This is a genomic window from Streptomyces sp. NPDC023541 (genome assembly GCF_055559995.1).
The window spans coordinates 1-57,671 of record NZ_JBVHJO010000004.1 but is presented as its reverse complement, the minus strand read 5'-3'; the positions used below and the strand labels follow the sequence as shown (position 1 = coordinate 57,671).

At 72.2% G+C, this 57,671-nt stretch carries 47 protein-coding genes and 1 pseudogene (1 of these 48 running past the window's edge); 35 read left to right on the top strand and 13 right to left on the bottom strand.

What is annotated here, in order from left to right; all coding sequences use genetic code 11:
- Together ACZ3X1_RS10805 and ACZ3X1_RS10800 are read left to right on the top strand one after the other, a co-directional pair.
- On the top strand, positions 1–23 hold the final stretch of the coding sequence (locus tag ACZ3X1_RS10805) for an NAD(P)/FAD-dependent oxidoreductase (RefSeq protein WP_390076199.1). It extends 1,396 nt beyond the left edge of the window; only the last 23 of its 1,419 coding nucleotides appear in the window; its start codon lies off the left edge, out of view; the stop codon is at positions 21–23.
- An 18-nt stretch (positions 24–41) separates the two neighbouring features.
- A pseudogene (locus ACZ3X1_RS10800) lies at positions 42–320 on the top strand (hypothetical protein); the annotation flags it as partial.
- Positions 321–348: 28 nt separating this feature from the next.
- Here ACZ3X1_RS10800 and ACZ3X1_RS10795 read toward each other — a convergent pair.
- On the bottom strand, positions 349–867 hold the full coding sequence (locus tag ACZ3X1_RS10795; protein ID WP_356813331.1) for a phosphatase PAP2 family protein: 519 nt from the start codon (positions 865–867) through the stop codon (positions 349–351).
- A gap of 433 nt (positions 868–1,300) precedes the next feature.
- Positions 1,301–2,647: a 4-aminobutyrate--2-oxoglutarate transaminase gene (gene gabT / locus ACZ3X1_RS10790; RefSeq protein ID WP_356813330.1), complete on the bottom strand. Its 1,347-nt coding sequence runs from the start codon at positions 2,645–2,647 to the stop codon at positions 1,301–1,303.
- Between the two features lie 388 nt (positions 2,648–3,035).
- Here gabT and ACZ3X1_RS10785 point away from each other — a divergent pair, with 388 nt between their 5' ends.
- From ACZ3X1_RS10785 to ACZ3X1_RS10735, 11 genes are all read left to right on the top strand, one after another.
- The gene (locus ACZ3X1_RS10785) at positions 3,036–5,126 is read left to right on the top strand and encodes an ATP-binding protein (RefSeq protein WP_467278682.1); all 2,091 of its coding nucleotides are present in this window, start codon (positions 3,036–3,038) and stop codon (positions 5,124–5,126) included.
- A 126-nt stretch (positions 5,127–5,252) separates the two neighbouring features.
- Complete coding sequence (locus ACZ3X1_RS10780) at positions 5,253–6,836, top strand: PucR family transcriptional regulator (protein WP_356813328.1); 1,584 nt, start codon at positions 5,253–5,255, stop codon at positions 6,834–6,836.
- 150 nt (positions 6,837–6,986) lie between these two features.
- On the top strand, positions 6,987–8,432 hold the full coding sequence (locus tag ACZ3X1_RS10775; RefSeq protein ID WP_030037191.1) for an aldehyde dehydrogenase family protein: 1,446 nt from the start codon (positions 6,987–6,989) through the stop codon (positions 8,430–8,432).
- A gap of 211 nt (positions 8,433–8,643) precedes the next feature.
- Entirely contained in the window at positions 8,644–10,602 is a 1,959-nt protein-coding gene (locus ACZ3X1_RS10770) for an acyl-CoA dehydrogenase family protein (protein WP_390076204.1), read from the top strand.
- Between the two features lie 96 nt (positions 10,603–10,698).
- Positions 10,699–12,027: a hypothetical protein gene (locus ACZ3X1_RS10765; protein ID WP_467278674.1), complete on the top strand. Its 1,329-nt coding sequence runs from the start codon at positions 10,699–10,701 to the stop codon at positions 12,025–12,027.
- A gap of 21 nt (positions 12,028–12,048) precedes the next feature.
- The gene (gene dxr, locus ACZ3X1_RS10760; protein WP_356813325.1) at positions 12,049–13,302 is read left to right on the top strand and encodes a 1-deoxy-D-xylulose-5-phosphate reductoisomerase; all 1,254 of its coding nucleotides are present in this window, start codon (positions 12,049–12,051) and stop codon (positions 13,300–13,302) included.
- Positions 13,299–14,600 carry a M50 family metallopeptidase gene (locus tag ACZ3X1_RS10755; protein ID WP_356813324.1) on the top strand — a complete coding sequence of 434 codons (1,302 nt, stop codon included), beginning with the start codon at positions 13,299–13,301 and terminating at the stop codon, positions 14,598–14,600. The genes dxr and ACZ3X1_RS10755 overlap by 4 nt, the downstream gene beginning before the upstream one ends.
- A gap of 174 nt (positions 14,601–14,774) precedes the next feature.
- Positions 14,775–15,932: a flavodoxin-dependent (E)-4-hydroxy-3-methylbut-2-enyl-diphosphate synthase gene (gene ispG / locus ACZ3X1_RS10750; RefSeq protein WP_467278670.1), complete on the top strand. Its 1,158-nt coding sequence runs from the start codon at positions 14,775–14,777 to the stop codon at positions 15,930–15,932.
- Positions 15,933–16,078: 146 nt separating this feature from the next.
- Positions 16,079–16,924, top strand: a complete 846-nt coding sequence (locus tag ACZ3X1_RS10745) for a GNAT family N-acetyltransferase (protein WP_356813323.1) — start codon at positions 16,079–16,081, stop codon at positions 16,922–16,924.
- 62 nt (positions 16,925–16,986) lie between these two features.
- Positions 16,987–17,529 carry a GNAT family N-acetyltransferase gene (locus tag ACZ3X1_RS10740; protein WP_356813322.1) on the top strand — a complete coding sequence of 181 codons (543 nt, stop codon included), beginning with the start codon at positions 16,987–16,989 and terminating at the stop codon, positions 17,527–17,529.
- 42 nt (positions 17,530–17,571) lie between these two features.
- Complete coding sequence (locus ACZ3X1_RS10735; RefSeq protein ID WP_467278665.1) at positions 17,572–19,287, top strand: proline--tRNA ligase; 1,716 nt, start codon at positions 17,572–17,574, stop codon at positions 19,285–19,287.
- Between the two features lie 127 nt (positions 19,288–19,414).
- Here ACZ3X1_RS10735 and ACZ3X1_RS10730 read toward each other — a convergent pair whose 3' ends face one another.
- The 4 genes from ACZ3X1_RS10730 to ACZ3X1_RS10715 all read right to left on the bottom strand — a co-directional run bounded on the left by ACZ3X1_RS10730 (position 19,415) and on the right by ACZ3X1_RS10715 (position 22,403).
- On the bottom strand, positions 19,415–20,413 hold the full coding sequence (locus tag ACZ3X1_RS10730) for a slipin family protein (RefSeq protein WP_467278661.1): 999 nt from the start codon (positions 20,411–20,413) through the stop codon (positions 19,415–19,417).
- 70 nt (positions 20,414–20,483) lie between these two features.
- Positions 20,484–21,386 carry an aminoglycoside phosphotransferase family protein gene (locus tag ACZ3X1_RS10725; RefSeq protein ID WP_356814366.1) on the bottom strand — a complete coding sequence of 301 codons (903 nt, stop codon included), beginning with the start codon at positions 21,384–21,386 and terminating at the stop codon, positions 20,484–20,486.
- 34 nt (positions 21,387–21,420) lie between these two features.
- Entirely contained in the window at positions 21,421–21,861 is a 441-nt protein-coding gene (locus tag ACZ3X1_RS10720) for a ferritin-like domain-containing protein (RefSeq protein WP_467278659.1), read from the bottom strand.
- Positions 21,858–22,403 carry a hypothetical protein gene (locus tag ACZ3X1_RS10715; protein ID WP_467278656.1) on the bottom strand — a complete coding sequence of 182 codons (546 nt, stop codon included), beginning with the start codon at positions 22,401–22,403 and terminating at the stop codon, positions 21,858–21,860. The genes ACZ3X1_RS10720 and ACZ3X1_RS10715 overlap by 4 nt, the downstream gene beginning before the upstream one ends.
- Before the next feature lie 157 nt (positions 22,404–22,560).
- On the opposite strand from ACZ3X1_RS10715, the gene rimP reads away from it, so the two are divergent.
- From rimP to ACZ3X1_RS10670, 9 genes are all read left to right on the top strand, one after another.
- Positions 22,561–23,073, top strand: a complete 513-nt coding sequence (gene rimP / locus ACZ3X1_RS10710) for a ribosome maturation factor RimP (protein ID WP_356814363.1) — start codon at positions 22,561–22,563, stop codon at positions 23,071–23,073.
- 2 nt (positions 23,074–23,075) lie between these two features.
- Positions 23,076–24,086: a transcription termination factor NusA gene (gene nusA, locus ACZ3X1_RS10705; RefSeq protein WP_356814362.1), complete on the top strand. Its 1,011-nt coding sequence runs from the start codon at positions 23,076–23,078 to the stop codon at positions 24,084–24,086.
- 147 nt (positions 24,087–24,233) lie between these two features.
- Positions 24,234–24,521: a YlxR family protein gene (locus ACZ3X1_RS10700; RefSeq protein ID WP_030823921.1), complete on the top strand. Its 288-nt coding sequence runs from the start codon at positions 24,234–24,236 to the stop codon at positions 24,519–24,521.
- 149 nt (positions 24,522–24,670) lie between these two features.
- Positions 24,671–27,778: a translation initiation factor IF-2 gene (infB, locus tag ACZ3X1_RS10695; protein ID WP_356814361.1), complete on the top strand. Its 3,108-nt coding sequence runs from the start codon at positions 24,671–24,673 to the stop codon at positions 27,776–27,778.
- A gap of 185 nt (positions 27,779–27,963) precedes the next feature.
- Positions 27,964–28,257, top strand: coding sequence for a DUF503 domain-containing protein (locus tag ACZ3X1_RS10690; protein ID WP_356814360.1), 294 nt, complete (start codon positions 27,964–27,966; stop codon positions 28,255–28,257).
- Positions 28,258–28,291: 34 nt separating this feature from the next.
- Positions 28,292–28,744, top strand: a complete 453-nt coding sequence (gene rbfA, locus ACZ3X1_RS10685) for a 30S ribosome-binding factor RbfA (protein ID WP_031148855.1) — start codon at positions 28,292–28,294, stop codon at positions 28,742–28,744.
- Positions 28,741–29,649 carry a tRNA pseudouridine(55) synthase TruB gene (gene truB, locus ACZ3X1_RS10680; RefSeq protein WP_356814358.1) on the top strand — a complete coding sequence of 303 codons (909 nt, stop codon included), beginning with the start codon at positions 28,741–28,743 and terminating at the stop codon, positions 29,647–29,649. Before rbfA ends, truB begins: the two co-directional genes overlap by 4 nt.
- 876 nt (positions 29,650–30,525) lie before the next feature.
- Positions 30,526–30,969, top strand: a complete 444-nt coding sequence (locus tag ACZ3X1_RS10675) for a hypothetical protein (protein WP_467278643.1) — start codon at positions 30,526–30,528, stop codon at positions 30,967–30,969.
- A gap of 137 nt (positions 30,970–31,106) precedes the next feature.
- Entirely contained in the window at positions 31,107–32,063 is a 957-nt protein-coding gene (locus ACZ3X1_RS10670) for a bifunctional riboflavin kinase/FAD synthetase (protein WP_356814356.1), read from the top strand.
- A 93-nt stretch (positions 32,064–32,156) separates the two neighbouring features.
- Here the strand turns inward: ACZ3X1_RS10670 and ACZ3X1_RS10665 are convergent, their stop codons facing one another.
- The 3 genes from ACZ3X1_RS10665 to eccE form a co-directional block, all read right to left on the bottom strand.
- Positions 32,157–34,568, bottom strand: a complete 2,412-nt coding sequence (locus ACZ3X1_RS10665) for an SCO5717 family growth-regulating ATPase (protein WP_467278641.1) — start codon at positions 34,566–34,568, stop codon at positions 32,157–32,159.
- A gap of 123 nt (positions 34,569–34,691) precedes the next feature.
- Positions 34,692–35,390 (bottom strand): hypothetical protein, encoded by a 699-nt coding sequence (locus tag ACZ3X1_RS10660; RefSeq protein WP_467278638.1) that lies wholly within the window; start codon positions 35,388–35,390, stop codon positions 34,692–34,694.
- Positions 35,387–36,661 carry a type VII secretion protein EccE gene (gene eccE, locus ACZ3X1_RS10655; RefSeq protein ID WP_467278636.1) on the bottom strand — a complete coding sequence of 425 codons (1,275 nt, stop codon included), beginning with the start codon at positions 36,659–36,661 and terminating at the stop codon, positions 35,387–35,389. Before eccE ends, ACZ3X1_RS10660 begins: the two co-directional genes overlap by 4 nt.
- Before the next feature lie 258 nt (positions 36,662–36,919).
- Here eccE and eccB point away from each other — a divergent pair, with 258 nt between their 5' ends.
- The 4 genes from eccB to ACZ3X1_RS10635 all read left to right on the top strand — a co-directional run bounded on the left by eccB (position 36,920) and on the right by ACZ3X1_RS10635 (position 40,683).
- Entirely contained in the window at positions 36,920–38,497 is a 1,578-nt protein-coding gene (gene eccB, locus ACZ3X1_RS10650; protein WP_467278632.1) for a type VII secretion protein EccB, read from the top strand.
- Positions 38,498–38,508: 11 nt separating this feature from the next.
- Positions 38,509–39,765: a type VII secretion-associated serine protease mycosin gene (gene mycP, locus ACZ3X1_RS10645; RefSeq protein ID WP_467278629.1), complete on the top strand. Its 1,257-nt coding sequence runs from the start codon at positions 38,509–38,511 to the stop codon at positions 39,763–39,765.
- A 214-nt stretch (positions 39,766–39,979) separates the two neighbouring features.
- Entirely contained in the window at positions 39,980–40,333 is a 354-nt protein-coding gene (locus ACZ3X1_RS10640; protein WP_356814344.1) for a WXG100 family type VII secretion target, read from the top strand.
- Positions 40,334–40,377: 44 nt separating this feature from the next.
- Positions 40,378–40,683, top strand: a complete 306-nt coding sequence (locus ACZ3X1_RS10635; RefSeq protein WP_356814342.1) for a WXG100 family type VII secretion target — start codon at positions 40,378–40,380, stop codon at positions 40,681–40,683.
- Positions 40,684–40,773: 90 nt separating this feature from the next.
- Here the strand turns inward: ACZ3X1_RS10635 and ACZ3X1_RS10630 are convergent, their stop codons facing one another.
- Together ACZ3X1_RS10630 and eccCa are read right to left on the bottom strand one after the other, a co-directional pair.
- Positions 40,774–41,019 (bottom strand): DUF397 domain-containing protein, encoded by a 246-nt coding sequence (locus ACZ3X1_RS10630; RefSeq protein ID WP_030767305.1) that lies wholly within the window; start codon positions 41,017–41,019, stop codon positions 40,774–40,776.
- 116 nt (positions 41,020–41,135) lie between these two features.
- A complete protein-coding gene (gene eccCa / locus ACZ3X1_RS10625) occupies positions 41,136–45,092 on the bottom strand; it encodes a type VII secretion protein EccCa (RefSeq protein WP_390076219.1) in 3,957 nt (1,318 codons plus the stop codon).
- Positions 45,093–45,288: 196 nt separating this feature from the next.
- Here eccCa and eccD point away from each other — a divergent pair, with 196 nt between their 5' ends.
- From eccD to ACZ3X1_RS10595, 6 genes are all read left to right on the top strand, one after another.
- On the top strand, positions 45,289–46,794 hold the full coding sequence (gene eccD, locus ACZ3X1_RS10620) for a type VII secretion integral membrane protein EccD (protein ID WP_356814338.1): 1,506 nt from the start codon (positions 45,289–45,291) through the stop codon (positions 46,792–46,794).
- A gap of 181 nt (positions 46,795–46,975) precedes the next feature.
- On the top strand, positions 46,976–47,263 hold the full coding sequence (rpsO, locus tag ACZ3X1_RS10615; RefSeq protein WP_030011220.1) for a 30S ribosomal protein S15: 288 nt from the start codon (positions 46,976–46,978) through the stop codon (positions 47,261–47,263).
- 307 nt (positions 47,264–47,570) lie between these two features.
- Positions 47,571–49,793: a polyribonucleotide nucleotidyltransferase gene (locus ACZ3X1_RS10610; RefSeq protein WP_356814368.1), complete on the top strand. Its 2,223-nt coding sequence runs from the start codon at positions 47,571–47,573 to the stop codon at positions 49,791–49,793.
- On the top strand, positions 49,790–51,169 hold the full coding sequence (locus tag ACZ3X1_RS10605) for a M16 family metallopeptidase (protein WP_356814336.1): 1,380 nt from the start codon (positions 49,790–49,792) through the stop codon (positions 51,167–51,169). Before ACZ3X1_RS10610 ends, ACZ3X1_RS10605 begins: the two co-directional genes overlap by 4 nt.
- Positions 51,170–51,238: 69 nt before the next feature.
- Positions 51,239–51,991, top strand: coding sequence for a 4-hydroxy-tetrahydrodipicolinate reductase (dapB, locus tag ACZ3X1_RS10600; RefSeq protein ID WP_356814334.1), 753 nt, complete (start codon positions 51,239–51,241; stop codon positions 51,989–51,991).
- A gap of 15 nt (positions 51,992–52,006) precedes the next feature.
- Positions 52,007–52,459: a hypothetical protein gene (locus tag ACZ3X1_RS10595; RefSeq protein ID WP_467278616.1), complete on the top strand. Its 453-nt coding sequence runs from the start codon at positions 52,007–52,009 to the stop codon at positions 52,457–52,459.
- A gap of 56 nt (positions 52,460–52,515) precedes the next feature.
- Here the strand turns inward: ACZ3X1_RS10595 and ACZ3X1_RS10590 are convergent, their stop codons facing one another.
- Both ACZ3X1_RS10590 and ACZ3X1_RS10585 read right to left on the bottom strand, forming a co-directional pair.
- The gene (locus ACZ3X1_RS10590; RefSeq protein ID WP_356814330.1) at positions 52,516–53,085 is read right to left on the bottom strand and encodes a hypothetical protein; all 570 of its coding nucleotides are present in this window, start codon (positions 53,083–53,085) and stop codon (positions 52,516–52,518) included.
- A gap of 48 nt (positions 53,086–53,133) precedes the next feature.
- On the bottom strand, positions 53,134–53,373 hold the full coding sequence (locus tag ACZ3X1_RS10585) for a hypothetical protein (protein ID WP_030651221.1): 240 nt from the start codon (positions 53,371–53,373) through the stop codon (positions 53,134–53,136).
- Between the two features lie 223 nt (positions 53,374–53,596).
- Here ACZ3X1_RS10585 and thyX point away from each other — a divergent pair, with 223 nt between their 5' ends.
- The 3 genes from thyX to ACZ3X1_RS10570 all read left to right on the top strand — a co-directional run bounded on the left by thyX (position 53,597) and on the right by ACZ3X1_RS10570 (position 57,242).
- Positions 53,597–54,337: an FAD-dependent thymidylate synthase gene (thyX, locus tag ACZ3X1_RS10580; protein WP_356814328.1), complete on the top strand. Its 741-nt coding sequence runs from the start codon at positions 53,597–53,599 to the stop codon at positions 54,335–54,337.
- Between the two features lie 200 nt (positions 54,338–54,537).
- Positions 54,538–55,437 carry a 4-hydroxy-tetrahydrodipicolinate synthase gene (gene dapA / locus ACZ3X1_RS10575; protein WP_356814327.1) on the top strand — a complete coding sequence of 300 codons (900 nt, stop codon included), beginning with the start codon at positions 54,538–54,540 and terminating at the stop codon, positions 55,435–55,437.
- Between the two features lie 119 nt (positions 55,438–55,556).
- Complete coding sequence (locus tag ACZ3X1_RS10570) at positions 55,557–57,242, top strand: ribonuclease J (RefSeq protein ID WP_356814326.1); 1,686 nt, start codon at positions 55,557–55,559, stop codon at positions 57,240–57,242.
- Positions 57,243–57,671: the final 429 nt, after the last annotated feature.

The window sequence follows — 57,671 nt, the reverse complement described above, 5'->3', positions numbered from 1 at the left end:
TCGGCCTCGGCTTCGACAGCTGAGCCGACCGCGCTGCCCTGCTGACCGACCGGCCCGGCCCGGTGCTCGCCGACTGCGGCGCATCGCGGCTGGGCTTCTTCGTGCCCGCGGGCACCGCCTCCCACCGGATCGGCACGGGCGTACGGGGGGCCGGGCGCGGGGCGTGGATCGAGGTCCCGTACCCGGGCCGGGCGACCGCCGGAGTGCGCTGGACGGTGCTCCCGGACGGGGAGGGGACCCTCACGGACCCGGTCCTGCCGGAGCCGGCCATGCACGAGGCCGCCGCACGCGCGCTGGCCGGGGAGTGCCGGAGCCCTTGACAAGGGGACCGCTTCGGCGGCCGGGAGTTCAGCCGGAACTTCGAGGCGTGCTGCGGCAGGACCGCCTGACCGCCAGCAGCAGCGGCGTACACATCAGCAGGCTGGCCAGCACGTCCAGCGGCCAGTGGAACCCCCGCAGCACCAGCCCGACGGCTGTCGCCCCCGTGAGCACGAGGGCGGCGGCCGCCGGCCACCACCGGCCCAGGTGCGGCCGCAGCAGCAGGGCCGCGCCCGCGTACGCCACGAAGGCCGTCGCGGTGTGGCCCGAGGGGAAATAGCCCGCGGCCCACGGCTCCAGCGGGCCGGGGCGGGCGGTCCACTCCTTCAGCGGGACGACGAGGGCCGGCACCAGGGCCATCGCCGCGATCGCGGCCACGGCGCCGCGGCGGTTCCCGCGCAGGGCGGCGTACGCGGCGGCGAGGAGCAGCACGGGCAGGGCGACCGGGATGTTCCCGAGGTCGGAGAGGCCCTCGGTGGCCGGGTCGGGGACGGTGCGCACCAGCGCGCCGCTCAGCCGGGCGTCCCAGGACAGCAGAGGGCCCCGCACCAGGACCTGCCAGGTGATCAGGGCGAAGAGGAGCGCGCAGAGCGCGCAGGCGGCGAGTTCGCCGGAAAGGGTGGCCGGCCGTCCCGGAACAGGGGGGATGGTTCCGGGACGGCCGCCCGGACCGGGTTGCCGGACGCCCCGGGGGGTTTGGGGCGGTCGGCCGTCCGATCGGTGAGGAGTGTGCGCGAACGCATGCCCAGTACGGCGCTGGGGAAGCCCGGTACTGGTATCGCCCCCGGTTTCCCCGGAGCGGGCTGTTTCACTCATCTGCAGAAACCGTACGGCAGCGGAAGGGGGACCGACAGCAGGAACGCGCTCCCGCCATCGGCCCCCCACAGCTTCTTCACAGTGCCCGCCCGTTACCGTCGGTACGGGGGGCGGGCGCTGCGCTCGGACGTTCTAGTCGTTCGAGCGGGTGTCGTACCGGCGTGGCTCAGATCTCCGTGCCGATGGCCGCGAACGCCGCCTCGATCAGGTCCAGGCCCTCGTTCAGGAGGTGCTCGCCGATCACGATCGGCGGGAGGAAGCGCAGCACGTTGCCGTAGGTGCCACAGGTGAGGACGAGCAGGCCCTCGGCGTGGCAGGCCTTGGCGAGCGCGCCGGCCGCCTCCGGGAACGGGGTCTTGGAGACCGGGTCCTTGACCAGCTCGATCGCGATCATGGCGCCGCGGCCGCGGATGTCGCCGATGATCTCGTACTTCTCCTGCATGGCCGTCAGGCGGGCCTTCATGATGGACTCGATCTTCTTCGCCTTGGCGTTGAGGTCGAGCTCCTTCATGGTCTCGATGGAGCCGAGCGCACCGGCGCACGCCACCGGGTTGCCGCCGTAGGTGCCGCCCAGACCGCCCGCGTGGGCGGCGTCCATGATCTCGGCGCGGCCGGTCACGGCGGCGAGCGGCAGACCGCCCGCGATGCCCTTGGCGGTGGTGATCAGGTCCGGGACGATGCCCTCGTCCTCGCACGCGAACCACTGGCCGGTGCGGCAGAAGCCGGACTGGATCTCGTCGGCGACGAAGACGATGCCGTTGTCGTTGGCGAACTGCACGATCGCCGGCAGGAAGCCCTTGGCCGGCTCGATGAAGCCGCCCTCGCCGAGGACCGGCTCGATGATGATCGCGGCGACGTTCTCGGCGCCGATCTGCTTGGTGATCTGGTCGATCGCCTGGGCGGCGGCCTCGGGGCCGCAGTTCTCGGCGCCGGTGGGCCAGCGGTAGCCGTAGGCGACCGGGACGCGGTAGACCTCGGGGGCGAAGGGGCCGAAGCCCTGCTTGTACGGCATGTTCTTCGCGGTCAGCGCCATCGTGAGGTTCGTACGGCCGTGGTAGCCGTGGTCGAAGACGACGACGGCCTGGCGCTTGGTGTACGAGCGGGCGATCTTGACGGCGTTCTCGACGGCCTCGGCACCGGAGTTGAACAGCGCCGACTTCTTGGCGTGGTCGCCCGGGGTCAGCTCGGCGAGGGCCTCGCACACCTCGACGTAGCCCTCGTAGGGGGTGACCATGAAGCAGGTGTGGGTGAAGTCGGCGAGCTGCGCGGAGGCGCGGCGCACGACGGCCTCGGCGGAGGCGCCGACGGAGGTCACGGCGATGCCGGAGCCGAAGTCGATCAGCTGGTTGCCGTCGACGTCCTCGATGATGCCGCCACCCGCGCGGGCCGTGAAGACGGGCAGCACGGAGCCCACGCCGCCGGCCACGGTCTGCAGGCGCCGGGCCTGCAGCTCCTGCGACTTGGGGCCGGGGATCGCGGTGACGATCTTGCGCTCCTGCGGGACAGCGGTCATAGAGGGCTCCTGGGGGGTGTTTTCGGACGCACTTGTGTCTTTGTCCGCAGGCTAGGCCCGGGAGCGGGGGTCCTGCATGCTCCGTTCGGTAGTGATCTCAGCGTGTCCTTGTCCGCCACGGCCATAGAGCTCCGTCGTCCACCTTCCTCGGCGCGGCCCGCGCAAGGACGCTCCAGGCCGCCCGCCGGGCCGGCAGCCCTTGATCGCGCCCGGTTCCGCAAGGTCACCGGGTGATCATCCCGTCCTCGAGAGCCCCCGTGCCTGCCGCGGTCCCGACTGAGTGTCATGACCGCTGCCGCGAACACGACTTGGGTACACCCACCGGGCGCCGGCGACCACTACATTGAGCGACGCAGCACCGCAGGCACGGTCAGGGGGCAGGGGTTTCATGGACACCGACGGCACGCACGAGACGCGCACGGGCCGTACGGGGCACATTCCGAGACCGGCCACCCCGCCGAAGCCGACCCACGCGCCGACGGCCGGGCCGGCACTGGGGGACTGGCTGCGCTTCCCACGCTCCTCCGACGGGCCGGGCGTGTGGACGTACGGACACGTGCCGCGGGCCGCGGAGGAGCCCGAGGTGACCCCCACCCGCCAGCTGGTCAGCGGAGCCCTGATCGCACTGCTGGCAGGCCTGCTGCTCTGGTCCCTGCTGTGGAACGGCTACCTCGGCGGCTTCTGGCTGTGGCCGCTCTACATGTTCACGCCCGACTCCTGGGCGGGGACCTTCCCCTCCGTCGTGGCCTCGTACATCTGGTACGCCATCGTCGCCACCCTCCTCATCGTCGGCTTCGGGCGCCTCGGCCGGTGGCCCGAGCTGCTGGGCCGGCTGCTACGAGGCCGGGCCGCACGTCCGCTGCACTCCGCCGAACCGCCCCGCCCCGAGGCGGGGGGCGCCGACGATCCCGTGCGGTGGCCGCAGTTGCGGGGGGCCGGGCTGGTGGAGGCGGCCGATCGGCTCGAAGGGGAGGCCGGGGGCGGGCGGATGAACGACGTGGACTACGCGCGCATCCGCCGCGCCTGGGAATCCGTGCGCGTCGACCCCTCCCGCATGCGCGCCTTCGCCGACTCCGTCCGCGACAAGGGCGCCGGGGCCTGCGTGCACCCCTCCGGGGACCGGGACCTGCCCGTGCGGGCCGCCCGGCACGACCTGCTGGCCCGACAGGTGCTCCTCGGCACCGTCGAGGACGGCGTCCGCAACCCGTACGCCCGCCGCGGCACCTCCCTCGCGCTCGACCCCGACGTGCTCGGCACCTCCCTGCTCGCCGTCGGCCCCTCCGGCACCGGCAAGACGCAGCGCCTGGTGCGGCCCGTCGTGGAGTCCCTCGCCCTCCAGGCGCTCGCCGGGCAGGCCGCCGTCGTCGCCGTCGGCGCCGCCGGGGCCCAGCTCGGGCCGGACACCGCCTACGACGTCGTGGTCCGCATCGGCGACCCCGCCTCCGTCTACGACCTCGACCTCTACGGAGGCGCCACCGACCCCGACGAGGCCGCGACCCTGCTCGCCGAAGCCTTCGTCGGAGACGTCCCCGGGATCGACGTACGCCGTGCGGCGACCGCCCTCGCCCAGCTCCTCGGGCCGTTCCGGGCCGCGTACGGCCGCTTCCCCGCCGTGCCCGAGCTGCGCGAGCTGCTCGACCAGGTCCCGGCCGCCTTCGACGCCCTGCGCCGCGAGCTCGCCGCCGACGGCGCCGCGCGGCACGCCATGCTGCGCGAACTCGACGCCCGCACCCGCCAGCACGGGGCGCACGGGGACCCCGGACCGGCCCTCGCCGACCGGGTGGCTCTGCTGGACCGGCCCGCCTTCGCCGGGTTCTTCGACACCACCGGCCAGGGCCGGCCCTTCTCGCTGCGCGCCCTGGAGCACCCCATCCGGGTCCGCGTCGACCTCCCCGAGCGGGGGCACGCCGACGCCTCCCGGATGCTGGCCCGGCTGCTGCTCGCCCAGTTCAACGCCGCCGCGACCGCCCGCGTCGACCGTTCCCTCTTCGCCTTCCTCGCCTTCGACGACGCCTCCCACACCCTGACCGCGGAGACCGTGCGCGGCGTCCAGCGGCTGCGCTCGGCGCACGCCGGCGTACTGCTCACGCTGCGCACGCTGGACGACGTACCGGAGGCACTGCGCACGCCCCTGCTGGGGGCGGTCGGCTGCCGGATGGCCTTCGCCGGGGTCACCACCTGGGACGGCAAGCGCTTCGCGGAGGCCTGGGGAACCGAATGGGTGGAGACGCGTGACGTCACCCACCGCACGGTCTTCGCCGACCAGCCGCTGACCCGGGCGATCCACGCCTTCCGCAAGCTCGTCACCGGCAAGGCGGTCACCACGGACGCGGTGACGGTGCGGCAGGTGGAACGGGAGCGGTGGTCCGCCTCGGACCTGGCGCACGCCGTGCCGCCCGGGCACGCTGTGCTGTCGCTGACCTCCGTCAGCGGGGAACGGGCGGCCCCGCTGCTGGTCCGCCTGGCCGGAACGGCCTGACCCGCCCCCCCGACCCGTACGAGGTGGCAGAATCGAGGGGAGTCGTTCGTACGACACGGCGAAAAGCGTCGGCGGCTCCTCCCCGCTTCCCCTCCCGCTCCCTCCCGCTAAGGCCCCTGGTAACCGATGCCGCTGACCCTCGCCTCACTCGTCCAGCACTCGGCGCTCAAGCTCAGCGTCCGGGCGGGGGAGAGCCGCCTGGACACCCCCGTGCGCTGGGCCCACGTCAGCGAGCTGGCCGACCCCGTCCCCTATATGGAGGGCGGGGAACTGCTCCTGATCACCGCGATGAAGCTGGACGCCGACGACCCCGAGGAGATGCGCCGCTACGTACGCCGCCTCGCCGCGGCCGGGGTGGTCGGCATCGGCTTCGCGATCGGCGTCAACTACGAAGCGGTCCCCGACGCGCTCGTCGACGCCGCGCGGAGCGAGGACATGCCGCTGCTGGAGGTGCCGCGCCGGACGCCCTTCCTGGCGATCAGCAAGGCCGTCTCCGCGGCGCTCGCGGCGGACCAGTACCGGGCGGTTACCGCCGGTTTCGAGGCGCAGCGGGAACTGACGCGCGCCGCGCTCTCCGCCGACGGGCCGGCCGAGCTGCTGGCGAAGCTCGCGGCGCACGTGCACGGCTGGGCGGCGCTCTACGACACCTCCGGCGCGGTCGTGGCGGCCGCCCCCGAATGGGCCGCGCGCCGCGCCGCCCGGCTGACCCCGGACGTGGAGCGGCTGCGGGAGCGGCCGGCGCCCGCGAGCGCCGTGGTAGGAGGTTCCGAGGACCGCGTCGAGCTGCAGTCCCTGGGCACCGGCCGGCGGGCGCGGGGCGCGCTCGCCGTCGGTACCGGCGCCCCGCTGGGCACGGCCGAGCGCTACGCCGTGCACTCCGCGGTCGCGCTGCTGACGCTCACCACCGAGCGGTCGCGCTCGCTGCACGACGCCGAGTCCCGGCTGGGGGCGGCGGTGCTGCGGATGCTGCTGGCGGGGGAGCCCGACCACGCCCGGGCCGTGGCCGGGGACCTGTACGGGTCCCTGCTGGACGCGCCGTTCCGGCTGATCGTGGCCGAGCCGGCGCTGGCGGGAACCGCGCAGCCGGAGGGGCTGGCGCTGCTGACCGACACCGTGGAGTCGGCGGCCGCCCGCACCGGGGAGGCGCTGCTGGTGGTCCCGGAGCCGGGACGGCTCGTGGTCCTCGCCTCCGACGCCGGCTCGGCCGTGCAGGCGTGCACGGACCACGCGGAAGCCCTGGAGGCCCGGCGCGGCCGGGACGCGGCCGGCCCCGAGCCGGACGAACTGGTGGTCGGGCTGTCCGCGCCCGCCGGGCCCGGCGGCGTCGCGGCGGCACTCAAGCAGGCCGACCAGGCCCTCGCCGTGGCCCGCCGGCGCGGCCGCCCGATGGTGGAGCACGAGGACATGGCGGCGGGCTCAGTCCTGCCGCTGCTGGCCGACGACGCGGTACGGGCCTTCGCGGACGGCACCCTGCGCGCCCTGCGGGAGCACGACGCGACGGGCCGCGGCGACCTCGTCGCCTCCCTGCAGGCCTGGCTCTCCCGCCACGGCCAGTGGGACGCGGCCGCCGCCGACCTCGGCGTGCACCGGCACACCCTGCGCTACCGGATGAAGCGGGTCGAGGAGATCCTCGGACGCTCCCTGGAGGACCCCGACGTCCGCATGGAGCTGTGGCTCGCCCTCAAGGCCACCTCCGCCGCCGGCCAGTGAACCGCGAGGGGCCCGCCCGGCTGCGACAGTGACAAACCGGCGCGACCCCGACGGCAGGTACTACACCCCGGATAAACGCCGAATCCCCCGGGGAGTCCTACGGTGGAGGGGTCAGGACCCACCGCACACTTCCGAAGGGCCGGGATTCGCATGACTTCCACCCACGCCTTCTGGCTCGCCGGCCGCCAGGCCACCGGCGAGGACAGCTTCGACGTCCACTCCCCGTGGGACGGCCGCCTGGTCGGCACGGTCAGCGTGCCCACCGACGAGCAGGTCGAAGAGGCCGTGGCCGCGGCGTACGCCGTGACGGCGGAGTTCTCCGCGACCCCCGCCCACGTACGGGCCGCGGCCCTGGACCACGTGTCCAAGCGGCTCGTCGAGCGCACCGAGGAGATCGCCCAGCTGATCTCCGCCGAGAACGGCAAGCCCGTCAAGTGGGCCCGCGGTGAGGTCGGCCGTGCGGTGTCCGTGTTCCGCTTCGCAGCGGAGGAGGCCCGCCGCTTCAACGGCGGTGAGGCCCAGCGCCTCGACACCGACGCCGGCGGTGTCGGCCGTCTCGCGCTGACCCGCCGCTTCGTCAAGGGTCCGGTCCTCGGCATCGCGCCGTTCAACTTCCCGCTGAACCTGTGCGCCCACAAGGTGGCCCCGGCCATCGCCGTCGGCGCGCCGATCATCCTCAAGCCGGCCCCGGCCACCCCGCTGTCCGGCCTGATCCTGGGCGAGCTGCTCGCCGAGACCGACCTCCCGGCCGGCTCCTGGTCGGTCCTGCCGGTCGCGAACGACAAGATGCCCGCCCTGGTCAAGGACGAGCGCCTGCCCGTTATTTCCTTCACCGGCTCCGACACCGTCGGCTACGCCATCCAGCAGTCGGTGCCCCACAAGCACTGCACCCTGGAGCTCGGCGGCAACGCCGCGGCCGTGGTCCTGGACGACTGGTCCTCCGAGGCCGACCTCGACTGGGCCGCGACCCGCATCGCGACCTTCTCGAACTACCAGGCCGGCCAGTCCTGCATCTCCGTGCAGCGCGTGATCGCCGACGCCTCCGTCTACGACCGTCTCGTCGAGAAGGTCGTCGCGAAGGTCCAGGCGCAGGTCACCGGCGACCCGAACGACGACGCCACCGACGTCGGCCCCCTGGTCTCCCAGGCCGCCGCCGAGCGCGTCGAGTCGTGGGTCGACGAGGCCGTGTCCGCCGGCGCCAAGCTGCTCACCGGCGGCAAGCGCGAGGGTGCCTCGTACGAGCCGACCGTCCTGGCGAACGTACCCGAAGGCGTCAAGCTCGCCACCGAGGAGGTCTTCGGCCCGGTCCTCACCCTGCTGCGGGTCGAGAACACCGACGAGGCCTTCGCCGCGGTGAACGACTCGAAGTTCGGCCTGCAGGCCGGCGTCTTCACCCGCAACGTCCAGACCGCGTTCCGTGCCCACCGCGAGCTCGAGGTCGGCGGCGTGATCATCGGCGACGCGCCGTCCTACCGCGCCGACCAGATGCCGTACGGCGGCGTCAAGCAGTCCGGTGTCGGCCGCGAGGGCGTCCGCTACGCGATGGACGACTACACGTACGAGCGGGTCCTGGTCCTGACCGGCCTCGACATCTGATCTCGTACGGCCGAAGAGCCGACGGCCGGAGCCCACTGTGCGGGGGCTCCGGCCGTCCCCCTTTTCCGGGCCGGGTCCGGCCCCCGGGCCGGGCGGTTCCCCCGACTGGTCCGCCCCGGCTTTTCCCGCGCGGCCGGGCGGGGTACGACTCACAGGTAGCACCGGCCAGTGGGCCGGCACCACCGACTCCGGCGGCGAGGTGAGTCCCCGCATGTCCGCAACACAGCCCGTACAGCCCAGCGGCACACAGCCCAAGGTGACCGAGCGCGAGGCACGACAGGTCGCTGAAGCGGCCCGGGAACAGGACTGGCGCAAACCCAGCTTCGCCAAGGAGCTCTTCCTGGGACGGTTCAGGCTCGACCTGATCCATCCCCACCCGCTCCCCGCCGACGAGGACGTCCGCCGGGGCGAGGCCTTCCTCGCCCGGCTGCGCGAGTTCTGCGAGACCCGTATCGACGGCGCCCTCATCGAGCGCGAGGCGAAGATCCCCGACGAGACCGTGCGCGGGCTCAAGGAGCTCGGCGCCCTCGGGATGAAGATCGACCCCAAGTACGGGGGCCTCGGCCTCACCCAGGTCTACTACAACAAGGCGCTCGCCCTCGTCGGCTCGGTCAGCCCGGCCATCGGGGCCCTGCTCTCCGCCCACCAGTCGATCGGCGTGCCCCAGCCGCTGAAGATGTTCGGCACGCAGGCCCAGAAGGACGCCTACCTGCCGCGCTGCGCCACCACCGCCATCAGCGCCTTCCTGCTCACCGAACCCGACGTGGGCTCCGACCCCGCCCGCCTGGCCACCACCGCCGTCCCGGACGGCGACGACGCCTACGTCCTCGACGGGGTGAAGCTGTGGACCACCAACGGGGTCGTCGCCGACCTGCTCGTGGTCATGGCCCGGGTGCCGAAGTCGGAGAACCACCGCGGCGGGATCACCGCCTTCGTCGTCGAGGCCGACTCGCCCGGCATCACCGTCGAGCACCGCAACGCCTTCATGGGCCTGCGCGGCCTGGAGAACGGCGTCACCCGCTTCCACCAGGTGCGGGTCCCCGCCGACCAGCGCATCGGCGCCGAGGGCGCCGGCCTCAAGATCGCCCTCACCACGCTCAACACCGGCCGGCTCTCCCTGCCCGCCATGTGCGTCGGCGCCGGCAAGTGGTGCCTGAAGATCGCCCGCGAGTGGTCCGGCGTGCGCGAGCAGTGGGGCCGGCCGGTCGCCCGGCACGAGGCGGTCGGCGCCAAGATCTCCTTCATCGCCGCCACCACCTTCGCCCTCGAAGCGGTCGTCGACCTCGCCTCCCAGATGGCCGACGAGGACCGCAACGACATCCGCATCGAAGCAGCCCTCGCCAAGCTCTACGGCTCCGAGATGGCCTGCCTGATGGCCGACGAACTGGTCCAGATCCGCGGCGGACGGGGTTTCGAGACCGCCGAGTCCCTGGCCGCCCGCGGCGAGCGCGCCGTCCCCGCCGAGCAGATGCTCCGCGACCTGCGCATCAACCGGATCTTCGAGGGCTCGACCGAGATCATGCACCTCCTGATCGCCCGCGAGGCCGTGGACGCCCACCTGTCGGTGGCCGGCGACCTCATCGACCCCGACAAGGACCTCGGCGACAAGGCCAGGGCCGGCGCCCGCGCCGCCGGGTTCTACGCCCGCTGGCTGCCCAAGCTGGCCACCGGCCCCGGCCACGTCCCCGGCACCTACCGGGCCTTCCACCCCGGCGGCCACCCCGACCTCTCCACCCACCTGCGCTATGTGGAGCGCAGCGCCCGCAAACTCGCCCGGTCCACCTTCTACGCGATGTCGCGCTGGCAGGGCCGCATGGAGACCAAGCAGGGCTTCCTCGGCCGGATCGTCGACATCGGCGCCGAACTCTTCGCGATGAGTGCGGCCTGCGTCCGCGCCGAGCACCTGCGCGCCTCGGGACAGCACGGCCGCGAGGCCTACCAGCTGGCCGACGCCTTCTGCGAGCAGTCCCGGCTGCGCGTGGAGGAGCTCTTCGGCCGGCTCTGGTCCAACACCGACGACCTCGACCGCAAGGTGGTCGCGGGCGTCCTGTCCGGGACCTACGCCTGGCTGGAGGAGGGCGTCCTCGACCCGTCGGGCGACGGCCCCTGGATCGCGGACGCCGCCCCCGGCGCCTCGACCCGAAAAAACGTGCACCGCCCCATCCGCTGACCTGCGATCATCGCCGCACGTCGGACAGACGTACGAGGATGAGTACGCGTACGGAACCGGTACGCGTACGAGCACAGCACGAGGCGGACGAGAACGATGCCGACGGCCGAGCAAGACCGCACCAGCCGACGGCTGGCCTGGTGCGTGGCGCACCTGCTGCGCCACGCACCGGACCACGTCGTCGTCGACATGACCCGCCGGCTCGACGGGCCGACCCTCAAGTACCTCTGCCGGGACGAATGGCTGGCGGCCTCCACCGTCACCCTGCTGCTGCGCCACGCGGGCGCGGCCGACCGGGGCTACATAGCCCGCAACCCCCGCGTCGTGGGACGGCCCCTGCCCGGCCTGCCCGGGCCCGCCCGCTACGCCCGCCGCCGCACGCCGCCGGAACTCCTGCCCGTGCTCCGCGCCGAGCTGGGCCGCGACCCCGGCGCGGAACCCCTCACCACCGCCGAGACGCTCGGCCTGCTGCGCCGGCACGGCCGGCGCGGACCGCGGGTCCCCCTGGACATCCTGGCGCTGCCCCACGAGCTCGCCCCGGAGCAGCTGATCGCCGAGCACTCCCGCCTGCCGCTGACGGCCGGCTCCGTCGAGGCCCTGCTGCTCGTCGCCGACCTGCCCCGGGAGACCGTCGGCGGGCTGCTCGCCACCGCCGCGGCGCCGGCGGATGCCCACGCCTGGCACCGGCCGGCCGTCCGCGCCGTCCGCATGGGCCGGCTCACCCACGAGGAACTCGTCACCCACGTCGCCCCCGCCCGCCACACCCTGCTCCTCGGCCACCTTCCCGCCCGCCGCTCCCTGCGCTGGACCCTGCCCGAGCAGGCCGGCATGCAGACCGCCGTGATGCGGGCCCTGCGCCCCCTGGGGGACGACCCGCGGCTGTGGGCGGAGCTGCTGCGGCACGCCGCCCGCCACCCGGGGCCGCTGCCCGCACTGGTTGCGGGCGTCGTCGACGGGACCCTGCCCGAACCGGACGGCGCGGGGGAGGCGTACCCCGAGCTCACCCGGGCCGTGCGCCACCTGGCCCCGACCGCCGCCGAGCCGACCGGCGACGTCGAGCGCGAACTGGCCCTCGCGAGCCTCGCCGTGCCCATGGAGAGCGTCGACGAGGACATCCGCTGGGTGCGCGACTGCCTCGACCGCGGCCTGCTCACCGGCATCGACGTGATCCGGCACAAGCTGCCGGCCTGCTGGGCCCTCGACGAGGACCACTGGCTCGGCGACGTCGACCACCCCGACCGGCACGACCACGCAGGCGCCGTCCTCGCCGCCCACGCGGAGGCGTACCGGCTGCTCACCGTGGCCCTCGGCGAGGACCCGGAGGCCTGGTGGCGGACCGCCCGCACGCTCCCCGACTTCGCCGGAACGCTCCCGCACCTCCTCCTGCGGGTCACGGAAGGGGGCTCCGTGTCGGGCCGCCCCTGACTTGCGGCAACAATGGGGGGCATGAGCGACCGTCCAGCCCCCCTCGCCGACCCGCACCTCCTCTTCGACGCCGCGGCCGGCCGCCGGGACATCGTGATCCTCGGGTCCACCGGCTCCATCGGCACCCAGGCCATCGACCTCGCCCTGCGCAACCCGGACCGCTTCCGGGTCACCGCACTGTCCGCCGCCGGCGGCCGGGTGGCGCTGCTGGCCGAGCAGGCCCGGCTGCTGCGGGTCGAGAAGGTGGCCGTCGCCCGCGAAGACGTCGTACCGGCCCTGAAGGAGGCGCTCGGCGCCGAGTACGGGCCGGGTGAGGCGCTGCCCGAGATCCTGGCCGGGCCGGAGGCCGCGACCGAACTCGCCGCCTCCGAGTGCCACACCGTCCTCAACGGCATCACCGGATCCATCGGCCTCGCGCCGACTCTCGCCGCGCTGCGGGCCGGCCGCACCCTGGCCCTGGCCAACAAGGAGTCGCTGATCGTCGGCGGCCCGCTGGTCAAGGCCCTCGCGAAGCCCGGCCAGATCATCCCCGTGGACTCCGAGCACGCCGCGCTCTTCCAGGCGCTGGCCGCCGGCACCCGCGCCGACGTGCGCAAGCTCGTGGTGACCGCCTCCGGCGGCCCCTTCCGCGGCCGCACCCGCGCCGAGCTGGCACGCGTCACCGTCGAGGACGCGCTCGCGCACCCGACCTGGGCCATGGGCCCGGTGATCACCGTCAACTCGGCGACCCTGGTCAACAAGGGCCTGGAGGTCATTGAGGCGCACCTGCTCTACGACATCCCGTTCGAGCAGATCGAGGTCGTGGTCCACCCGCAGTCGTACGTGCATTCGATGGTGGAGTTCACCGACGGCTCCACCCTCGCCCAGGCCACCCCGCCGGACATGCGCGGCCCCATCGCGATCGGCCTCGGCTGGCCCCAGCGGATCGCGGACGCGGCCCCCGCCTTCGACTGGACCAAGGCGTCCACCTGGGAGTTCTTCCCGCTGGACACCGAGGCCTTCCCCGCCGTCGGCATCGCCCGGCACGTGGGCGCCCTCGGCGGCACCGCCCCCGCCGTGTTCAACGCGGCGAACGAGGAGTGCGTCGAGGCGTTCCTGGCCGGTCGGCTGCCGTTCACAGCAATCATGGATACGGTCTCTGCCGTGGTCGATGAGCACGGGACTCCGGAGTCGGGAACCTCCCTGACCGTCCAGGACGTCCTTGAAGCAGAGGCCTGGGCCAGGGCCCGGGCGCGGGAGATGGCGGCTCGGGCCGCTGCGGAGGCGCGCGCATGACACTTCTGATGACGGTGCTCGGAATCGTGATCTTCGCGGTCGGCCTGCTGGTCTCCATCGCGTGGCACGAGCTGGGGCACCTCTCCACGGCCAAGCTCTTCGGCATCCGCGTGCCGCAGTACATGGTCGGCTTCGGCCCGACCGTCTGGTCGCGCAGGAGGGGCGAGACGGAGTACGGGATCAAGGCCATCCCCATGGGCGGATACATCCGCATGATCGGGATGTTCCCGCCCGGCCAGGACGGCAAGGTCACCGCCCGGTCCACCTCGCCGTTCCGGTCGATGATCGAGGACGCGCGCTCGGCGGCGTACGAGGAGCTCCGGCCCGGCGACGAGACCCGGCTCTTCTATACGCGCAAGCCGTGGAAGCGCGTGATCGTGATGTTCGCCGGCCCGTTCATGAACCTGGTCCTGGCCGTGGCGATCTTCCTCACCACCCTGATGACCTTCGGGCTGAACACCCAGACCACCTCGGTCGCCACCGTCTCGGACTGCGTCATCCAGCAGAGCGAGAAGCGCGACAAGTGCCGGCCCGGCGACCCGGCCGCACCCGCGAGGGCGGCGGGCCTCAAGGCCGGCGACAAGATCGTCGCCTTCAACGGCCGCCAGGTCGACGACTGGTCCGCCCTCCAGAAGGACATCCGCGCCACCGTCGGCCCCGCCACGATCACCGTGGTCCGGGCCGGCGAGCGCCTCGACCTCAAGGCGAACCTGATCGAGAACAAGGTCGCCAAGACGGACGGCAGCGGCGCATACGTCAAGGACGAGTACGTCACCGCCGGCTTCCTCGGCTTCGCACCCGCCTCCGGCTACGTACCGCAGTCCTTCGGCCAGTCCGCCGAGCGCATGGGCGAGATGATGGAGGCCGGCGTGCAGTCGCTGGTCGCCCTGCCCTCCAAGGTCCCGGACCTGTGGAACGCGGCCTTCAACGGGGCCGAGCGCAAGCAGGACAGCCCGATGGGCGTCGTCGGCGCGGCCCGCGTAAGCGGTGAGATCTTCACCCTCGACATCCCCGCCCAGCACCAGCTGGTGTTCTTCCTGAACCTGCTGGCCGGCTTCAACCTCTCGCTGTTCCTCTTCAACATGCTGCCGCTGCTCCCCCTCGACGGCGGGCACATCGCCGGCGCCCTCTGGGAGTCGCTCCGGCGGGGCGTGGCACGGATCTTCCGCCGCCCCGACCCCGGCCCGTTCGACGTGGCGAAGCTGATGCCCGTCGCGTACGTCGTCGCGGGCCTGTTCATCTGCTTCACCCTGCTGGTGATGGTGGCCGACGTGGTGAACCCCATCAAGATCACCTAGTTTGCGGGGCCGTATCCCAGTCGTACCGGAGCCGGGCACGGATCGTGCCCGGCTCCCTACGTTCGGGTGGCGCACCCCCTCGGATGCACGGCCCGCCCCTGGGTTGGCGTAATCTCGAAGCCTGGAGCCCGCCGATCTCGGGACCTTGATCCACACCTTGGGGTTGCACAGCAGATGACTGCCATCTCTCTCGGAATGCCGGCCGTGCCGACGAAGCTTGCCGACCGCAGGGTCAGCCGCAAGATCCAGGTCGGCAAGGTGGCCGTCGGTGGCGACTCACAGATCTCCGTGCAGTCGATGACCACCACCAGGACCTCCGACATCGGGGCGACGCTCCAGCAGATCGCCGAGCTCACCGCCTCCGGCTGCGACATCGTCCGCGTGGCGTGCCCGACGCAGGACGACGCCGACGCGCTCGCCGTGATCGCCAAGAAGTCGCAGATCCCGGTCATCGCCGACATCCACTTCCAGCCGAAGTACGTGTTCGCCGCGATCGACGCCGGCTGCGCCGCGGTCCGCGTGAACCCGGGCAACATCAAGCAGTTCGACGACAAGGTCAAGGAGATCGCGAAGGCCGCGAACGAGACGCGCACGCCGATCCGCATCGGTGTGAACGCCGGCTCCCTCGACGCCCGACTGCTGAAGAAGTACGGCAAGGCCACCCCCGAGGCCCTGGTCGAGTCGGCGCTGTGGGAGGCCTCCCTCTTCGAGGAGCACGGCTTCGGCGACATCAAGATCTCGGTCAAGCACAACGACCCGGTCGTCATGGTCAACGCCTACCGCCAGCTGGCCGCCGCCTGCGACTACCCGCTGCACCTGGGCGTCACCGAGGCCGGGCCCGCCTTCCAGGGAACCATCAAGTCCGCCGTCGCCTTCGGCGCCCTGCTCTCCGAGGGCATCGGCGACACCATCCGCGTCTCCCTCTCCGCACCGCCGGCGGAGGAGGTCAAGGTCGGCATCCAGATCCTGGAGTCGCTGAACCTCAAGCCGCGCCGCCTGGAGATCGTCTCCTGCCCCTCCTGCGGCCGCGCCCAGGTCGACGTCTACAAGCTGGCCGAAGAGGTCACGGCGGGCCTGGAGGGCATGGAGGTCCCGCTGCGCGTCGCCGTCATGGGCTGCGTCGTCAACGGCCCGGGCGAGGCCCGCGAGGCCGACCTCGGCGTCGCCTCCGGCAACGGCAAGGGCCAGATCTTCGTGAAGGGCGAGGTCATCAAGACCGTCCCCGAGTCGAAGATCGTCGAGACCCTCATCGAAGAGGCGATGAAGATCGCGGCGCAGATGGAGGCCGACGGCGTCACCAGCGGCGAGCCGACCGTCGCCATCGGCGTCTGAGCCATCCGGCCACCGGCACTCGGCCCCGGCCCCGTTCCCGCAGTTCGGGAGCGGGGCCGGGGCTTTTTCGTGACCTGTGGACGCGGCATCGCCCGGCGCCGCCGGGTACAGTGCGGAGATCAGCAGACTTGCATGGTGAGGCCCCAGTGTTGACGCAGACCACCACCCGGGTCCTTGAGCCCAGTGATCTCGACGCCGCGCTCGACATCCTCGGACGCGAGCCGGTCGAGAACGCCTTCGTCACCTCCCGGGTCCAAGTCGCCGGACTCGACCCCTGGCGCCTGGGCGGCGAGATGTGGGGCTGGTACGCCGGCGGCGAGCTCCGTTCACTCTGCTACGCCGGAGCCAACCTCGTGCCCGTCTGCGCCGAGCCCGACGCCGTACGGGCCTTCGCCGACCGGGCCCGCCGCACCGGCCGCCGCTGCTCCTCCATCGTCGGCCCCGCCGAGCCCACCCGGCGGCTGTGGCAGCTCCTGGAACCCAGCTGGGGCCCGGCCCGCGAGGTCCGCGCCCACCAGCCCCTCATGGTCATCGACCGTCCCTCCACCACGGTCGAGGCGGACCCGCAGGTCCGCCGGATCCGCAAGACCGAGATGGACCTGATCATGCCCGCCTGCGTGGCCATGTTCACCGAGGAGGTCGGCGTCTCGCCGATGGCCGGAGACGGCGGACTGCTGTACCAGGCCCGCGTCGCCGAGCTCGTCGCGGGCGGCCGCTCCTTCGCCCGCGTCGAGGACGGCAAGATCGTCTTCAAGGCGGAGATCGGCGCCGCCACCCCCCGCGCCTGCCAGATCCAGGGCGTCTGGGTGGCCCCCGAGTTCCGCGGCCGCGGCCACTCGGAGACCGGGATGGCCGCCGTCGTCGAGTACGCGCTGCGCGACGTGGCGCCCGTGGTCAGCCTCTACGTGAACGACTTCAACACCGCGGCGCGGGCCGCCTACCGCCGGGTGGGCTTCCGTGAGGTCGGCGCGTTCATGAGCGTGCTGTTCTGAACCGCCGGACGACTCCGGACGCGGCATTCCGGCACACCCTTACCCCGAAGTAAGGTCGCCGCATGCTGCCTTCCGGAGTCCGTATCGGCCCCCTCGACCTCGCCGCCCGCGTGGACGAGGCCCTGCGCGTGCAGGCCGTCGCCTTCGGCCTCAGCGAGGAGGAGGTCGGCATCCGGCGCTACATCGTCCAGCGCCACATGACCTGCAGGGGCGCCCGCGCCCTCGGGGCCTTCGCCGAGGACGGCGCGCTCACCGGATTCGTGTACGGGATGCCCAACGACCGCACCCACTGGTGGTCCACCATCGTCGAGCCGTACCTGCGGTCCGGCGGGCACGAGGACTGGCTGGACGACTCCTTCGTCATCACCGAACTGCACGTCCACCCCGGCTTCCAGGGCCACGGCGTCGGCCGCGCCCTGATCACCACCATCACCGACGCCGCCGCCGAGCCCCGCTCGATCCTCTCCGCCATCGACACCGAGAGCCCCGCCCGCGGGCTCTACCGTGCCCTCGGCTACGTCGACCTCGCCCGCCAGGTCCACTTCCCGAGCGCGAGCCTCCCGTACGCCGTCATGGGCGCCCCACTGCCGCTGACCAGGGCCTGAAATGGTTTCCGGGGTCCACGGGCCCCCGGTAACCTCCCGGGCATGTCCACACATCACGTACAGCGCATGTCCCGCCTCATGGCCAAGACCCTCCGCGAGGACCCGGCCGACGCCGAAACCCTCAGCCACCGGCTCCTGGTCAGGGCCGGATACGTCCGGCGCAGCTCCGCCGGTGTGTGGACGTGGCTGCCGCTCGGCAAGCGGCTCCTGGACAACGTCAGCCGCGTGGTCCGCGAGGAGATGGACGCCATCGGCGCCCAGGAGGTGCTGCTCCCGGCCCTGCTGCCGAAGGAGCCGTACGAGGTGAGCGGCCGCTGGTCGGAATACGGCGACCTGCTGTTCCGGCTCAAGGACCGCAAGGGCGCGGACTACCTGCTCGGCCCCACCCACGAGGAGATCTTCACCCTGGTGGTGAAGGACCAGTGCACCTCGTACAAGGACCTGCCGGTCATGCTGTACCAGATCCAGACCAAGTACCGCGACGAGGCCCGGCCCCGGTCGGGCGTGCTGCGCGGCCGCGAGTTCCAGATGAAGGACTCGTACTCCTTCGACGTGTCCGACGAGGGGCTGGAGGAGTCCTACCGGCTCCACCGCGAGGCCTACGTCCGCATCTTCGAGCGGCTGGGCCTGGACCACCGCATCGTCTCGGCGGTGTCGGGGGCGATGGGCGGGTCGGCGTCCGAGGAGTTCCTGGCCCCGGCCGGGGCCGGCGAGGACACCTTTGTGGACTGCCCCTCCTGCGACTACGCGGCCAACACCGAGGCCGTGACCTTCGCACCGGCGGCCCCCGTGTCCGCGGAGCACCCGCCCCTGGAGGAGGTGGACACCCCCGACACTCCGACGATCGAGACCCTCGCCGCGCACCTGGGGGTCCCCGCCTCGGCGACGCTGAAGAACCTCCTGGTGAAGGTCGACGGCGAGATCGTCGCCGTGGGCGTGCCCGGGGACCGGGAGGTGGACCTCGGCAAGCTGGGCGAGCACCTGGCCCCCGCGGTCGTCGAGCTCGTCACCGCCGAGGACTTCACCGACCGGCCCGACCTCGTCCGCGGGTACGTGGGCCCGCAGGGCCTGGAGAAGGTCCGCTACCTGGCCGACCCGCGGGTCGCTCCGGGCACCGCCTGGGTGACGGGCGCCAACAAGCCCGACACGCACGCCCGCAACGTGGTCTGCGGCCGTGACTTCGAGGTGGACCGGTACCTGGACGTGGTGGTCGTGGAGCCGGGCGACCCCTGCCCCTCCTGCGGCGCCGGGCTGCGGCTCGACCGCGCGATCGAGATCGGGCACATCTTCCAGCTCGGCCGCAAGTACGCGGACGCCTTCGGGCTGGACGTGCTGGGCCGCGAGGGCAAGCCGGTGCGGGTCACGATGGGCTCCTACGGCATCGGCGTCTCCCGCGCGGTGGCCGCACTCGCCGAGCAGACGGCGGACGAGCGCGGCCTGTGCTGGCCCGCGGCGGTCGCCCCGGCCGACGTCCACGTCGTCGCGGCGGGCAAGGCGGTACCCCTGGCTCTGGCCGAGCAGGCGGCGACGGTCCTGGCCGCGTCGGGGCTCCGGGTCCTGCTGGACGACCGGCCGGGCCTCTCCCCGGGCGTGAAGCTCACGGACGCGGAGCTGATCGGCGTGCCGTGGATCCTGGTGGCGGGCCGCCGCTCGGCCGACGAGGTCGTCGAACTCCAGAACCGCGCCACGGGCACCCGCGAGGAACTCCCCCTGACCGAAGCCCTCGCCCGCTTGCGCGCCGCCCCCGCCGGCGCCTGAGGCACGCAGCCCGTAACCGCCCCCGACTTCCCCTCAGCCCCGCCGGCGTTTGAGGCGCGGGGTCTGGGGGCGGAGCCCTGGGGAAACGGTGAAAGGGGCGGGGCGGGGAGAAGGCCCCGCGCAGCGGCTACGGCGGGGACTCGTCCGGGTACGGCGGCGGCTCGGCGGCCCCGAGGGCTCGCTCCTCCGCCGCCCGGTCGAGGGCTGAAGGCCCGCCGTCCGACCCCGCGGCGTCGACCTCGGCCGGCGCCTGCGCGGCGTCGACGGCGGCCGGCGCCTCCGCGGCGTCGACCTCGGCCGGCCCGGGGCCTTCGGAAGCCGGGCCGGCCGAGGCCGGTTCCTCCCGCGCGGCAGCCGCCGGAGGCGGTGGGGCGGCGCGTTCCAGGAAACGCAGCAGCTCCACCGGAAACGGCAGCACCAGCGTGGAGTTCTTCTCGGCGGCGACGGCCACGACCGTGTGCAGCAGGCGCAGCTGAAGCGCGGCGGGCTGCTCGGACATGACCTCCGCCGCCTCGGCGAGCTTGTGCGAGGCCTGCAGCTCCGCGTCCGCGTTGATCACGCGGGCCCGGCGCTCGCGGTCGGCCTCCGCCTGCCGCGCCATCGACCGCTTCATCGTCTCCGGCAGCGACACGTCCTTGATCTCGACCCGGTCGATCTGCACGCCCCAGCCCACCGCCGGGCTGTCGATCATCAGCTCCAGGCCCTGGTTGAGCATCTCCCGGTTGGACAGCAGATCGTCCAGGTCGGACTTTCCGATGATCGACCTGAGCGAGGTCTGCGCCATCTGCGAGACGGCGAAGCGGTAGTCCTCCACCGCCACGACCGCGTTCGCCGGGTCGACGACCTTGAAGTACACGACCGCGTCGACCCGCACCGTGACGTTGTCCCGGGTGATGCCCTCCTGCGCGGGTACCGGCAGCGTCACGATCTGCATGTTGACCTTGCGGAGCCGGTCGATCACGGGAACGATCACCGTGAAGCCGGGAGGCCGGATCTCCTCCCGCAGCCTGCCGAAGCGGAAGACCACGCCCCGCTCGTACTGCTTCACCACCCGGGCGGCGGCGCCCATGTAGACCACGACGCCCACGCCTGCGGCGACCACTGCTGTCAGCAGTTCCTCGACCATGACGGCCCCCTGCCGGACATACCTACCTCTTTACGGTATGCCCACGGGAGGGTCCGGTCGATCAGGCCGCCTACAGCCAGGCCGCGAACTCCAGCAGGAGCTCCGCGTCCCGGCGGCGCCCCGCGGCCAGGGCGCGGTTGCCCGATTCCACCGCCCGGAAGAGGGTCCAGCCCCGCAGCCGGTCCCGGTCGACCTCCAGTGCGTCCGCCAGCTTGTTCACCCGGCGCCGGGCGCCCGCCGCCCCCGCCGAGGAGGCCATCTGGTCCTCCAGCCGGTCCCGGACCAGCCGCGCCAGGTCATACGCCCGCTCGCCGACCAGCGGGTCCGGTCCCACCGTCAGCCACGGTGCCCGCTCGCCCGCCAGCACCTTGCCCTGGCGGAAGTTCCCGTGCAGCAGCAGTTCCTCCGGCGGCGCCGCCACCAGCTCCTCGCGCGCCGCCAGGGCCGTGTCGGCCAGCGTCCGCACCTCCGCCGGGGCAGCCTTCAGCGCCGCCGACTGGGCGCCGGTGCGCTCCGCCACCGTCTCCCACCCGTGCCCGGCGGGCGGCGCCACCCACAGCCGGCGCAGCGTGCCGCTCGCCTCCAGCAGCGCCTTCGCCTCCGGCAGGGACCGCAGCGACACCTCCGGGTGCAGCCGCTCCAGCAGCAGGGCCCCGTCGTCCTCGTGGTGGCGGGTGTCGAGCACCCGTACGGCGCCGAAGCCGCCCCAGTGAGCGAGCGCGGCCAGCTCCCGGTCGGGCCGGGCGTGCGGGGGCGCGAGTTTCAGAGCGGCCGGGGTCCCGTCCGCGTAGGTGACGAGGACGACCAGACTGCTGCGGCCGCCCGGGGCCTGCACCCGCTGGGCCCGTAGGCCCCGCCGGGAGAGCGCGGCCTCGGTGAGCCCGGGCAACTGCCCCAGCCAGTCCGTGTCCTGCGCCGTTCCCGGCATCTCGCCGAGCGCCCGTACAAGCCGCTGCGGCGGTTCGAAAGCCATGCGTGCGTGGTCCCTTTCAGCTGGTGAGGGCTCGCTATGCGCGTTCCGTGAGCCCAGGGAAGGCTACGCCGACACCGCGCCAGCGTGCCGCGCGCACGGCCGCGGCGCTCAGCGCGTCGGCCGCCTCGCGGCGCAGCGGGCCCTCCGCCGCCCGCACCAGATCGGAGTACGCACGGGCCACCCGGTCCTCGACCACCGCGGCCAGCCGCTCGGCGTCGGCGGGGCTGCGCACCTCGAACGGCAGGGCGTACGCGGCCTCAGAGGGCCGGGGCGCGCCGCCCAGCTCGCGCACGGTCCGGGCCAGCGCGTCCCGACGGGCGAGGTGGCTGCCGTACGCCTCCCGGGCCTCCGTGGCGCGGGCGCCGGTGCTGCGCGCGCCGATCACCCCGTACCCGTACGCGGCCGCGTGCTCGGCGGCGAGGGCCGCCTGGGCGGCCTCCAGGGCCCGTCCGGCGGGGGAGGGGTCGGGCTTCACGGCTTGGCTCCGGGAGTCGAGGTCAGCAGGTACACGTGCACGGCGCCGCAGGCGGCCACCGAGGCCAGCATCCGGGCCAGTTCCCCCGGCGCCCCGGCCAGGTCGATGGTCCGGGCCTCGGCCAGGCTCCGCTCGGCGTCGGCGAGGGCGGTGAGGGCTTCGGCGGGATTGGCGGACACCGGCTCGCCGCTGGCCGCGGGCGCCGCGGCCCCCGTACCGCCGGACGGCGACGCGGCGGGGGAGGGCGAGCCCGACGCGGCGGCGGGGGACAGGGCCGCCGTGTGCGCGGCGACGGCGGCGCGCAGGGGAGCGAGCCGCGCGGCCAGGTCCGGATGGGCGGCGGCCGTGGTGTCGTAACGTTCCAGCAGCCGCGCACTGTCACGAACGGCCGCCTCCCGCATCCGCCGTTCGAGTGAAATCGCCGGGTCGGAGGCCGCTGAACGGTCGTCGGTGCACCCGGTGAGCAGCGCGGCACCGGCCGCGCCGGCGGCCCCGGCGAGCAGGCTCCTGCGCGAAGGTCTCGAAGGCGGAGTCCAGGGCACGGCGTCGTCCTAGGGGGTGTGGGGCGGGGCAGGGTGTGATCACGGTACCCGGGGCCCTGCTCGGAGGGCGGACGGCAACACCCCCTGACACCGGATACCCTTTGACCTGACACGCGACGGAAACCACAACAGCACACGCGGCCGAGGAGTCACCCGGATGAGCACGACCCAGAGCGACAGGCTGCGCGGACTGCTGGAGCCGCTCGTCGCCGCCAAGGGCCTGGACCTCGAAGAGATCGAGCTGTCGCGGGCGGGCAAGCGCCGGATGCTGCGGATCATCGTGGACTCCGACGAGGGTGTGGAGCTGGACGCGTGTGCCGAGCTGAGCCGTGAGGTCTCCGACAAGCTCGACGAATCCGATGTGATGGGCGAGGACGAGTACGTCCTCGAGGTGAGCTCCCCGGGCGCCGACCGCCCGCTGTCCGAGCACCGTCACTACGTACGGGCCATCGGCCGTCTCGTGAAGTTCCAGCTGTCCGCCGAGGACGGCAAGGGCGCCGAGGAACTGGTCGCCCGCATCCTCGACGTCGACGACGAGGGCATGGACCTCGAAGTACCGGGCGTGAAGGGCCGCAAGGCCACCGCCCGCCGCATTGCTTTCACCGACATCGCCAAGGCGCGTGTCGAGATCGAGTTCAACCGCAAGGACAAGAAGGAAGAGGAGGCGTAGCCGTGGACATCGACATGAGTGCCCTGCGGGGTCTGGTCCGGGAGAAGGAGATCTCCTTCGACCTGCTCGTCGAGGCGATCGAGTCGGCCCTCCTCATCGCGTACCACCGGACCGAGGGGAGCTTCCGCCGCGCCCGCGTCGTGCTGGACCGCACCAACGGTCACGTGGTCGTGTGGGCGACGGAAGACCCCAGGGATCTCGAAGAGGGCCAGGAGCCCAAGGAGTTCGACGACACGCCGTCGGACTTCGGCCGGATCGCCGCGACGACCGCCAAGCAGGTGATCCTCCAGCGTCTGCGCGACGCCGAGGACGACCTGACCTTCGGCGAGTTCGCCGGCCGTGAGGGCGACGTCATCACCGGCGTCGTGCAGCAGGGCAAGGACCCCAAGAACGTCCTCGTCGACATCGGCAAGCTGGAGGCCATCCTGCCGGTGCAGGAGCAGGTCCCCGGTGAGGACTACCCGCACGGTCTGCGCCTGAAGGCGTACGTCGTGCGCGTGGCGAAGGGTGTCCGCGGCCCGTCCGTGACCCTCTCGCGCACCCACCCGAACCTGGTGAAGAAGCTGTTCTCGCTGGAGGTCCCGGAGATCGCCGACGGCAGCGTCGAGATCTCGGCGATCGCACGTGAGGCTGGTCACCGCACCAAGATCGCCGTCCGGTCCACCCGTTCGGGTCTGAACCCCAAGGGCGCCTGCATCGGCCCGATGGGCAGCCGTGTGCGCAACGTGATGGCCGAACTGCACGGCGAGAAGATCGACATCGTCGACTGGTCGGACGACCCGGCGGAGATGGTCGCGAACGCGCTGTCACCCGCCCGGGTGAGCAAGGTCGACGTCGTCGACTGGGACTCCCGCTCCGCCCGGGTGACCGTGCCCGACTACCAGCTGTCCCTGGCCATCGGCAAGGAGGGCCAGAACGCCCGCCTCGCCGCGCGGCTCACCGGCTGGCGCATCGACATCCGTCCCGACACCGAGGCGTCCCCGGACGCGGACCGGGACCGGGACGGGGAATAAACCGGTACCGGCCGGGGCTACCCCGACGGTAGACAGGATCCACACGGCCGCTGCCGAGGGCAGCGGATCAAGACAACACAGCAGCCGTTCGATCTTTACTCCGGCACTCGTCGGGGGAGAGGTCGGTACGGGGAGGTAGACTTAGGCGTGTCTGGCCGGACGCAAGCCCGCGCATGCCCCGAACGCACCTGTGTGGGGTGTCGGGAGCGAGCGGCCAAGAGCGATCTGCTGCGGATCGTGGCGATCGAGGACGAATGCGTCCCCGATCCTCGCGGTACGCTGCCCGGCCGGGGTGCGTACGTGCACCCCGCCGTGGTCTGCCTCGACCAGGCGGTCCGCCGCCGGGCGTTCCCCCGGGCCCTCAGGTCCGCCGGAGCGCTCGACACGGCGAACCTGCGCAAAGCCGTGGCCGGGAAAGCCGGGACCACAGCGTAAAGAAGTAGTACGGCACGGATACCCCGTGCGGTCAGGTACCTCGCGAGTTGGAAGTAGGTCGAGATTGCGATGAGCACTCGATGAGTACGCGATGAGTACGCCCATGAAGTAGCGACGGTCCGGCGTAACCCGGACCTAAAAGGAGCGAAGTGGCTAAGGTCCGGGTATACGAACTCGCCAAGGAGTTCGGGGTGGAGAGCAAGGTCGTCATGGCCAAGCTCCAAGAACTCGGTGAATTCGTCCGTTCGGCGTCCTCGACGATCGAGGCGCCGGTTGTACGCAAGTTGACTGACGCACTGCAGGGGCCCGGCGGCAACGCCGGCAAGTCCGCTGCAAAGCCCGGCGCGCCCCGCAAGGCCGCGCCCGCCAAGCCCGCAGCGCCGTCCCCGGCCGCTGCGGCACGTCCTGCTGCCCCGAAGCCCGGCGCACCGGCCCCCAAGCCGGCCGCTGCCGAGGCCCCGGCCGCAGCACCCGTGACGCCGGCCGCCCCCGGTCCGCGTCCCGGCCCGAAGGCTCCGGCCGCCCCGAAGCCCGCTCCGGCGGCGCCTGTGGCGACCGAGTTCTCCGCGCCTCCGGCGGCTCCGGCCTCCCCGGCGCGCACCGAGCGTCCCGCCGCGGCTCCCGGCCCCCGTCCGGCGCAGCAGCGTCCGGCGGCCCAGGGTGGCCAGGCCGGCGCCCGTCCCGGCGCACCGCGTCCGGCCGGCGCCACTCCCGGTGCCCAGGCCCCGCGCCCCGGTGGCGCGGCCCCGCGTCCGCAGGGCGCCCGTCCGGCCGGTCCCCGTCCGGGCAACAACCCCTTCACCTCTGGTGGCTCCACCGGCATGGCGCGCCCGCAGGCGCCCCGTCCGGCCGGCGCCCCGCGTCCCGGTGCCCCCGGCGCCGGCGGCGGCCAGGGTGCTCCCCGTCCGCAGGGCGGCCCCGGCGGCGCTCCGCGTCCGCAGGGTCCCGGCGGCGCCCGTCCGACCCCGGGCGGCATGCCCCGTCCGCAGGGCGGCGCCCCGCGTCCCGGTGGTGCTCCCGGCGGTAACCGTCCCAACCCGGGCATGATGCCGCAGCGTCCCGCTGCCGGTGGTCCCGGTCCCCGTCCCGGCGGCGGCCCCGGTGGCCGTGGTCCCGGTGCGGGTGGTCCCCGTCCCGGTGGCGCCGGTCGTCCCGGCGGCGGCGGCTTCGCCGGCCGTCCGGCCGGTCCCGGCTCGCGTCCCGCGGGCGGCGGCGGCTTCGGCGGTCCCCGTCCGGGTGGCGGCGGCTTCGGCGGCGGCCCGGCCGGCGCCGGTGGCGGCGGTCGTCCCGGCTTCGGTGGCCGTCCCGGCGGTCCCGGTGCCCGTGGCGGTACGCAGGGTGCCTTCGGCCGTCCCGGCGGTCCGGCCCGTCGCGGCCGCAAGTCGAAGCGTCAGAGGCGCCAGGAGTACGAGGCCATGCAGGCCCCGTCCGTGGGCGGCGTGATGCTGCCCCGCGGCAACGGCGAGACCGTTCGCCTGTCGCGCGGTGCGTCCCTCACCGACTTCGCGGAGAAGATCAACGCCAACCCGGCGTCGCTGGTCGCGGTCATGATGAACCTCGGCGAGATGGTCACTGCCACGCAGTCCGTCTCCGACGAGACCCTCCAGCTCCTCGCCGGCGAGATGAACTACCAGGTTCAGATCGTCAGCCCGGAGGAGGAGGACCGCGAGCTCCTCGAGACCTTCGACATCGAGTTCGGCGAGGACGAGGGCGGCGAGGAGTACCTGCTGCCGCGTCCGCCGGTCGTGACCGTCATGGGTCACGTCGACCACGGTAAGACCCGACTGCTCGACGCCATCCGCAAGACGAACGTCGTCGCGGGCGAGGCCGGCGGCATCACGCAGCACATCGGTGCGTACCAGGTCTCCACCGAGGTCAACGACGAAGAGCGTCGCATCACCTTCATCGACACCCCCGGTCACGAGGCGTTCACCGCCATGCGTGCCCGTGGTGCCAAGTCGACCGACATCGCGATCCTCGTGGTCGCGGCCAACGACGGCGTCATGCCGCAGACGATCGAGGCGCTCAACCACGCCAAGGCCGCCGGCGTCCCGATCGTCGTCGCGGTCAACAAGATCGACGTCGAGGGTGCCGACCCGACCAAGGTCCGCGGTCAGCTGACCGAGTTCGGTCTGGTCGCCGAGGAGTACGGCGGCGACACGATGTTCGTCGACATCTCCGCGAAGCAGGGTCTGCACATCGACTCCCTGCTGGAGGCCGTCGTCCTCACCGCCGACGCCTCCCTCGACCTGCGCGCCAACCCGGAGCAGGACGCTCAGGGTATTGCGATCGAGTCCCACCTCGACCGCGGCCGCGGTGCCGTCGCCACCGTCCTGGTCCAGCGCGGTACCCTCCGCGTCGGCGACACGATGGTCGTGGGCGACGCCTACGGCCGAGTGCGCGCCATGCTCGACGACAAGGGCAACAACGTCGAGGAAGCGGGTCCCTCGACCCCCGTCCTGGTCCTGGGTCTCACCAACGTCCCCGGCGCCGGCGACAACTTCCTCGTCGTCGACGAGGACCGCACGGCCCGCCAGATCGCCGAGAAGCGTGCTGCGCGTGAGCGCAACGCCAACTTCGCCAAGCGCGTCCGTCGCGTGTCCCTCGAGGACCTCGACTCCGTGCTCAAGGCCGGTCTGGTCCAGGAACTCAACCTCATCATCAAGGGCGACGCGTCCGGTGCGGTCGAGGCTCTCGAGTCCTCGCTGCTCCAGCTCGACGTCGGTGAAGAGGTCGACATCCGGGTCCTGCACCGCGGTGTGGGTGCGGTCACCGAGTCCGACATCGCCCTGGCGATGGGCTCCGACGCCATCGTCATCGGCTACAACGTCCGTGCTGCCGGCCGCGCCGCGCAGATGGCGGACCGCGAGGGCGTCGACGTCCGCTACTACTCGGTGATCTACCAGGCCATCGAGGAGATCGAGGCGGCCCTGAAGGGTCTCCTCAAGCCGGAGTACGAAGAGGTCGAGCTCGGTACGGCGGAGGTCCGCGAGATCTTCCGCTCGTCCAAGCTGGGCAACATCGCCGGTGTCCTCATCCGGTCCGGCGAGGTCAAGCGCAACACCAAGGCGCGCCTGCTGCGCGATGGCAAGGTCATCGCGGAGAACCTCACCATCTCCGGTCTGCGCCGCTTCAAGGACGACGTCACCGAGATCCGCGAGGGCTTCGAGGGTGGTATCAACCTCGGCTCCTTCAACGACATCAAGATCGACGACGTCATCGCGACGTACGAGATGCGCGAGAAGCCCCGCGCGTAAGCGCGAGGCGGTTCGCACCGTGTCGTAACTCGTAACACCGGGGCCGGTCGGCGGAATATCCGTCGATCGGCCCCGGCCGTTGCGTGTACGGTTCTGGTGACCCGGCCGCGCGAGCGCCGGGTGATCCTGCCGGGCGACGGCCCGGCAGGCCACCGAACCCGCACCGGCGGGATATCCGGAACTGCATGTACGTGGGGACTCTGTCCTTCGACCTGCTCCTCGGCGACGTCCACTCGCTGAAGGAGAAACGCTCCGTCGTCCGGCCCATCGTCGCCGAGCTCCAGCGAAAGTTCTCCGTGAGCGCGGCAGAGGTGGGCGACCAGGATCTGCACCGCAGGACCCGCATAGGGGTCGCGCTGGTGAGTGGGGACCCGGGGTTCCTCTCGGACGTACTGGACCGCTGCGAGCGGCTGGTCGCGGCACGTCCGGAAGTGGAGCTGCTGTCCGTACGACGGCGCCTCCACGGTGATGAAGACTGATTGCTTGTCTGCAAGAAAAGAAGGAGACGGACCAGTGGCCGACAATGCGCGGGCGAAGAAGCTGGCGGACCTCATCCGGGAGGTGGTGGCGGAGAAGCTGCAGCGCGGTGTCAAGGACCCCCGCCTCGGTACGCACGTGACCATCACGGACACCCGGGTCACCGGCGACCTGCGGGAGGCCACGGTCTTCTACACGGTCTACGGCGACGACGAGGACCGCGCCAGCGCGGCAGCGGGCCTGGAGAGCGCCAAGGGCGTCCTGCGCTCCGCGGTCGGCCGGGCGGCGGGCACCAAGTTCACGCCCACCCTGACCTTCGTCGCGGACGCCCTCCCGGAGAACGCCAAGACCATCGAGGACCTCCTCGAGAAGGCGCGGACCTCCGACGCCCAGGTCCGCGAGGTCTCCTCCGGTGCCCAGTACGCCGGCGACGCCGACCCGTACAAGAAGCCCGGTGAGGACGACGACGAGGACGCAGCCGCGGAATGAGCACCAACGCAGGGAAGACTCCGGACGGCCTTGTCATCGTCGACAAGCCGTCCGGCTTCACTTCGCACGACGTGGTCGCCAAGATGCGCGGGATCGCCAAGACCCGCCGCGTCGGCCACGCCGGCACCCTCGACCCGATGGCGACGGGCGTGCTCGTCCTCGGAGTGGAGAAGGCCACCAAGCTCCTCGGCCACCTCGCGCTCACAGAGAAGGAGTACCTCGGCACGATCCGTCTGGGCCAGAACACCCTGACGGACGACGCCGAAGGCGAGATCACCTCGTCCACGGACGCCACCGGGGTCACCCGGGAAGCCGTGGACGCGGGCGTCGCCAAGCTGTCGGGCGAGATCATGCAGGTACCGTCCAAGGTCAGCGCCATCAAGATCAAGGGCGTGCGCTCCTACAAGCGCGCGCGGGACGGCGAGGACTTCGACATCCCGGCCCGGCCGGTGACCGTCTCGTCCTTCCAGGTGTACGACATGCGGGAGGCGGAGGCCGAGGACGGCACCAAGGTCGTCGACCTCGTCGTCTCCGTCGTCTGCTCCAGCGGTACCTACATCCGAGCCCTCGCCCGCGACCTGGGCGCCGACCTCGGCGTCGGCGGACACCTGACGGCGCTGCGCCGCACGCGGGTGGGCCCGTACAAGCTCGACCGCGCGCGGACCCTGGACCAGCTCCAGGAGGAGCTGACCGTCATGCCGATCGGCGAGGCGGCGGCCGCGGCCTTCCCTCGCTGGGACCTGGACGCCCGGAGGGCCTCGCTGCTCGCCAACGGCGTGCGGATCGACATGCCGGAGGAGTACGGGGACGGCCGCACGGTCGCGGTCTTCGGGCCGCAGGGCCAGCTGCTCGGGCTCGTCGAGAGCAAGAACGGGAAGGCGAAGTCCCTCGCGGTCTTCGTCTGACCGTTGACGTGGAGCGGTGAGCGCACCTGCCGTGCCGCTCACCGCTCCACGACCCCCCTCGGATAGGTCTCTATCCACCCGGACCCCGCTTTTCACCCGTCCGAGCAGGCGCTCGGAGTGAATGGAGGGAGCGTAAGGGGGCGCGTTCGCCGCGTGTGCTTCTCGGGAACTCGTCAGGATCTGCGATCCGGGCGGGGGCGCGGCAGCGGCTTCGTCGCGGACGACCACGCAACGGCCGTCACCAGTCACCGGTCACGAGGCCGTCGACGGCCTGGCCCGGGTGCTGCCGCACTGGCTCATCCGGCGCTGGCCCTCGTCCGCACGGACGGGCTCGGGGTGCGGCGCCGGTGGCGCAGCGCGAGGCGATCGAACCGGGGACCTACGTACGACTGCGCAGCCGCTGCTCTGCGCCTGGTTCGGCTCCGGCCGCCGGCTGGGCGGCCCGCCCCGGCGCCATCGCCGCGCCGGCCCTGCCGCACACCCACCGCCGCCTCGCTCCGGACGGCCTCACCGAGGCGCTCGTCAGCGCCGCGCACCCCCGAGCCGACGGGCTGCTCGCCGTACTCGCCGAGGAGGAGCCCTCCGCCCTGTGCCGTGCCGTGGACCGCCGGGCCCACGACGAACGGCCCGGGCGCCGGGTCGCGGCCGCCGCCTACGGTCTTGCCACCGCCCCGTACGTACGCACCGCCGCCGACCGGGAGCTGCTCGCCCGGCCCGCGGACGTCACCCTGCCCGCTACCTCCCCGACGCCCTCGCGTCCTTCGCCGATCCCGATTCCGATCGCGACTGCCCGCCGCGGCGCTGGTTGCGACCCTGCCCGTACTCCCGTACCAGGACGCGGGGTTCGCCGCCCTGCGGGCCCGCGCCGAGGGGGAGGTGCTCCGCGCCCTGGCCGCACCGACGACGCCGGAGCCGGCCCGGCGCGCGGCCGGGTTCGTACGCGAGCACCTCGCACGCGGCCCGGGGGACGCGCCGCACGGCGCCGCCTTCGTGGACCGGCGGCTGGAGCAGGGGCCGGCCGCGGTTGCCGTGCTGCGCCCGCTGGTGCTGGGCCTGCTGCGTACCGCGCCGGGCGGGGAGCCCTCCTACGCGCTGCGCGGTGATCCGGCCGAGGTGCTGCTGCGCGAGGAGACCGATCCGCTGGTGCCGGACGCGTTCCTCGGGGCGGTCGCGGCGGGGGCATCGACGCGCCCGGAGGGCCGTACGCGGGAGCCGCTGCGCCGCACCGGGCGGCAGCGGCCGCGGGCCCCCGGCGGCCCGGCGGTCTTCGAGCGGCGGACGGTGGAGACCCTCAGCAGGGCCGCCGCGGAACTGGCCTGAAGATCCGCGCTGGCGGCCCGGCGGGCCCCTCCGGCCCGGATGCCGATGCGTGGCACCGGCCCCCGGCATGGCAGTCTTAGACCTGCAATCGGCAATCAGTTCAAGGACCAAGCGGGTTCGGGCGAGGAGCGGTCACAGTGCAGCGCTGGCGTGGCTTGGAGGACATCCCCCAGGACTGGGGACGCAGCGTCGTCACCATCGGCTCCTACGACGGCGTGCACCGGGGACATCAGCTGATCATCGGACGGGCCGTGGCCACGGCACGCGAGCTCGGCGTTCCGTCCGTCGTCGTCACCTTCGACCCGCATCCGAGCGAGGTCGTCCGCCCCGGCAGCCACCCGCCGATCCTGGCTCCGTACGACCGGCGCGCCGAGCTGATGGCCGGGCTGGGCGTGGACGCGCTGCTAATCCTGCCGTTCACCGCCGAGTTCTCGCAGCTGTCCCCGGCCGACTTCATCGTGAAGGTGCTCGTCGACAAGCTGCACGCCCGGGCCGTCATCGAGGGCCCGAACTTCCGCTTCGGCCACCGGGCCGCGGGGAACGTCGACTTCCTGCGCGAGCTGGGCTCCACGTACGACTACCAGGTCGAGGTCGTGGACCTGGTGGAGCGCGGCACGGCGGGCGGCGGCGTGCCGTTCTCCTCGACGCTGGCGCGCCGGCTGGTCGCCGAGGGCGACATGGAGGGTGCCGCCGAGGTCCTGGGCCGCCCGCACCGCGTCGAGGGCGTGGTGGTGCGCGGAGCGCAGCGCGGGCGTGAGCTCGGCTACCCGACGGCGAACGTCGAGACGCCTCCGCACACGGCGATCCCGGCCGACGGGGTCTACGCGGGCTGGCTGACGGCGGACGGCGAGCGGATGCCCGCGGCCATCTCGGTGGGGACGAACGTGCAGTTCGACGCGACCGAGCGGACGGTGGAGGCGTACGCGATCGACCGGCTCGGGCTGGACCTGTACGGAAAGCACGTGGCCGTCGACTTCCTCGCGTACGTGCGCGGGATGGCGAAGTTCGAATCGCTGGACGGGCTGCTGGAGGCCATCGCGGACGACGTGAAGCGGGCGCGGGTGCTGACCGACACGTACGACGCCAAGCGCTGACGCGAGTACGGGCGAGGGCCCGTACCGCCCCGGATCCGGATCGGACCCGCGGGTGGTACGGGCCCTCGCCCGTTGTGCTCGGTGCGGCGGCCGTCAGCCGAGGCGCGGGTCGCGCGGCGGCTGCTGGGGCTGCTGCGGCGGGGCGGCCGGCGGCTGCTGCCAGGGCTGGCCCGGCTGGGGGTAGGGCTGCCCGTAGGGTCCCGGCTGCTGCGGAGGCTGCTGGTACGGGGGCGGGCCCTGCGGCTGACCGTACGCCTGGGGCTGGGGCTGGGGCTGGGGCTGGGGCTGCGGCTGCGGCTGGTGGTGCTGCGGCTGCGGCTGGTGGGGCTGGTGCGGCTGCTGCGGTGCTCCCCAGTGGTTCTGCGGGGCCTGCTGCTGGGCCCGCAGGAAGTCCTCGGCCACCAGGGCGGAGAGGTTGAAGTACGCCTCGCGGGTCTTGGGCCGCATCATGTCGAGGTCGACTTCGGCGCCGGCCGCGAGGTGCTCGTCGAAGGGCACGACGACCACACCGCGGCAGCGGGTCTCGAAGTGCTGCACGATGTCCTCGATCTTGATCATCTTGGCCGTTTCGCGCACCCCCGAGATGACGGTGAGGGAACGGGAGACCAGGTCCGCGTAGCCGTGGGCGGAGAGCCAGTCGAGGGTGGTACTGGCGCTGCTGGCGCCGTCCACGGACGGGGTCGAGATGATGATCAGCTGATCGGCGAGGTCCAGGACGCCGCGCATGGCGGAGTAGAGGAGACCGGTGCCCGAGTCGGTGAGGATGATCGGGTACTGGCGGCCCAGCGTCTCGATGACGCGGCGGTAGTCCTCGTCGTTGAAGGTCGTGGAGACCGCGGGGTCCACGTCGTTGGCGATGATCTCCAGGCCGGAGGGTGCCTGCGAGGTGAACCGGCGGATGTCCATGTACGAGTTCAGGTACGGGATCGCCTGGACCAGGTCCCGGATCGTCGCGCCGGTCTCGCGGCGGACGCGGCGGCCGAGGGTGCCGGCGTCCGGGTTCGCGTCGATGGCCAGGATCTTGTCCTGGCGCTCGGTGGCGAGGGTGGCGCCGAGGGCGGTCGTGGTCGTGGTCTTGCCGACGCCGCCCTTGAGGCTGATGACGGCGATGCGGTAGCAGGACATCACCGGGGTGCGGATCAGCTCCAGCTTGCGGCGGCGTTCGGCGTCGGCCGCCTTGCCGCCGAAGCGGAAGAGGCCGCCGCCCGCGCCGTTGTTGTTGCTCTTGGGCTTCTGCTTGTTGCGCAGCAGCCGGTCCGAGGACAGCTCGACGGCGGCGGTGTAGCCGAGCGGCGCGCCTGCGCCGGTGGGCGCGGCCGCGTACCGGGGGTCGTGCGGCTGCGGCTGCGGCTGCGGTTGGGGCTGGGGAGGCTGCTGCTGACCGGGGCCCGCGCCCCACTGCCCGCCGGCGCGCGGGTCGTACTGCGGATGCGGCTGCGGAGGCTGGGGCTGCTGCGGGGCGGGCGCGGGAGCCGGCGGCGGGAAGCCGTAGCCCTGGTTCGCGAACGCGGGCGGCAGCGGCGGAAGTTCACCGGGAGGCGCCCCGAACGGGCCCTCCGTCGAGGCCGGAGCCACCGGCTGCTCGGCGGCGGGCGGCACGGGGACCCCCTCGGCGGGGGTGGCCCGCGGGCCCGCCCAACCGGCGGAGGAGGCCTCGGCCTCGGCCGGGGGAGTGGCGTGGAGCGGCTCGGGAGCGGGCGGCAGGTCCGCGAACGGTGCGGGCACGGCGTCGGCCGGCTCGGGGGCGGCAGCCTCGGCGGCCGCCGTGAACGACGCGACCGGCGCCGGCGCATCGGGAGCCGGGGGTACGGCGTCGAACGGGGCGGGCTCGGGCGAGGCCGCCGCAGGGGCCGCGTCGGCAGGAGCGGACGCGGGAGCCGCAGCCGGGACCGCAGGGGCGTACGGCAGCTCGGGAGCCCCGACCGGCGCCGACGCCTCGGGCGCCGCAGGGGCGGGCTCGAACGGAGCCGGAGCCGGCGCCTGGACAGGAGCAGCAGCCGCGTACGGCAGCTCGGGCGCCGCGATCGGCTCGGGTGCTGCCTGCGGCGGCTCGTCGGTCGGAGCCGGGGCAGGGGCGACGGCCGCGTACGGCAGCTCGGGGGCCACGATCGGCTCGGCGGTCGGCGTCGGCGTCGGGGCCGGAGCCGCGTACGGCGGCTCGGGGGACGGAGCCGGGGCCGGGGCCGGGAGGGCCGTGTCGGGCGTGGCCGCGAGCGGGAACGGCGGGGCCGTGCCCGCACCGTCGGACGGGGTCCGCGGCGCCGGCGGAGCGATCCGCATCGTCGAGGGCGACTCCAGGTCCGACGGGCGGTGCGGCTCGAAGCCGCTCCCCTCCGGCAGCCCCGGCACCTGCGCGGCCGCGGCCGGCGGCGCACTCTGCGTGTACCAGGCCGGCGGTGTGTAGTCGATGGTGAACTCGCCCGTCATCTCGGGCTCCGCGTCGGACTGATCGTCCGTCGGGACGTCCCACGTCCCGCCGCGCCTCTCGTTCCGATCGCCGTTCACTGGTCCTCCTGGTATGTCGAACACTGCTCCGGCGCCCACCCACGCCGCGCCGACGTCCAGCCTAATCGGGGCGCGTCGCCCCTGTCCGCCGCGTCCCGTTCCACGGGGAGGGCGCGCGGCGCGTCAGTCGATGCGGCGCGCCGCGCCCAGCAGGCCGGTCTCCGCCTCGGTCCCCTGGGTCATCACGAACTGCCGGTCCCGCGGGGTGCACCACAAGGTCACCCCGTCGCCCAGGGTCGGCAGCGAGCCCACGGCCTGACGCGGCAGCCGCATCAGGCGGCCGATCTGCTCCGCCTCGTCCGGGGACACGCGCTGAACGCCCACCAGCGACGACTGCTGGAGCAACCGCGGCGCCGTGGGGCTCAGATACGGCAGCAGGGTCAGCACCGACTGCCACGGCCCGGCCACCACGCGACCGCGCGGCGGCCGCATGCCGCAGTCGCGGATCACCAGTACCGGGCTGCCCGCGGACGCGCCCTGCGGCGGTATCCGACCCACCTCGTGCAGGGTCACGCACTGCTGCCCGCCGCCCGCGGCCTGGGCCAGCCCGGACCACACCTGCCCGCGCCCGGTCTCCACCGCGACCCGCGCACCCGTGGCCGCCGCGCGCAGCGCAAGCACCTGCGCCGTCCACAGGCCGCCGATCAGCGTCACCTCGTACGGCGTCGGCCGGTTGATGCCGAGCACCGCCGAGCGGCCCTCGGCGTCCACGCCGATGACGACCCCGTCGTCCCCGACGGGCACCGCCAGCGCGTCCAGGTCCGCCGCGGGCACCACGTGCCGGTCCCGCCGCGGGCCGACCAGCCCGAATCCGCCCCTCATCGCGCACCTCCCAGCGGCAGCGAAGCCAGCAGCCCCGGAACCTGTTCGCGGTCGAGCCGGACCAGCCCGGTCTTGACGCCCCGCGCCGTCCTCTCCAACACCCGCCGTGCCGCGACCAGTTCCTCGTCGCTGCGGCCCGTCACCCGTACGTGTCCGGTCAGGGTCACGCCCTGCCGCTCCGCTGGGGCCATCGTCAGGCTGAAGTTGGTGGCGAGGGCGGGCAGGGAGGTCAGCAGGGCCACGAACTGCGGCAGCGCCGCCGCCCCGGCGCCGCCCAGCTGCGGCCAGCGGCCTATCCAGTACGTCGTGTGCCGGCGGTCGTCGCAGCGCCAGGTCCGCGAGGTCTCCTCGGTGCGCCGCCCGGTGCTGGCCGACCGGCCGGCCTGGGTGATCGCCATCGGGTTCGCGCACGAGGACGTGGCCAGCGCCGCCGTCAGCTCCTGCTCGGTGAGCACGGTGGCCTTGAACCCGGCGCCGGTCAGCCGGCTCGCCAGCTGGTCCGCGGCGCGCACCACGCACCGCTGCGCGCCCGCCAGCCCTCCGCCGCGGGCAGTGACCGCCTCGGGGCACAGCTCCGGGTCCAGCTTGAGCGCGATCCAGGTCAGCCGCACCGCGGGCGTGCCCGTACGGGCCTGCAGCGGGGCGTAGTTGCGCGCGGCCATCGACCGTTCCGGCAGGTGCGGCGCCGGCGCCGGCTGCGTGTGCTGCACCAGCTGCGCGGACTCCAGCCGGATGCCGTCCACTTCGAGGATGTCCCGTACGACGCCGAGCGGCAGCGGCCGCGCCGCCCGGTCGGGCCGCAGCGCGGTGGCGTCCGTGTCCACTTGGACCACCGCGGTCAGGAAGGTCCCGTCGCCGACCATTCCGACGGGGCGCCGGTCGCGGTCGCTGAAGGTCAGGGTGCGCAGGGCCGGATCGGCCTCGACCAGCGGCGCGAGCCCCGGTTCGGTGCCCGCGGGCACGGCGCCGGAGGCGGCCCGGCGGCGCCGTGCGCGCAACGACAGCGCGCTGCCGATCCACTCCGGCAGGGAGCGCTGGTGGCGGCGTACGACCGCGAGGACCACCAGGACGAGCGCGAGCACGCCGACGGGGACCAGGAGCAGCGGCTCGACCACCCACGCCACGAGCAGTCCGGCCGCCGCGACCTGGAGCAGTACGAGTTGTTGCAGTCGGAACGGACCGAAGCGGCCCGGGCTCGACTTCGGGTGCGGCGTCACCCCGCCGCGTGCGGGTGCGGGCGCGCCGGTCTGCGGCTCCGTCGCCGTGGCCATCACTCGCGCACTTCCCCTCTCCAGGGTCAGACCTCCTGAGTTCCGGCGCTGCGCGACACCCGTCGCGGGACCCCGGAATCTCCCCAATCCACCCCAACAAGCCCTGATTACCCCGGTGTGGAAGGCCCTGAGCGGCTGCCTCACCCTACCCGGCCCCTGCATACCGTCCGTCAAGAGGCATAGTAGGTGCCCGGTCCGACAATCGAGGCCCGGGGACCGTACTCACCGGCCGGGCCGTGCGGGGAGAAGCAGACGGTCATGGCATCACGACGTGATGAGCTCAACGCGTACACCTTTGCGAAGCGGCGGACGGTGGCCGCGTTCCTCCAGCCCTCCGCCACGGGTACCGAGGAGGGCGCGCCCCGCCCGCTGCGCGCGGTCCTCCCGGGGGTGGTCGTGGGAGCCCTCGTGCTCGCCGGGTTCGGTGCCTGGGGCATGTTCAAGCCCACCGCCCCCAAGGGCTGGGACGAGCCCGGTACGAAGGTCATCGTCGGCAAGGAGTCGACGACCCGCTACGTGGTCCTGACGACGAAGGTGGGCGGCAAGGACCAGACGCGCCTGCACCCGGTGCTGAACCTCGCCTCCGCCCGACTCCTCCTGGATCCGCAGAAGTTCAGGGTCGTACAGGTCGAGGACAAGGTCCTCGACGCGGGCAAGCCGCCGCGCGGCCCCATCATCGGCATCCCGTACGCCCCCGACCGGCTCCCCTCCAAGGCCGAGGCGGCCAAGGCCAAGCGCTGGGCGGTCTGCCAGCAGCCGGGCGGCAACGGCCGCGGCGTGCAGACCGCCACCTTCGTCCTCGCGGACCGCGAGGCGTCCGTGACGGACGACGCCCGCAGGCTCACCGACACCCAGGCGCTCTACGTGGAGAGCACCGGGCCGGGCAAGGAGCGCTATCTGGTCGACGCGACCGGCACCAAGTACAAGTTCCCCGAGGGCACCCCGGCCGCCGGAACGATGACCAACGCCCTGGTCGGCACCGGGGCCACTGCGCAGCAGGTCGGCCCGCAATGGCTCGGAACCCTCAACTCCGGCGACGACCTGTCCTTCCCGGCGATCCCCGGCAAGGCCGGCGCCAACGCCGACGTCAAGGGCCTGTCCACCGCCGACAACAAGGTCGGCATGGTGCTCAAGGCCCAGACCGGCTCCGGCACGCAGCACTACGTGGTCCTCCCCGGCAAGGTGGCGCCGGTCTCCGACTTCGTCGCCTGGCTGCTGATCTCGGCGCCCGCGACCGACGGCCTCAACATGCACGGCAAGGCCCGCGAGGTCGACCTCCAGTCGCTCGACCCGGACGCCACCCCGTTCGCCGGCGAGGTCAAGTGGCCGCAGAAGAAGACCGAGCGGATCAACCAGACGACTCCGCCCGCCGGCACCGGGGCGAGCGGCTCCCACAACCGCGACACCGTCTGCAACGTCCTGCGCTCGGTCGACGGCCAGGGCAACCAGACGCTGAGCACGTGGGCCGGCACCGGCTACCCGGTCGACATCACCGCCAGCGGCACGAGCGCGTACGTCACCCCGGGCTCCGGCCTGCTCTACACCCAGGTGCAGGGCAAGCAGACCACGGCCGGCGGTTCCCTGTTCCTGGTCACCGACACCGGCCTGCGGTACGCGGTCCAGGCCAACGGCGACAGCGACAGCGAGCAGTCCAAGATCGGCGCCCCCGACCAGTCCAAGACGGGTGGGGACGGCCGGCCCGAGGCCAGCCAGGCGCAGGTCAGGCTCGGCTACGGCGGCGTCGCCCCGGCCATGGTGCCCATCGCGTGGTCGGAGTTCCTCTCCAAGGGCCCCCGGCTGGACACCAACTCCGCCCGTCAGCCCCAGGGTTCGTGAGGAGGCCGCCGATGTCCCCCTACCGCGAACCCCGGCGCACGCTCCTGGCCGCCGCCTTCGCCCTCACGCTGACCGCCGTCGGCGCGGCCGGTACGGGCTCCGCTGCCGCCGCCGCGCCGCACGCCCCGTACGCCCTGCGCCTCGACGGGGCGGGGGAGTGCACCTTCCCCATGAAGAAGCAGATCGCGGACCGTCCCTGGGCCCTCCAGCGCCTCCTGCTCGACGAGCTGTGGGCCCAGACCAAGGGCAAGGACAAGAACGGCGCGAGCGTCCGGGTCGCCGTCATCGACACCGGTGTGGACCGGACGAACCCCCAGCTCAGCGGCGCCCTCGACGTCGGCGCGGGCAAGGACTTCGTCGACCCCAAGGGCGGCGACGGCACGACCGACACCGTCGGGCACGGCACCAAGGTCGCCGGGCTGATCGCGGCCCGGCCCCAGGAGGGCACCGGCTTCGTCGGCCTGGCCCCTGACGCCACCGTCATCCCCATCCGGCAGAACGACGGGCAGGGCAAGGGCAACGCCCTCACCCTGAGCCAGGCGATCGACCACGCGGTGGCCAAGGGCGCCCAGGTCATCAACATCTCGCAGGACACCGACGTCCAGCTGTCCGCGGACTCCGAGCTCGGCAAGTCCGTCCAGAAGGCCGTCGCCGCCAACATCGTGGTCGTGGCCTCGGCGGGCAACGACGGCATGAGCGGCCAGAAGCGCAAGACCTATCCGGCCGCCTTCCCCGGCGTCCTGGCCGTCGGCGCCTCCGACCGCAACAACGAGCGCGCCGTCTTCTCCCAGCCGGGCGACTTCATCGCAGTGGCGGCACCCGGCGTGGACATGGTCTCCACCGTCCCGGGCTTCGGCCAGTGCATCGACAACGGCACCAGCTTCTCCGCGCCCTACGTCGCCGGGCTCGCGGCCCTGCTGCGCGCCGAGCACAGGGACTGGTCCGCGCAGCAGATCGTCTGGCAGATCCAGAACACGGCCGAGCGCGCCGTCAACGGCCGTGACGACTACGTCGGTTGGGGCGTCGTCGACCCGGTCCGCGCCATCAGCCAGGACCAGGAGGCCCCCAGGGCCCCCGTGCCGGACCCGGGTCCGCCCCCGGCGACGGCACCGCAGGCCGCGCCCCTCGCGCTCACCGAGACGGCCCAGGAACGGCAGGAGCGCTACGGCACGTACGCTCTGGGCATCGGCGCCGTCCTGATCGCCGTCATCGCGGGAACGGCCACGGTCGTCCGTGATGCCCGGAGCCGCCGACGTCGTTTGCAGTGAACAGTCACAGTTCGTCCAAGGAAGCGGCCCACCGGTGTTGGGACTGCTTCACGAACTGACTAGAGTGACACCAGGCTTCACGAGTGTGATCGGGGGATCGCGTGAAGCGGAGGGGGACGGCCCGGAGCGCGTGGCACAACATCCGCGCCAGGTACGCCCGCCCCGCTGCGCAATCCGTCGGTTCTGCCGGCGAATTGAGAAGTGAGGAGCTTCGATGAGCACGAACACCTTCGGACTTGCGGACGATCCGGTCGTCAAGGCGAAGAACAGGATCCAGGAGACGGGAGCCGCCGTCTCCCGGCAGGCCCGCGAGCTTGCCGACATCATCGCCACCGTGAGCGCCGGCTGGACCGGTGTCGGCGCCTCGGGCTTCGTCAAGGCGCAGACGACGCTCAACGACAGCCACGACGAGATCCGCCGGCTGCTCGGCGTCCTGCACAACGCCGTGGCGCAGACGAAGAACCTCACCAACGCCCAGGACGACGAGGTGCTCGCCGCGTTCAACCAGGCCGTCCAGGCGACGTCGGCGCCGGCTCCCGGCCCCCGTTCCGCACTCGACGGCGTCTGATCGACGCCCCTTTCCACTTCGGCCGCAGCGAGAAGGAGAAGAACATGACGGCGAACGACGGGACCCGGGTCCGGTACGAGACCGTTCAGCAGATGGCGGACCGCATCCGGGTCGTCTCCGGGAACATCCTCAAGGACCTGGACCAGATGGAGCAGGCCGTGAAGGTCGTCACGGACACCTGGGACGGTGAGGCGCACCAGGAGTACGTCAACCTCCAGAAGAAGTACAAGGCCAAGGCCGACACCATGCACGCGGAGCTGGAGAAGGTCGCCAAGCTCATCGAGCGCGGCAAGGACGACTACCGCGCCACCGACAAGCGGGCCTCGACCCTCTTCACCGAGGCCTACTGAGCCCGGCGGGGACCCGGGTCCCCCGGGTCCCGAAACGCGGAAGGGGCGCACCCGTACCGGGCGCGCCCCTTCCGCGTCTCCTGCCGCCCCTCAGGGCTGGTGGCGGTCCAAGTCGAACTCACCGTCCCTGGCACCGAGTACGAAGGCCTCCCACTCGGCGGCCGTGTAGCGCAGCACCGTCTCCCGGTCCAGCGAGGACCGCATCGCCACCGCCCCGTCGGGGAGCCGCGCGATCTCCACCCGCTCCTCGTCCGGGCTGGTCCCCGGCGGCCCTTCCCACTCCACACCGCTGATGTCGAGCGCGTACAGCTCGTCCTTCTCCTGCTGGGTGCCCATGAGCGGCCTTTCCCTCGGTGGTGCGGTCTTCCCCGCCGATTATCGGGGCTGCGCCGCCAGGTGGGACGGTTTTCCGGCCGATGCCCGAGGCCAGGTCCGTGATCCCCGGCACCGGCTCACGCGCCGCCCGGCATCCGGCCGAGCTGGACCAGCGACGTGCCCCGCCGCCGCGTGACGAAGTAGCCCCGGCCCGGCGGCATCGGACGCGGCCGGACGGTGCCCACCAGATCGCCCTCCGCCGGATCCCCGGACAGCACGACACCCTGCGCGCCCAGCTCCTTGATCCGCTGCATGAACGACTCGTACATCGAGCGGGAGGCACCCGCCGAGCTGCGCGCGATGATGAAGCGGACGCCCGTGTCGCGGGCGAAGGGCAGGTACTCCACCAGCGGCGCCAGCGGATTGCCCTGGCTCGTCGCCACCAGGTCGAAGTCGTCGATGATGATGAACACGTCCGGGCCCGTCCACCAGCTGCGGTCGCGCAGCTGCTGCGGAGTGACGTCCGCGGGAGGCTGCCTGCGCGAGAACACCCCGCCCAGCGCCTCCATGTGCATCTGCAGGGAGCTCGCCATCGGCGCGTACTCCAGCAGGTGCTCCTCCGGCAGCGCCCCGAGCAGGGTCCGCCGGTAGTCGCCGACGACCAGACGCGCCTGGTCCGGCGTGTACCGCTCCGCGATCTGCTTGGCGATCAGCCGCAGCAGGTTCGTCTTGCCCGACTCGCTCTCGCCGAAGACCAGCAGGAAGGGGTCGCTCTCGAAGTCGACGAACACCGGCTCCAGATCGGTCTCGTCGATGCCGATCGCGATCCCGCGCTGGGGGAACTCCCCGCCCTTGGGCAGCTGGTCGGAGTGGAGCAGCCGCGGCAGCAGCCGCACGCCCGGAGCCGCGGGCCCCGACCAGTTCTGCCGGACCGCCTCCACGAAGGACGCCGTGGCCTCCGACAGGTCATCGGCCTCGTGCGAGCCGTCGATCCGCGGCAGCGCGCCCAGGAAGTGCAGCTTCTCCGCGACCTGGCCGCGGCCCGGCATCCCCGTGGGGACGTTCGCCGCGACCTTCCGGTCGAATTCCGAGTCCATGGTGTCGCCCAGCCGCAGCTCCAGCCGGCTGAGCATCTGGTCCTTCAGCGCCGCCCGGACCTCCATGTACCGGCCCGCGGTGATCACCACGTGGATGCCGTAGCCCAGACCCCGCGCGGCGATGTCCGTGACGACCTGCTCCAGGACCTCGTACTCACCGCGGAAGTTGCCCCAGCCGTCGACGACGAGGAACACGTCGCCCCACGGCTCGTGCGGCAGGTCGCCCGCCGCCCGCCGGCGCCGGTAGGTACCGATCGAGTCGATGTTGTTCGCGCGGAAGAACTCCTCGCGGCGGTTGAGGATCCCGCCGACCTCCGCGACCGTGCGCCGCACCCGCTCCGGGTCCAGACGCGAGGCGATACCGCCCACGTGCGGCAGGTCCGAGACCGCCGACAGGCTGCCACCGCCGAAGTCCAGCCCGTAGAACTGCACTTCGCGCGGGGTGTGCGTGAGCGCGAAGGAGGAGATCAGCGTCCGCATCAGCGTCGACTTGCCCGACTGCGGACCGCCCACCACCATCATGTGGCCCGCCGCGCCCGAGAAGTCGCGGTACAGCACCTCGCGCCGCTGCTCGAACGGCTTGTCGATGAGACCGAGCGGCACGACCAGCCCGCCCGGACGCGTGTAGCCGTCCGCGTGCAGCCCGCGCTCGGCGCTCGGCGCCAGCGCCGGAAGCAGCTGGTCCAGCGGCGGGGCCTGGTCGAGCGGCGGCAGCCACACCTGGTGCGCCGGCACGCCCTGGCCCTCCAGCCGGCTCACGATCACGTCCAGCACGGTGTCCGCGAGCGCGTCGTCCTCCCGCGACGAGCGCGCGGCCAGGTACGCCGGGTCCGGGGCCGCGTACACCACCGGCACCGGCGCCGCCGTGAACAGCGCGGGACGCCGCTCCACCGGGAACTGCCCCACCGAGAGGTCCGGCCCGCCCGAACGGTAGGTGCCCGACACGTACGCCGCCTTGAAGCGCACCATCTCGTCCGTACCGAACTTCAGGTAGCCCGAACCGGGCACCGACGGCAGGTGGTAGGCGTCCGGCACACCGATCGCCGTCCGCGACTCCGCCGCCGAGAAGGTCCGCAGACCGATCCGGTAGGACAGGTACGTGTCCAGCCCGCGCAGCTTGCCCTCCTCCAGCCGCTGCGAGGCCAGCAGCAGGTGCACGCCCAGCGAACGGCCGATGCGGCCGATCTGGATGAACATGTCGATGAAGTCGGGCTTCGCCGTCAGCAGCTCGCTGAACTCGTCGATCACCAGCACCAGCGACGCCAGCGGCTCCAGCGGGGCGCCGGCCGCACGGGCCTTCTCGTAGTCGTGGATGTTCGCGTAGTTGCCCGCCGAACGCAGCAGCTCCTGGCGGCGCTGCAGCTCGCCGCGGATGGAGTCGCCCATGCGGTCCACGAGCGTGAGGTCGTCCGCGAGGTTGGTGATGACGGCCGCGACGTGCGGCATCTGGCCCATGCCCGTGAAGGTCGCACCGCCCTTGAAGTCGGCGAGCACGAAGTTCAGCGTCTCCGAGGTGTGCGTGACCGCCAGACCCAGCACCAGTGTGCGCAGCAGCTCCGACTTGCCGGAACCGGTCGCACCCACGCACAGGCCGTGCGGGCCCATGCCCTCCTGCGCGGCCTCCTTGAGGTCCAGCATGACCGGCGCCCCGTCCTCGCCGACGCCGATCGGCACGCGCAGCCGCTCACCGGCGGACCGCGGCCGCCAGGTACGCGCCACGTCGACCGCAGCCGCGTCGCCCAGGTTCAGCAGGTCCGTGAAGTCCAGGTTCGCCAGCAGCGGCTCGTCGTCGTCCCCGCCGCCCGTGCGCAGCGGCGCCAGCTGCCGGGCGAGGGCCTCCGCCGCGGGCAGCGACAGGGTGTCCGGCACACCCTCGTACGCGACCCCGCCGCCCGACTCCAGCCGCAGCCGGCCCGGCCGCACCACGACCGACAGACCGCCGCGCGGCTCGTCCAGCTCGCCCGCGACCACCTCGATGATGGTGACGCCCTGCAGGCCCTCGGCCGCCGCGAACACCGAGTCCGGGGGCACCATGCCGCCGTCCAGCACGACCACCAGGTGCGGCTGGTCCAGCACCGGCGACACGTCGCGGCTGAACCGCGGACGCCCCTCCAGCCGGGACGCCAGCATCCCCTCCAGCTCGGCGAGGTCGTCGCCGAACAGCCGCTTCGTACCGGCCCCGTCGACCTGCCCCGGCAGCTGCGTGTGCGGCAGCCACTTCGTCCAGTCCCACGAGGGCACCGCACCCGGTGAGGCCACCACCGCGACCATCAGGTCCTCGGGGGAGTGCAGCGTCGCCAGCTGCGCGACCAGCGCCCGCGCCGCGCCGCGGGCCGACTCCGGCTCCCCGGAAACCGCCACGTGGTAGAAGGCCCGCATCGAGACCGCCATCGGCAGCCCGTCCAGCGAGGAGTGCACCTTCAGGAAGCGCTGCATCGCACCCGCCGTCAGCGGCTCCAGCTCGTCCACCGGCGCCGTCTCCGGCGCCACCAGCGGGGTCGACAGCCGCTGCGCGCCCAGCCCCAGCCGGGCCTGACCGAAGTCCGGGTCGCCGACCCGCCGCTCCCACAGCCGCGAACCGTCCGCCACCACCGACCACAACTGCTCGGGGGACGGGTGTAGATACAGCTGTGCGTCACGCTGCGCCCGCGCCGTCCGCCGCACCTGACGGCGCGTCTGGGCGAGGTATTTGAGGTAGTCCCGGCGCACGTCGGCCATTTGCCCCTGCGTACCGCGCCGGAAGCGCACCAGCTGCGCCACGACCATGCCCACCGTCGACGCCAGCATCAGCACACCCATGATGCGCATGAAAGGGGCCGCGCCCGGCATGAAGAAGAAGACGACGGAAGAGCCCATGCCGAGCATCGGCAGGAGCTGCATCAGCATGCCCTCCTGCTGCCCGCGCGGCAGTTCGGGAGGAGCTTCCAGCCTCAGCTCCTCCGAGGGAACCTCGGGCGGCAGGGACCGCGGCGGGCGTTTGACGACGATCTGGCTCACCGGAGCATCAATCCCTCGAAAACGGACGGGACGTCGCAACCGGCGCCCCCAAGTCCCGGGCGCGAAGGGGGTATCCCCCACGCGACGGTGATCCTACTTGCCGACTGTCGCTCATACGCCCGGTAGGGTGTCGCGCGCAGCATGCGCATCCGCGAATCGAGCACGGGCGCGGACACCAACCAAGGGGGTCACGCAGGTGAGTACGGCCGGGACGACGGGTTTCTGCAGGGTCACCGTCGTGGCCCCCGACAGCCGCATCGACGTCGCCCTCCCCGAGGACATCGCCGTCGCCGACGTCTACCCCGAGCTGCTGCGCCTCACCGGCCAGACCCAGCCCGTCGGCGCCCCGACCGGCTTCCACCTCGTACGCCGTTCCGGGACCGTCCTCGACGGGGCCCGCACCCTCGCCGCCCAGCAGGTCCTCGACGGCGAGGTGCTGAGCCTGCGCCCCTTCGCCGAGTCCCTGCCGCCGGCCGTCTTCGACGACGTGTCCGACGCCGTCGCCTCCGCCGTCGTCCGCGACCGGCACCGCTGGAGCGACGACATGCTGCGCGGCGCCGGGCTGGCCGGCGCCGCGGTGCTGCTCGTCATGCTGGGCTTCGTCCTCTGGTACGCCGACCCCGTCCGCCACGACATGCACGGCCTGCCCGGGATCATCGCCGGTGCCGTCGGCGTCCTGCTCACCGCCGTCGCCGGGGTGCGCGCCCGCGTCTACCGGGACCGCCTCTCCGCCGTGGCCCTGGGCCTCGGCGCCCTCCCGCACCTGCTGATCGCCGGATCCGGGATCATCGGCCCCGCCGTCGGCGACGGCCCCGGCCGGCTCCAGTTCCTCCTGGGCTGCGTCTGCGTCCTGGTCGCCTCCGTCGCCCTGGTCGCGCTCACCCCCAGCGGCGACGCCCCCTTCGTCGCGGCCACCTTCGTCGCCGCCACCGGCACCCTCGCCACCTTCGCCGCGATCGCCGCCGAAGCCTCCGCGACCTCCACCGCCGCCGTCTGCGCGCCCGTCGCGATCGGCCTCGTCGCCTTCCTCCCCGGCCTCTCCGCCCGCTTCGCCCGGCTGCCCATCGGCTACGCCGCCCCGCAGAGCGCCATCGAGGATTACGAGACCCCGGACCGCTACGAGACCGAGCCGTACGGCGACCAGCCCGGCGCCGACCAGAACGAGCAGGGCGCCCCGCTCGACGCCGAGGCGATCGCCGCCCAGGCCCGCCGGGGCCACGAGATGCTGCTCGGCCTGGTCGGCGGCTGCGCCGCGGTCGCCGTCGGAGCCGCCGCCGTCCTCGGCTTCTCCGACAACACCTGGGGCCGCCTCCTGGCCCTGGCCACCGGCCTCGCCATGCTGCTGCGCGCCCGCCTCTTCCGCTACACCTCCCAGGTGGTGTGCGCCCTGGCCGCCGGCCTCGCCGCCGTCGCGCTGCTGATCCTGGGCCTCTCCCTGCACCCGCCGCAGGCCCTGCTCGAAGCCCTCGTCCTGGAGCAGGACCGCAGCGGCCTGGACCTCCGTACGATCTGGCTCACCGCCGCGGTCGCCGCCGGCGCGGCACTCCTCGCGGGAATTGCGCTTGTCATCCCCCGCAAGGGCCTGTCACCCTTCTGGGGAAGGCTGCTCGACCTCACCGAGGCGGCGGTCCTGCTCAGCCTGGTGCCCCTGACCCTGGCCGTGCTCGACGTCTACGCCCGGGCCCGCGCTCTCACCAGCTGAGACGGGGCGGAGCGGCAGCCTGGTACGCTGTGTGACGGCCGTTTGTGTACGCGTCCCCCGGATCCCTTCGAAGGGTCTGTGGACTGCGCTCAGCGGACCCCGCCTCCCGAGTAACGGAAGCTCCCCAGAGACTCAGACCTGGGGCACTCGGTGGCAACGAAGACCAAAACGAGGAGTACGCGTGCCGCTCGACGCCGCTACGAAGAAGCAGATCATCACCGAGTTCGGTGCCAAGGAGGGCGACACCGGCTCCCCCGAGGTCCAGGTCGCGATGCTCTCCCGCCGCATCTCGGACCTGACCGAGCACCTCAAGACCCACAAGCACGACCACCACTCCCGTCGTGGTCTGCTGATCCTGGTCGGCCAGCGTCGCCGCCTGCTGCAGTACCTGGCCAAGAAGGACATCCAGCGCTTCCGTACGCTGGTCGAGCGCCTCGGCATCCGCCGCGGTGCGGCCGGCGCCAAGTAAGACGCCGTGAAGGGAGCGGTTCCCACATCCGGGGGCCGCTCCCTTTGCTGTACGTGCGATACGGACCGGTCCCTTTGTAGTCTGGAACGGACGCACGTGTACGTCCGACGACGAGACGTGCACAACTGAAGAGGAGGAGCGCCCTCCCACGCCGCCGGTCCTCGGTAGTGGCACCCGGAATGCCCCGCACGGGCAACGAACCGGGTGCTTCGATCGAAGACCGGCCAGCACGCCAGGAGCGCTTCTCCGCAACCGTCCTCCGCCACACGGGCGGCGGACGGAGACGACGAAAATGGAGAAAACGCTAGTGGAGAACGAGACCCACTACGCCGAGGCCGTCATTGACAACGGTTCCTTCGGCACCCGCACCATCCGCTTCGAGACGGGCCGTCTGGCCCGCCAGGCCGCCGGCTCCGCCGTTGCCTACCTGGACGACGACACGATGGTGCTGTCCGCCACCACCGCGTCGAAGAAGCCCAAGGACCAGCTCGACTTCTTCCCCCTGACGGTGGACGTCGAGGAGCGGCAGTACGCGGCCGGCAAGATCCCCGGCTCCTTCTTCCGCCGTGAGGGCCGTCCCTCCGAGGACGCGATCCTCACCTGCCGCCTGATCGACCGCCCGCTGCGCCCGTCCTTCAAGAAGGGCCTGCGCAACGAGATCCAGGTCGTCGCCACGATCATGGCGCTCAACCCGGACCACCTGTACGACGTCATCGCGATCAACGCCGCGTCCGCGTCCACCCAGCTCGCCGGCCTTCCCTTCTCCGGCCCGATCGGCGGCGTCCGCGTCGCGCTGATCCGCGGCCAGTGGGTCGCCTTCCCGACGCACACCGAGCTCGAGGACGCCGTCTTCGACATGGTCGTCGCGGGTCGCACCCTCGAAGACGGCGACGTCGCGATCATGATGGTCGAGGCCGAGGCCACCGAGAAGACCATCGCCCTCGTCAAGGGCGGCGCCGAGGCGCCGACCGAGGAGGTCGTGGCCGCCGGCCTCGACGCCGCGAAGCCGTTCATCAAGGTCCTCTGCAAGGCGCAGGCCGACCTGGCCGCCAAGGCCGCCAAGCCCGAGGGCGAGTTCCCGGTCTTCCTGGACTACCAGGACGACGTGTACGAGGCCCTCGCGGCCGCCGTCAAGGGCGAGCTCTCCCAGGCGCTGACCATCGCGGGCAAGCAGGACCGCGAGGCCGAGCTGGACCGCGTCAAGGAGATCGCCGCCGAGAAGCTCCTCCCGGCCTTCGAAGGCCGCGAGAAGGAGATCTCCGCCGCCTACCGCAGCCTGACCAAGGCCCTGGTGCGCGAGCGCGTCATCAAGGACAAGGTCCGCATCGACGGCCGCGGTATCACGGACATCCGTACCCTCGCCGCCGAGGTCGAGGCCATCCCGCGCGTGCACGGCTCGGCGCTGTTCGAGCGTGGCGAGACCCAGATCCTGGGCGTCACCACCCTCAACATGCTCCGCATGGAGCAGCAGCTGGACACCCTCTCCCCGGTGACCCGCAAGCGCTACATGCACAACTACAACTTCCCGCCGTACTCCGTCGGCGAGACCGGCCGCGTCGGTTCGCCGAAGCGCCGCGAGATCGGCCACGGCGCGCTCGCCGAGCGCGCGATCGTGCCGGTCCTGCCGACCCGCGAGGAGTTCCCCTACGCGATCCGCCAGGTGTCCGAGGCCCTCGGCTCCAACGGTTCGACGTCCATGGGCTCGGTCTGCGCCTCCACCATGTCGCTGCTGAACGCCGGTGTGCCCCTCAAGGCCCCCGTCGCCGGTATCGCCATGGGCCTGATCTCCCAGGAGATCGACGGCAAGACCCACTACGTCGCCCTCACCGACATCCTCGGTGCTGAGGACGCCTTCGGCGACATGGACTTCAAGGTCGCCGGCACCAAGGAGTTCGTCACCGCGCTCCAGCTGGACACCAAGCTCGACGGCATCCCGGCCTCCGTCCTGGCCGCCGCCCTCAAGCAGGCCCGCGACGCCCGCCTCCACATCCTCGACGTGATGATGGAAGCGATCGACACGCCGGACGCGATGTCCCCGTTCGCCCCGCGGATCATCACCGTCAAGATCCCGGTGGACAAGATCGGTGAGGTCATCGGCCCCAAGGGCAAGATGATCAACCAGATCCAGGAGGACACCGGCGCCGAGATCACGATCGAGGACGACGGCACCATCTACATCGGTGCCTCCGACGGCCCGGCCGCCGAGGCCGCCCGTGCGACGATCAACTCGATCGCCAACCCGACCATGCCGGAGGTCGGCGAGCGCTACCTGGGTACGGTCGTCAAGACCACCACCTTCGGTGCCTTCGTCTCCCTCATGCCCGGCAAGGACGGTCTGCTGCACATCTCGCAGATCCGCAAGCTCGCCGGTGGCAAGCGCGTGGAGAACGTCGAAGACGTGCTCGCGGTCGGCACCAAGGTGCAGGTCGAGATCGCCGAGATCGACCAGCGCGGCAAGCTCTCCCTGGTCCCCGTGATCGAGGGTGAGACCGCCGACGCCGATGCGGACAAGGACGACTCCGACAAGTGACGTCGCGTAGTTCCCGTGTGACGGCCCGCCCCTCTTCGGAGGGGCGGGCCGTCGCCCGTACCCAAACCCTGCTCAAGGGGCGGAACGGCATCGGCACCGTCCGCCGCACCGTCCTGCCCGGCGGACTGCGCGTCGTCACCGAGACGCTGCCCTCGGTCCGCTCCGCCACCTTCGGCATCTGGGCACACGTCGGCTCCCGCGACGAGACGCCCACGCTGAACGGCGCCACGCACTACCTGGAGCACCTCCTCTTCAAGGGCACGCACAAGCGCAGCGCCCTGGACATCTCCTCCGCGATCGACGCGGTCGGCGGCGAGATGAACGCCTTCACGGCGAAGGAGTACACCTGCTACTACGCCCGGGTGCTCGACACCGACCTGCCGCTCGCCATCGACGTGATCTGCGACATGCTCACCGGCTCGCTGATCCGCGAGGAGGACGTCGACGCCGAGCGCGGCGTCATCCTCGAAGAGATCGCGATGACCGAGGACGACCCGGGCGACATGGTCCACGACCTGTTCGCGCAGACCATGTACGGGGACACCCCGCTGGGCCGCCCCGTCCTCGGCACCGTCGACACGATCAACGCCCTCGGCGCCGACCGGATCCGCCGCTTCTACAAGAAGCACTACGACCCCCGCCACCTGGTGGTCGCCGCGGCCGGCAACGTCGACCACAACAAGGTCGTACGGCAGGTCCGCGCCGCCTTCGACAAGGCCGGGGCCCTCACGCACACCGACGCCGAGCCGATCGGCCCGCGCACCGGCACCCGCCGCATCCGCACCTCCGGCCGCGTCGACCTGGTGAGCCGCAAGACCGAGCAGGCCCACGTGGTCCTCGGCATGCCCGGCCTCGCCCGCACCGACGAGCGCCGCTGGGCGCTCGGCGTGCTGAACACCGCTCTGGGCGGCGGCATGTCCTCCCGCCTCTTCCAGGAGGTCCGGGAGAAGCGCGGGCTCGCCTACAGCGTGTACTCGTACACCTCGGGCTTCGCCGACACCGGCCTCTTCGGCGTGTACGCGGGCTGCCGCCCCAACCAGGTCCACGACGTGCTGCGGATCTGCCGCGACGAGCTCGAAAAGGTCGCCACCGACGGGCTCGGCGACGACGAGATCAAGCGGGCCGTCGGCCAGCTCTCCGGCTCCACCGTCCTCGGACTGGAGGACACCGGCGCGCTCATGAACCGCATCGGCAAGAGCGAGCTGTGCTGGGGCGACCAGATGTCGGTCGACGACATGCTGGCCCAAATCGCCGCGGTCACCCCGGACGACGTCCGCTCGGTCGCACAGGATGTACTGGCCCAGCGGCCCTCGCTGGCGGTGATCGGCCCGTTGAAGGAGAAGCAGGCCGCCCGCCTCGACGAGGTCGTCGCCTAGGGGGTGTCTCCCTGATCCGCCTGATCGACAAGACACCCCTTGATTCCGTACGTAGGTAAGGAAGTGACTATGAGCAAGCTGCGAGTGGCAGTCCTCGGCGCCCAGGGCCGCATCGGCTCCGAGGCGGTCAAGGCGGTCGAGGCCGCCGAGGACATGGAGCTGGTCGCGGCGCTCGGCCGCGGCGACAAGCTGGAGACGCTGGCCGAGTCCGGCGCCCAGGTCGCGGTCGAGCTGACCACCCCCGCCTCGGTGATGGAGAACCTGGAGTTCCTCGTCCGCCACGGCATCCACGGCGTGGTCGGCACCACCGGCTGGACCGAGGACCGCCTCGCCCAGCTGGACTCCTGGCTCGCCGCCTCTCCGCAGACCGGTGTGCTCATCGCGCCGAACTTCTCCATCGGCGCCGTCCTCACCATGAAGTTCGCCGCCCAGGCCGCCCGCTACTTCGAGTCCGTCGAGGTCGTCGAGCTGCACCACCCCAACAAGGTCGACGCCCCCTCGGGCACCGCGACCCGTACCGCGCAGCTCATCGCGGCCGCCCGCGCCGAGGCCGGCCTCGGCGCGCAGCCCGACGCCACCGCCACCGCGCTGGACGGCGCGCGCGGCGCGGACGTCGACGGCGTCCCCGTCCACGCCATCCGCCTGCGCGGCCTGCTCGCGCACCAGGAGGTACTCCTCGGCGGCGAGGGCGAAACCCTGACCATCCGTCACGATTCCCTGCACCACAGCAGCTTCATGCCGGGCATCCTGCTCGGCGCGCGCCGCGTGACGCAGACCCCGGGCCTCACCTTCGGCCTGGAAAACTTCCTCGACCTGGGCTGACCGGACTGATTCACGATGCGCGCGAAGATCACGTACTTCATCACGGCCGCCGTCCTGGTCGTCTACTTCGTCCTGGTCGGCAGCCGGGGCCTGCTGCTGATCCAGCAGGGAACCCCGCTCACCGTCACCTTCGGGGTGGCCGTGCTGATCCTGCCGCTCATCGGCATCTGGTTCCTGTGGAAGAACACGCAGTTCGTCACCAAGGCCAACCAACTCGCCGGCGAGCTGGAGGCCGAGGGCGGGCTGCCCGTGGACGAGCTGGAGCGCGACCAGTACGGCCGGATCCTGCGGGACTCGGCCGACGAGGTCTTCGCACGCCGCAAGGCCGAGACCGAGGACGCGCCGGGGGACTGGCGCAGCTGGTTCCGGCTCGCCGTCGCCTACCACGACGCTCGGGACACCCCGCGGGCGCGCAAGGCCATGCAGCGGGCGATCGCCCTCCACGACAAGAAGCCCGTACAGGTCTGACACCTGTACGGGCTCACCGTGGCGCGTCCCGTCACACCCCGGGACCCGGGGCGGTGTCAGGCGGGCACGGGCCGGTACTCCTCGGCCCATGCCTCGACCGTGTCGGCGGCCCGGTCGAAGGCCTCCGCCCGCGACAGGAAATCGGCGTTGTGGTCGGTCAGCAGCACCGGCGGTTCCTCGACGCCGCGGGCCGACACCGTCAGCGCCTGCCCCTGCACGGTCCTCGGCAGTCCGAGCCAGCGCACCGGCTGCTGCACCGTGCGGATCTCGGTGACCTCGTTCCACGGGATTGTGCGGGTTACGAAGAACCCGATCCGGCGCAGACCCGTACGGCTGACCCACACGCCCACGCGCAGCATCTGCAGCGCCGACGCGAGGACGGCGAGAGCGGCGACCAGGCAGGCGCCCGCTCCGGCCCAGCCCCCGCCGGCGAAGGCGATGATCATCGTGGCCAGGAGCATGAAGGCGGACAGCAGGAGCAGCACCGCGGAGATGGCCACGCGCCAGGGGCCGGGCCGGTAGGGCCGCCGCCAGCGGTCGTGGTCGTCGTCGGCATGGGCCAGGACCTCGTCGCCGACGTCATCCGCATCGGACACGCCGTCGGCCGTCAGGAAGGGCAGGGGCACGGCTGGACCTCACTCACATGCACGTTCGGTTGGGCTGTGCCCGTGAGGCTACCGCCCCTCGGACGCAGTCGACTGCTGCGACTTCTCCGGTGCCTTGTTCGGCTGCAGCGCCGGTATGCCGAAGAGCAGCGAGCCGGCCAGCCCCGCGACCACGGTCAGCCCGACCAGACTACGGGCGGCCAACTGGGCTTTGCCCAGCCGTTCGCGCGGCGGTGGGGTGACGTTGCTGCGGAAACGGTCGGCCTCGGCGACGAAGGCGAACGGAACGGGTTCGCGCCGGCGAAACATGAGAGCGAATCTCCTCGGGCTCGATGCGGTGCGTTCTGTCCTGTAGGACGTACGGGACCTTCAATCGGTGCCGGATTTCGGGACATTACCCAAAAAACATGGCTGTGCGTCAGCTGCACGGCAGCCGTGCGGAGGCCCGGGCGGCAGGGCGGCTTGCGCGGGGACCCGCGAGGCGCGCCGTAGAGTGGGCGCGCCCCAGGACGCGATTTTGGAAGGACCCCCGGTGAGCGAGACCGCCGCTTCAGATCTGAAACCCAGCTTCCGCAGCGACGTGACGGTGGAGCTGGTGAAGCACTCCGCCGCCGACTCCGACGTACTGTGGGCGGCCCGCGTCTCCACGGCCGGCGAGCAGTCCCTGGACGAGCTCCAGAAGGACCCGGAGCGTTCCAAGGGCCTGATCAACTACCTGATGCGGGACCGGCACGGCAGCCCCTTCGAGCACAACTCGATGACCTTCTTCATCAGCGCCCCGATCTTCGTCTTCCGGGAGTTCATGCGTCACCGCGTGGGCTGGTCGTACAACGAGGAGTCGGGCCGCTACAGGGAGCTCGAACCGGTCTTCTACGTCCCCGACGCCGAGCGCAAGCTCGTCCAGGAGGGCCGCCCCGGCAAGTACGTCTTCGTCGAGGGCACCAGCGCGCAGCAGGAGCTGACCGGCCGCGTCATGGAGGACTCCTACGTGCAGGCCTACGAGGCCTACCAGGAGATGCTCGCCGCAGGCGTCGCCCGCGAGGTGGCCCGTTCGGTCCTGCCGGTGGGCCTTTTCTCCTCGATGTACGCCACCTGCAACGCCCGCTCGCTCATGCACTTCCTGGGCCTGCGCACCCAGCACGAGCTCGCGGCCGTCCCCTCCTTCCCGCAGCGGGAGATCGAGATGGTCGGCGAGAAGATGGAGCAGCACTGGGCCAAGCTCATGCCGCTGACGTACGCGGCCTACAACGCCAACGGTCGTGTTGCCCCGTAAGGCCCGTTACACCCGCGGCGTACAGATGTACGGACTCAAGTCCGAAGTGTCCGTATTGCGGCGTTTCGGAAACTTCATCTAGGCTGATCAAACGGACCCGGCACTGCTTGAACCCCCGAGCAGGCAGTGCCGGCGTCCAACACCCCGTTGACGTCCCCCGAGGGGACACCGCGAGCATGGCAGCGAGTAGCGTGTTACCCATGGCTCCGATCTCGACTCCGCAGACCCCCTTCGGGCGGGTCCTCACCGCCATGATCACGCCGTTTACGGCGGATGGCGCACTCGACCTCGATGGCGCGCAGCAGCTCGCCGTCCACCTGGTGGACGCAGGCAACGACGGCCTGATCGTCAACGGCACCACCGGTGAGTCGCCCACCACCACCGACGCGGAGAAAAACGACCTCGTACGAGCCGTCCTCGAAGCCGTCGGAGACCGCGCCCACGTGGTCGCCGGCATCGGTACCAACGACACCCGGCACACCCTCGAACTGGCCCGCGAGGCCGAGCGCACCGGCGCCCACGGCCTGCTCGCCGTCACCCCGTACTACAGCAAGCCGCCGCAGGAGGGCCTCTACCGGCACTTCACGGCGATCGCCGACGCCACCGAGCTGCCGGTCATGCTCTACGACATCCCCGGCCGCAGCGGTGTCCCGATCGAGACCGAAACCCTGGTCCGGCTGGCCGAGCACCCCCGTATCGTGGCCAACAAGGACGCCAAGGGCGACCTCGGCCGCGCCGGCTGGGCGATCGCGCGCAGCGGCCTTGCCTGGTACTCCGGCGACGACATGCTGAACCTGCCGCTCCTGTCGGTCGGCGCCGTCGGTTTCGTCTCCGTCGTGGGCCACGTGGTCAGCCCCGACCTGCGCGCCATGCTGGAGGCCCACCTCGCCGGGGACGTCCAGAAGGCCGCCGAGATCCACCAGAAGCTGCTGCCCGTCTACACCGGTATGTTCCGCACGCAGGGTGTGATGACCACCAAGGCCGCGCTGGGCCTGCAGGGCCTGCCCGCCGGCCCGCTCCGGCTCCCGCTGATCGAACTGACCGACGAAGAGACGGCCCAGCTCAAGATCGATCTTGCTGCGGGCGGGGTACAGCTCTGACAACAGACTTCACAACTCAATAAGCATGACCGAACAAATACAGAGCAACAGCAAGTGCACGAATGACATGCGCGCCACGTGCCTTCCGGGTACGTGGCGTGCGTGGTGAGGAGACACTTTTGAGCCATCCGCATCCGGAACTCGGTCCGCCGCCGAAGCTGCCCAAGGGCGGCCTCAGGGTCACCCCCCTGGGTGGCCTCGGTGAGATCGGCCGCAACATGACGGTCTTCGAGTACGACGGCCGCCTCCTGATCGTCGACTGCGGCGTCCTCTTCCCCGAAGAGGAGCAGCCGGGCATCGACCTGATCCTGCCGGACTTCTCGTCCATCCGGGACCGCCTCGACGACGTCGAGGGCATCGTGCTCACGCACGGTCACGAGGACCACATCGGCGCCGTTCCGTACCTCCTGCGGGAGAAGCCGGACATCCCGCTGATCGGTTCCAAGCTGACGCTGGCCCTCATCGAGGCCAAGCTCCAGGAGCACCGCATCCGCCCCTACACCCTTGAGGTGAAGGAGGGCGAGCGCGAGAACCTGGGCCCCTTCGACTGCGAGTTCATCGCGGTCAACCACTCCATCCCCGACGCGCTGGCCGTCGCGATCCGCACCGGCGCGGGCATGGTCGTCGCCACCGGTGACTTCAAGATGGACCAGCTCCCGCTGGACAAGCGCCTCACCGACCTGCACGCCTTCGCGCGTCTGAGCGAGGAGGGCATCGACCTCCTGCTGTCGGACTCGACGAACGCCGAGGTCCCGGGCTTCGTCCCGCCGGAGCGCGAGATCTCCGGCGTCCTGCGGAACGTCTTCGCCAACGCCCACCACCGGATCATCGTGGCCAGCTTCGCCAGCCACGTGCACCGCATCCAGCAGATCCTCGACGCCGCCCACGAGTACGGCCGCCGGGTCGCCTTCGTCGGCCGCTCGATGGTCCGCAACATGGGCATCGCACGCGACCTGGGCTACCTGCGCGTCCCGCCCGGACTCGTCGTGGACGTCAAGACGCTCGACGACCTGCCGCCCCACGAGGTCGTCCTGGTCTGCACGGGCTCGCAGGGCGAGCCGATGGCGGCCCTGTCCCGCATGGCCAACCGCGACCACCAGATCCGGATCGTCCCCGGCGACACCGTGATCCTGGCGTCGTCCCTGATCCCGGGCAACGAGAACGCGGTCTACCGCGTGATCAACGGCCTGACCCGCTGGGGCGCGAACGTCGTGCACAAGGGCAACGCCAAGGTGCACGTCTCGGGCCACGCCTCGGCCGGCGAGCTGCTGTACTTCTACAACATCTGCAAGCCGCGGAACCTGATGCCGGTCCACGGCGAATGGCGCCACCTGCGCGCCAACGCCGAGCTCGGCGCCCTGACGGGCGTCCCGAAGGACCGGATCGTCATCGCCGAGGACGGCGTGGTCGTCGACCTGATCGACGGCAAGGCCCGGATCTCCGGCAAGGTGCAGGCCGGCTACGTGTACGTGGACGGCCTTTCGGTCGGCGACGTCACGGAGTCCTCGCTGAAGGACCGCCGGATCCTCGGCGACGAGGGCATCATCTCGGTCTACGTCGTGGTGGACAGCACCACCGGCAAGGTGGTCAGCGGCCCGAACATCCAGGCCCGCGGCTCCGGCATCGACGACGGGGCCTTCGGCCCGGTCGTCACGAAGATCGAGGAAGCCATCGCCCGCGCGGCCGCCGACGGCGTGGCCGAGCCGCACCAGATCCAGCAGCTCATCCGCCGCACGATGGGCAAGTGGGTCTCGGACAGCTACCGCCGGCGTCCGATGATCCTCCCGGTCGTCGTCGAGGTCTGATCCAGCCCTCGCCGTAGCGCCGTCACCGGAGCGGGGCAACCGGATTTGCATCCGGGGGCCCCGCTCCAGTACGTTTACGTCTCCACCCCGCAAGACACCCAGGCACACACGTGTGTCCGGGCCGAGTCATGCGGGCGGGTGGGAATCAGACCGGGGAGACCTGATAAAGTCTGATCCGCCCGAAAGGGAAAGGCCTTCCAACGGCCGCCGAATTCAATTCCGAACCGACTGCGACCTTCGAGAAGCAGGACGCGGAAATGGTCTGGTAAGGTTGGAGCCGCCGGAAAGGGAAACGCGAAAGCGGGAACCTGGAAAGCGCCGAGGAAATCGGACGCGAAAGAGTCTGATAGAGTCGGAAACGCAAGACAGCAGAACGAAAGCCCGGAGGAAAGCCCGCGAGGGTGAGTACGAAGGAAGCGTCCGTTCCTT

What these genes read in the sequence shown, in the direction of transcription:
- gabT (WP_356813330.1), bottom strand. Translation starts at nt 2,647, where the DNA reads ATGACCGCTGTCCCGCAGGAGCGCAAGATCGTCACCGCGATCCCCGGC.
- ACZ3X1_RS10785 (WP_467278682.1), top strand. Translation starts at nt 3,036, where the DNA reads ATGGACACCGACGGCACGCACGAGACGCGCACGGGCCGTACGGGGCAC.
- ACZ3X1_RS10780 (WP_356813328.1), top strand. Translation starts at nt 5,253, where the DNA reads ATGCCGCTGACCCTCGCCTCACTCGTCCAGCACTCGGCGCTCAAGCTC.
- ACZ3X1_RS10775 (WP_030037191.1), top strand. Translation starts at nt 6,987, where the DNA reads ATGACTTCCACCCACGCCTTCTGGCTCGCCGGCCGCCAGGCCACCGGC.
- ACZ3X1_RS10770 (WP_390076204.1), top strand. Translation starts at nt 8,644, where the DNA reads ATGTCCGCAACACAGCCCGTACAGCCCAGCGGCACACAGCCCAAGGTG.
- ACZ3X1_RS10765 (WP_467278674.1), top strand. Translation starts at nt 10,699, where the DNA reads ATGCCGACGGCCGAGCAAGACCGCACCAGCCGACGGCTGGCCTGGTGC.
- dxr (WP_356813325.1), top strand. Translation starts at nt 12,049, where the DNA reads ATGAGCGACCGTCCAGCCCCCCTCGCCGACCCGCACCTCCTCTTCGAC.
- ACZ3X1_RS10755 (WP_356813324.1), top strand. Translation starts at nt 13,299, where the DNA reads ATGACACTTCTGATGACGGTGCTCGGAATCGTGATCTTCGCGGTCGGC.
- ispG (WP_467278670.1), top strand. Translation starts at nt 14,775, where the DNA reads ATGACTGCCATCTCTCTCGGAATGCCGGCCGTGCCGACGAAGCTTGCC.
- ACZ3X1_RS10740 (WP_356813322.1), top strand. Translation starts at nt 16,987, where the DNA reads ATGCTGCCTTCCGGAGTCCGTATCGGCCCCCTCGACCTCGCCGCCCGC.
- ACZ3X1_RS10735 (WP_467278665.1), top strand. Translation starts at nt 17,572, where the DNA reads ATGTCCACACATCACGTACAGCGCATGTCCCGCCTCATGGCCAAGACC.
- ACZ3X1_RS10730 (WP_467278661.1), bottom strand. Translation starts at nt 20,413, where the DNA reads ATGGTCGAGGAACTGCTGACAGCAGTGGTCGCCGCAGGCGTGGGCGTC.
- ACZ3X1_RS10725 (WP_356814366.1), bottom strand. Translation starts at nt 21,386, where the DNA reads ATGGCTTTCGAACCGCCGCAGCGGCTTGTACGGGCGCTCGGCGAGATG.
- rimP (WP_356814363.1), top strand. Translation starts at nt 22,561, where the DNA reads ATGAGCACGACCCAGAGCGACAGGCTGCGCGGACTGCTGGAGCCGCTC.
- ACZ3X1_RS10690 (WP_356814360.1), top strand. Translation starts at nt 27,964, where the DNA reads ATGTACGTGGGGACTCTGTCCTTCGACCTGCTCCTCGGCGACGTCCAC.
- truB (WP_356814358.1), top strand. Translation starts at nt 28,741, where the DNA reads ATGAGCACCAACGCAGGGAAGACTCCGGACGGCCTTGTCATCGTCGAC.
- ACZ3X1_RS10660 (WP_467278638.1), bottom strand. Translation starts at nt 35,390, where the DNA reads ATGAGGGGCGGATTCGGGCTGGTCGGCCCGCGGCGGGACCGGCACGTG.
- eccE (WP_467278636.1), bottom strand. Translation starts at nt 36,661, where the DNA reads ATGGCCACGGCGACGGAGCCGCAGACCGGCGCGCCCGCACCCGCACGC.
- eccB (WP_467278632.1), top strand. Translation starts at nt 36,920, where the DNA reads ATGGCATCACGACGTGATGAGCTCAACGCGTACACCTTTGCGAAGCGG.
- mycP (WP_467278629.1), top strand. Translation starts at nt 38,509, where the DNA reads ATGTCCCCCTACCGCGAACCCCGGCGCACGCTCCTGGCCGCCGCCTTC.
- ACZ3X1_RS10640 (WP_356814344.1), top strand. Translation starts at nt 39,980, where the DNA reads ATGAGCACGAACACCTTCGGACTTGCGGACGATCCGGTCGTCAAGGCG.
- ACZ3X1_RS10635 (WP_356814342.1), top strand. Translation starts at nt 40,378, where the DNA reads ATGACGGCGAACGACGGGACCCGGGTCCGGTACGAGACCGTTCAGCAG.
- ACZ3X1_RS10630 (WP_030767305.1), bottom strand. Translation starts at nt 41,019, where the DNA reads ATGGGCACCCAGCAGGAGAAGGACGAGCTGTACGCGCTCGACATCAGC.
- dapB (WP_356814334.1), top strand. Translation starts at nt 51,239, where the DNA reads ATGAGCAAGCTGCGAGTGGCAGTCCTCGGCGCCCAGGGCCGCATCGGC.
- ACZ3X1_RS10595 (WP_467278616.1), top strand. Translation starts at nt 52,007, where the DNA reads ATGCGCGCGAAGATCACGTACTTCATCACGGCCGCCGTCCTGGTCGTC.
- ACZ3X1_RS10585 (WP_030651221.1), bottom strand. Translation starts at nt 53,373, where the DNA reads ATGTTTCGCCGGCGCGAACCCGTTCCGTTCGCCTTCGTCGCCGAGGCC.
- dapA (WP_356814327.1), top strand. Translation starts at nt 54,538, where the DNA reads ATGGCTCCGATCTCGACTCCGCAGACCCCCTTCGGGCGGGTCCTCACC.